The 56,600-nt window shown below is 73.5% G+C and carries 47 protein-coding genes, 1 tRNA gene, 3 pseudogenes and 1 riboswitch (1 of these 52 running past the window's edge); of the genes and pseudogenes, 32 read left to right on the top strand and 19 right to left on the bottom strand.

Translation table 11 applies throughout. The features are described from left to right. Positions 1-1,113, top strand: partial view of a response regulator transcription factor gene (locus ACHZ99_RS31565; protein ID WP_420308258.1) — the 3' portion only. It extends 6 nt beyond the left edge of the window; only the last 1,113 of its 1,119 coding nucleotides appear in the window; its start codon lies off the left edge, out of view; it ends in the stop codon at positions 1,111-1,113. 49 nt (positions 1,114-1,162) lie between these two features. On the opposite strand, the gene ACHZ99_RS31560 is transcribed toward ACHZ99_RS31565, so the two are convergent. After that, on the bottom strand, positions 1,163-1,651 hold the full coding sequence (locus tag ACHZ99_RS31560) for a DinB family protein (RefSeq protein ID WP_420308257.1): 489 nt from the start codon (positions 1,649-1,651) through the stop codon (positions 1,163-1,165). Between ACHZ99_RS31560 and ACHZ99_RS31555 the strand changes: the two are divergent. After that, positions 1,650-2,501 (top strand): annotated as a pseudogene (locus ACHZ99_RS31555) (methyltransferase domain-containing protein); the annotation flags it as partial. The gene ACHZ99_RS31560 and the pseudogene ACHZ99_RS31555 sit on opposite strands and share 2 nt — an antisense overlap. Before the next feature lie 88 nt (positions 2,502-2,589). Next, on the top strand, positions 2,590-3,057 hold the full coding sequence (locus ACHZ99_RS31550; RefSeq protein WP_420308256.1) for a hypothetical protein: 468 nt from the start codon (positions 2,590-2,592) through the stop codon (positions 3,055-3,057). 1,157 nt (positions 3,058-4,214) lie between these two features. Here ACHZ99_RS31550 and ACHZ99_RS31545 read toward each other — a convergent pair. Beyond that, a complete protein-coding gene (locus tag ACHZ99_RS31545) occupies positions 4,215-4,679 on the bottom strand; it encodes a GNAT family N-acetyltransferase (RefSeq protein WP_420308255.1) in 465 nt (154 codons plus the stop codon). A gap of 326 nt (positions 4,680-5,005) precedes the next feature. Here ACHZ99_RS31545 and ACHZ99_RS31540 point away from each other — a divergent pair, with 326 nt between their 5' ends. The 3 genes from ACHZ99_RS31540 (at position 5,006) to ACHZ99_RS31530 (ending at position 8,654) form a co-directional block, all read left to right on the top strand. After that, positions 5,006-6,001 carry an ArsR/SmtB family transcription factor gene (locus ACHZ99_RS31540; protein ID WP_420308254.1) on the top strand — a complete coding sequence of 332 codons (996 nt, stop codon included), beginning with the start codon at positions 5,006-5,008 and terminating at the stop codon, positions 5,999-6,001. Positions 6,002-6,140: 139 nt separating this feature from the next. Then, the gene (locus ACHZ99_RS31535) at positions 6,141-7,673 is read left to right on the top strand and encodes a family 43 glycosylhydrolase (protein ID WP_420308253.1); all 1,533 of its coding nucleotides are present in this window, start codon (positions 6,141-6,143) and stop codon (positions 7,671-7,673) included. A gap of 219 nt (positions 7,674-7,892) precedes the next feature. Beyond that, the gene (locus tag ACHZ99_RS31530; protein WP_420308295.1) at positions 7,893-8,654 is read left to right on the top strand and encodes an HNH endonuclease family protein; all 762 of its coding nucleotides are present in this window, start codon (positions 7,893-7,895) and stop codon (positions 8,652-8,654) included. A gap of 9 nt (positions 8,655-8,663) precedes the next feature. Here the strand turns inward: ACHZ99_RS31530 and ACHZ99_RS31525 are convergent, their stop codons facing one another. Beyond that, positions 8,664-9,590 carry an aldo/keto reductase gene (locus ACHZ99_RS31525; protein WP_420308252.1) on the bottom strand — a complete coding sequence of 309 codons (927 nt, stop codon included), beginning with the start codon at positions 9,588-9,590 and terminating at the stop codon, positions 8,664-8,666. Positions 9,591-9,635: 45 nt separating this feature from the next. Here ACHZ99_RS31525 and ACHZ99_RS31520 point away from each other — a divergent pair, with 45 nt between their 5' ends. Continuing rightward, complete coding sequence (locus ACHZ99_RS31520) at positions 9,636-10,031, top strand: MerR family transcriptional regulator (RefSeq protein ID WP_420308251.1); 396 nt, start codon at positions 9,636-9,638, stop codon at positions 10,029-10,031. Positions 10,032-10,175: 144 nt separating this feature from the next. Here the strand turns inward: ACHZ99_RS31520 and ACHZ99_RS31515 are convergent, their stop codons facing one another. Further along, positions 10,176-11,765, bottom strand: coding sequence for an MFS transporter (locus ACHZ99_RS31515; RefSeq protein WP_420308250.1), 1,590 nt, complete (start codon positions 11,763-11,765; stop codon positions 10,176-10,178). 158 nt (positions 11,766-11,923) lie between these two features. Here ACHZ99_RS31515 and ACHZ99_RS31510 point away from each other — a divergent pair, with 158 nt between their 5' ends. From ACHZ99_RS31510 to ACHZ99_RS31500, 3 genes are all read left to right on the top strand, one after another. Continuing rightward, positions 11,924-12,853, top strand: coding sequence for an RNA polymerase sigma-70 factor (locus ACHZ99_RS31510; RefSeq protein ID WP_420308249.1), 930 nt, complete (start codon positions 11,924-11,926; stop codon positions 12,851-12,853). Positions 12,854-13,001: 148 nt separating this feature from the next. Next, the gene (locus ACHZ99_RS31505; protein ID WP_420308248.1) at positions 13,002-14,009 is read left to right on the top strand and encodes a glycosyltransferase family 2 protein; all 1,008 of its coding nucleotides are present in this window, start codon (positions 13,002-13,004) and stop codon (positions 14,007-14,009) included. 3 nt (positions 14,010-14,012) lie between these two features. Beyond that, complete coding sequence (locus ACHZ99_RS31500; protein WP_420308247.1) at positions 14,013-15,392, top strand: polysialyltransferase family glycosyltransferase; 1,380 nt, start codon at positions 14,013-14,015, stop codon at positions 15,390-15,392. Between the two features lie 80 nt (positions 15,393-15,472). On the opposite strand, the gene ACHZ99_RS31495 is transcribed toward ACHZ99_RS31500, so the two are convergent. After that, a complete protein-coding gene (locus ACHZ99_RS31495) occupies positions 15,473-16,576 on the bottom strand; it encodes an acyltransferase (RefSeq protein WP_420308246.1) in 1,104 nt (367 codons plus the stop codon). Positions 16,577-16,734: 158 nt separating this feature from the next. Between ACHZ99_RS31495 and ACHZ99_RS31490 the strand changes: the two genes are divergently transcribed. After that, positions 16,735-17,388 carry a SurA N-terminal domain-containing protein gene (locus ACHZ99_RS31490; protein WP_420308245.1) on the top strand — a complete coding sequence of 218 codons (654 nt, stop codon included), beginning with the start codon at positions 16,735-16,737 and terminating at the stop codon, positions 17,386-17,388. Between the two features lie 84 nt (positions 17,389-17,472). Continuing rightward, positions 17,473-18,549: a nucleoside triphosphate pyrophosphohydrolase gene (locus tag ACHZ99_RS31485; protein ID WP_420308294.1), complete on the top strand. Its 1,077-nt coding sequence runs from the start codon at positions 17,473-17,475 to the stop codon at positions 18,547-18,549. A 239-nt stretch (positions 18,550-18,788) separates the two neighbouring features. On the opposite strand, the gene ACHZ99_RS31480 is transcribed toward ACHZ99_RS31485, so the two are convergent. Then, positions 18,789-20,066 (bottom strand): cytochrome P450 family protein, encoded by a 1,278-nt coding sequence (locus ACHZ99_RS31480; RefSeq protein ID WP_420308244.1) that lies wholly within the window; start codon positions 20,064-20,066, stop codon positions 18,789-18,791. Between the two features lie 107 nt (positions 20,067-20,173). Between ACHZ99_RS31480 and ACHZ99_RS31475 the strand changes: the two genes are divergently transcribed. The 6 genes from ACHZ99_RS31475 to ACHZ99_RS31450 all read left to right on the top strand — a co-directional run bounded on the left by ACHZ99_RS31475 (position 20,174) and on the right by ACHZ99_RS31450 (position 26,096). Next, positions 20,174-21,256: a transglycosylase family protein gene (locus ACHZ99_RS31475; protein WP_420308243.1), complete on the top strand. Its 1,083-nt coding sequence runs from the start codon at positions 20,174-20,176 to the stop codon at positions 21,254-21,256. A gap of 161 nt (positions 21,257-21,417) precedes the next feature. Beyond that, positions 21,418-21,629, top strand: a riboswitch (cyclic di-AMP (ydaO/yuaA leader). Positions 21,630-21,705: 76 nt separating this feature from the next. Continuing rightward, positions 21,706-22,311, top strand: coding sequence for a transglycosylase family protein (locus ACHZ99_RS31470; RefSeq protein ID WP_420308242.1), 606 nt, complete (start codon positions 21,706-21,708; stop codon positions 22,309-22,311). A gap of 335 nt (positions 22,312-22,646) precedes the next feature. Beyond that, complete coding sequence (gene eno, locus ACHZ99_RS31465; protein ID WP_420308241.1) at positions 22,647-23,930, top strand: phosphopyruvate hydratase; 1,284 nt, start codon at positions 22,647-22,649, stop codon at positions 23,928-23,930. Positions 23,931-24,106: 176 nt separating this feature from the next. After that, positions 24,107-24,574, top strand: a complete 468-nt coding sequence (locus tag ACHZ99_RS31460) for an FtsB family cell division protein (protein ID WP_420308240.1) — start codon at positions 24,107-24,109, stop codon at positions 24,572-24,574. Positions 24,575-24,624: 50 nt separating this feature from the next. Then, complete coding sequence (locus ACHZ99_RS31455) at positions 24,625-25,161, top strand: DUF501 domain-containing protein (RefSeq protein ID WP_420308239.1); 537 nt, start codon at positions 24,625-24,627, stop codon at positions 25,159-25,161. Beyond that, entirely contained in the window at positions 25,158-26,096 is a 939-nt protein-coding gene (locus ACHZ99_RS31450; protein ID WP_420308238.1) for an exopolyphosphatase, read from the top strand. The genes ACHZ99_RS31455 and ACHZ99_RS31450 overlap by 4 nt, the downstream gene beginning before the upstream one ends. Positions 26,097-26,113: 17 nt before the next feature. Here ACHZ99_RS31450 and ACHZ99_RS31445 read toward each other — a convergent pair. Next, a pseudogene (locus ACHZ99_RS31445) lies at positions 26,114-26,405 on the bottom strand (ATP-binding protein). Positions 26,406-26,492: 87 nt separating this feature from the next. Here ACHZ99_RS31445 and ACHZ99_RS31440 point away from each other — a divergent pair. From ACHZ99_RS31440 to ACHZ99_RS31420, 5 genes and pseudogenes are all read left to right on the top strand, one after another. After that, positions 26,493-27,269, top strand: a complete 777-nt coding sequence (locus tag ACHZ99_RS31440) for a GntR family transcriptional regulator (protein ID WP_420308237.1) — start codon at positions 26,493-26,495, stop codon at positions 27,267-27,269. Positions 27,270-27,410: 141 nt separating this feature from the next. Beyond that, positions 27,411-28,055, top strand: a pseudogene (locus ACHZ99_RS31435) (YdcF family protein); the annotation flags it as partial. 293 nt (positions 28,056-28,348) lie between these two features. Next, the gene (locus tag ACHZ99_RS31430) at positions 28,349-29,866 is read left to right on the top strand and encodes an NAD(P)/FAD-dependent oxidoreductase (RefSeq protein WP_420308236.1); all 1,518 of its coding nucleotides are present in this window, start codon (positions 28,349-28,351) and stop codon (positions 29,864-29,866) included. A 183-nt stretch (positions 29,867-30,049) separates the two neighbouring features. Then, positions 30,050-31,345 (top strand): class I SAM-dependent methyltransferase, encoded by a 1,296-nt coding sequence (locus ACHZ99_RS31425; protein ID WP_420308235.1) that lies wholly within the window; start codon positions 30,050-30,052, stop codon positions 31,343-31,345. A 2,123-nt stretch (positions 31,346-33,468) separates the two neighbouring features. Further along, entirely contained in the window at positions 33,469-33,819 is a 351-nt protein-coding gene (locus ACHZ99_RS31420; RefSeq protein WP_420308234.1) for a hypothetical protein, read from the top strand. A 541-nt stretch (positions 33,820-34,360) separates the two neighbouring features. Here ACHZ99_RS31420 and ACHZ99_RS31415 read toward each other — a convergent pair. The 5 genes from ACHZ99_RS31415 to ACHZ99_RS31395 form a co-directional block, all read right to left on the bottom strand. Then, a complete protein-coding gene (locus ACHZ99_RS31415; protein ID WP_420308233.1) occupies positions 34,361-35,023 on the bottom strand; it encodes a hypothetical protein in 663 nt (220 codons plus the stop codon). Continuing rightward, positions 35,016-35,693 (bottom strand): hypothetical protein, encoded by a 678-nt coding sequence (locus ACHZ99_RS31410; RefSeq protein ID WP_420308232.1) that lies wholly within the window; start codon positions 35,691-35,693, stop codon positions 35,016-35,018. Before ACHZ99_RS31410 ends, ACHZ99_RS31415 begins: the two co-directional genes overlap by 8 nt. Before the next feature lie 35 nt (positions 35,694-35,728). Then, positions 35,729-37,069: a hypothetical protein gene (locus ACHZ99_RS31405; protein ID WP_420308231.1), complete on the bottom strand. Its 1,341-nt coding sequence runs from the start codon at positions 37,067-37,069 to the stop codon at positions 35,729-35,731. Beyond that, a complete protein-coding gene (locus tag ACHZ99_RS31400; RefSeq protein ID WP_420308230.1) occupies positions 37,066-37,374 on the bottom strand; it encodes a hypothetical protein in 309 nt (102 codons plus the stop codon). Before ACHZ99_RS31400 ends, ACHZ99_RS31405 begins: the two co-directional genes overlap by 4 nt. 104 nt (positions 37,375-37,478) lie before the next feature. Then, positions 37,479-38,867: a cystathionine beta-synthase gene (locus ACHZ99_RS31395; RefSeq protein ID WP_420308229.1), complete on the bottom strand. Its 1,389-nt coding sequence runs from the start codon at positions 38,865-38,867 to the stop codon at positions 37,479-37,481. Positions 38,868-39,285: 418 nt separating this feature from the next. On the opposite strand from ACHZ99_RS31395, the gene ACHZ99_RS31390 reads away from it, so the two are divergent. Then, positions 39,286-40,332, top strand: coding sequence for an SGNH/GDSL hydrolase family protein (locus tag ACHZ99_RS31390; protein WP_420308228.1), 1,047 nt, complete (start codon positions 39,286-39,288; stop codon positions 40,330-40,332). 443 nt (positions 40,333-40,775) lie between these two features. Here ACHZ99_RS31390 and ACHZ99_RS31385 read toward each other — a convergent pair whose 3' ends face one another. After that, a complete protein-coding gene (locus ACHZ99_RS31385) occupies positions 40,776-41,612 on the bottom strand; it encodes a MurR/RpiR family transcriptional regulator (protein ID WP_420308227.1) in 837 nt (278 codons plus the stop codon). 138 nt (positions 41,613-41,750) lie between these two features. Between ACHZ99_RS31385 and ACHZ99_RS31380 the strand changes: the two genes are divergently transcribed. Together ACHZ99_RS31380 and ACHZ99_RS31375 are read left to right on the top strand one after the other, a co-directional pair. Further along, positions 41,751-42,167 carry a hypothetical protein gene (locus tag ACHZ99_RS31380; RefSeq protein ID WP_420308226.1) on the top strand — a complete coding sequence of 139 codons (417 nt, stop codon included), beginning with the start codon at positions 41,751-41,753 and terminating at the stop codon, positions 42,165-42,167. Positions 42,168-42,328: 161 nt separating this feature from the next. Continuing rightward, positions 42,329-43,714, top strand: coding sequence for an SGNH/GDSL hydrolase family protein (locus ACHZ99_RS31375; protein WP_420308225.1), 1,386 nt, complete (start codon positions 42,329-42,331; stop codon positions 43,712-43,714). Between the two features lie 289 nt (positions 43,715-44,003). Here ACHZ99_RS31375 and ACHZ99_RS31370 read toward each other — a convergent pair whose 3' ends face one another. After that, entirely contained in the window at positions 44,004-44,588 is a 585-nt protein-coding gene (locus tag ACHZ99_RS31370) for a hypothetical protein (RefSeq protein ID WP_420308224.1), read from the bottom strand. A 275-nt stretch (positions 44,589-44,863) separates the two neighbouring features. Next, positions 44,864-44,945 (bottom strand) — tRNA-Leu (locus ACHZ99_RS31365). 361 nt (positions 44,946-45,306) lie between these two features. On the opposite strand from ACHZ99_RS31365, the gene ACHZ99_RS31360 reads away from it, so the two are divergent. Both ACHZ99_RS31360 and ACHZ99_RS31355 read left to right on the top strand, forming a co-directional pair. After that, a complete protein-coding gene (locus ACHZ99_RS31360; RefSeq protein ID WP_420308223.1) occupies positions 45,307-46,128 on the top strand; it encodes an ABC transporter ATP-binding protein in 822 nt (273 codons plus the stop codon). A 65-nt stretch (positions 46,129-46,193) separates the two neighbouring features. After that, on the top strand, positions 46,194-48,746 hold the full coding sequence (locus ACHZ99_RS31355) for an ABC transporter permease (protein ID WP_420308222.1): 2,553 nt from the start codon (positions 46,194-46,196) through the stop codon (positions 48,744-48,746). 113 nt (positions 48,747-48,859) lie between these two features. On the opposite strand, the gene ACHZ99_RS31350 is transcribed toward ACHZ99_RS31355, so the two are convergent. Continuing rightward, on the bottom strand, positions 48,860-49,090 hold the full coding sequence (locus ACHZ99_RS31350; protein ID WP_047016108.1) for a DUF4287 domain-containing protein: 231 nt from the start codon (positions 49,088-49,090) through the stop codon (positions 48,860-48,862). A 117-nt stretch (positions 49,091-49,207) separates the two neighbouring features. Between ACHZ99_RS31350 and ACHZ99_RS31345 the strand changes: the two genes are divergently transcribed. Continuing rightward, positions 49,208-49,516, top strand: a complete 309-nt coding sequence (locus ACHZ99_RS31345; RefSeq protein WP_420308221.1) for a hypothetical protein — start codon at positions 49,208-49,210, stop codon at positions 49,514-49,516. An 81-nt stretch (positions 49,517-49,597) separates the two neighbouring features. Here ACHZ99_RS31345 and ACHZ99_RS31340 read toward each other — a convergent pair whose 3' ends face one another. Together ACHZ99_RS31340 and ACHZ99_RS31335 are read right to left on the bottom strand one after the other, a co-directional pair. Continuing rightward, on the bottom strand, positions 49,598-50,638 hold the full coding sequence (locus ACHZ99_RS31340) for a hypothetical protein (RefSeq protein ID WP_420308220.1): 1,041 nt from the start codon (positions 50,636-50,638) through the stop codon (positions 49,598-49,600). Positions 50,639-50,815: 177 nt separating this feature from the next. After that, the gene (locus ACHZ99_RS31335; protein ID WP_420308219.1) at positions 50,816-52,036 is read right to left on the bottom strand and encodes an acetyl-CoA C-acetyltransferase; all 1,221 of its coding nucleotides are present in this window, start codon (positions 52,034-52,036) and stop codon (positions 50,816-50,818) included. A 239-nt stretch (positions 52,037-52,275) separates the two neighbouring features. Here ACHZ99_RS31335 and ACHZ99_RS31330 point away from each other — a divergent pair, with 239 nt between their 5' ends. After that, complete coding sequence (locus ACHZ99_RS31330; protein ID WP_420308218.1) at positions 52,276-53,178, top strand: Bax inhibitor-1/YccA family membrane protein; 903 nt, start codon at positions 52,276-52,278, stop codon at positions 53,176-53,178. A 76-nt stretch (positions 53,179-53,254) separates the two neighbouring features. Further along, positions 53,255-53,908 carry a pyridoxine/pyridoxamine 5'-phosphate oxidase gene (locus ACHZ99_RS31325; protein WP_420308217.1) on the top strand — a complete coding sequence of 218 codons (654 nt, stop codon included), beginning with the start codon at positions 53,255-53,257 and terminating at the stop codon, positions 53,906-53,908. 3 nt (positions 53,909-53,911) lie between these two features. On the opposite strand, the gene ACHZ99_RS31320 is transcribed toward ACHZ99_RS31325, so the two are convergent. Continuing rightward, positions 53,912-55,276: an APC family permease gene (locus tag ACHZ99_RS31320; protein WP_420308216.1), complete on the bottom strand. Its 1,365-nt coding sequence runs from the start codon at positions 55,274-55,276 to the stop codon at positions 53,912-53,914. A 648-nt stretch (positions 55,277-55,924) separates the two neighbouring features. Between ACHZ99_RS31320 and ACHZ99_RS31315 the strand changes: the two genes are divergently transcribed. Then, positions 55,925-56,083, top strand: coding sequence for a hypothetical protein (locus ACHZ99_RS31315; protein WP_420308215.1), 159 nt, complete (start codon positions 55,925-55,927; stop codon positions 56,081-56,083). Positions 56,084-56,600: the final 517 nt, after the last annotated feature.

Here is a 56,600-nt window from a genome sequence, read left to right as displayed (position 1 = left end):
GAGGCCGCGGCCCGGTCCCGGCGGCCCGGGCCCTGCACCGCGGAGCTGGCGGGCCGGTCCTGCCCGCGGCCGGCCGAGTACACGCTGTTCGTCGGCGGGTCGCCGTTCCGGTTCTGCGCCGCCTGTTCCACGATGGCGGTCCACTACCTGCTGGACCAGCAGGTCCCGGCCGCCGAGGTCGTGACGCAGCGGCTGCCGGACCCGCCCGGGCCCGCCGCCCGCGCGGACCGGGCGGAGCCGGATCGGCCGGACGGGGGCCCGGACCGGCGGCCCCGGCTGCTGATGATCGAGGACGACGAGGCTCTCCAGGAGGTGCTGGCCGCCGTCCTCACCCGCCAGGGGTACGAGATCCTGGCGGAGGGCACCGGACGCGCCGGTCTGCGCAGCGCCTATTTGCAGCGCCCCGACCTCATCCTGCTCGACTACATGCTTCCGGACATCGACGGCGGGGAGGTGCTGCGCAGGCTCCGTACGGTCAGCGACGTCCCGGTCATCTACCTGACGGCACGCGACGACTCCATCGACGTGGTCAGCGGCCTCGAAAGCGGCGCGGACGACTACGTCGTCAAGCCCTTCCAGTTCAAGGAGCTCAGGGCCCGTATCGACCGGGTGCTCCACCGCTACCGGGCGGCCGAGCGCCGGCACGGCGACGTGTTCGACGACGGGGTGCTGCGGCTGGACTCCCCGCGGCAGCGGGCGTGGGCCGCGGGGTCCCCCCTGGCACTGTCGGGTACCGAGTTCCGCGTGCTGGACCGTCTGGTACGCCACGCGGAAACCGTCCAGCACTTCGCGACGCTGCTCGAAACGGGCTGGGACGCCCCGCCGCCGGGTGCCCGCGGCCGGGTCAAGTTCACCGTCTCCCGCCTGCGCGGCAAGCTCGACGCCACGCCCGTGGGCGGCGAGTCCATCGTCTCGGTCCGCGGCCTCGGCTACCTCTACCGCTCGCCCGCCGCCCCCGCCCTGCCCCCGCTGCCCGGCCCCCGGGACGGCCGCGGCCGCGCCGCCGGGACCGCCACCGCACCGGGCGGCTACGGCCACGCCCCGCGGGTGCCGGGCCCCGGGCCGGACCGGGAGCGGGAGGAGCCGGGCGGCCCGGCTGACCCGCCCGGCTGATCCGCCCGGCTGACCAGCCCGCCTGACCCGCCGGCGCCCCCGGCCCGCGTCAGCGGCCCGTACCGCCGTCGATCTGCTCCCGCAGGATGTCCGCGTGCCCCGCGTGCCGCCCCGTCTCCTCGATCATGTGGGTCAGCGCCCACCGCACGCTCGGTCCCTTCCCGCCCCGTCCCGGCACCTGCGCGCCCAGGTCCGTGCACTCGTCGAGCACCCGGTTCGCGCTCTCCACCGCCTCGCGGTAGCGGGCGACGACCTCCGCCACGGAGTCCTCCGCCGGGGCCTGGAACGTCGCCTGCCAGTCGGTCACCCGCACCCCGAGGAACGTCGCCCGCTCGACGTGCGTGAGGTGGTGGACCAGCCCCAGCAGGTTCGTTCCCGAGGGCACCCCGGCCGTCCGCACCTGCGGCTCCGGCGCGTCCTCGGCCTTCGCGGCGACCGAGGCCCGGAGGTAGTCGAGGAACCCCCGCAACGTCGCGGCCTCCGTTCCTCCGGTGCGGGGCGGCGGGGTGTCCCGGCGGCGGGGTGCGGCGGCGGCCATGGCGGGGTCCTGCCTTTCGACGGCGGCGTCCGGTACGCGGCCAGTGTCGGCACCCGCCGCCGGCTCCCGCCAGAAACCTTGCCGTTCCGGCAAGCGCAGGGGGCCGTCCGGGTGCCCGGGGCCTCTCCAGGCGGGCTCAAGGGTTCCTCATGAGGCTTCGAGCCATCCTGTAACCCCAGCTCCTACGTTCCTCGGCATGGTCACTTGCCGTATCTGCAGCGACGACGTCACCGAGTTCCTGGACTTCGGGCAGCAGCCCGTCTCCGACGCCTTCCGCACGCCCGGCGAGAGCCGACCCGAGTTCTTCTTCCGGCTCGCCGTCGGCGTGTGCACGGGCTGCACCATGGTGCAGCTCCTCGAAGAGGTCCCGCGGGAGCGGATGTTCCACGAGGACTACCCCTACCGGTCCTCCGGCTCCCGGACCATGCGCGAGCACTTCGCCGCGACGGCGCGGCGCCTGATGGCCGAGGAGTGCGGAGGTGAGGATCCCCTCGTCGTGGAGATCGGGTGCAACGACGGGGTGCTGCTGCGCACCGTGCACGAGGCCGGGGTGCGGTGTCTGGGCGTCGATCCGTCGAGCGGGGTGGGCGCGGAGGCGCGGGCCGAAGGCGTGCGGATCCTGGGGGAGTTCTTCGAGGAGGAGAGCGCCGTGCGGATCCGGAAGGAGGAGGGCCCGGCGCAGCTCGTGTACTCCGCGAACACCCTCTGCCACATCCCGTACGCCGACTCCGTGCTGCGCGGCGTCGACGCCCTGCTGGCTCCCGGCGGAGTCTTCGTCTTCGAGGACCCCTACCTCGGCGACATCCTCCGCCGGGTCTCCTTCGACCAGATCTACGACGAGCACTTCTACTTCTTCTCGGCCACCTCCGTGCAGGCCATGGCCCGCCGGTTCGGCTTCGAGCTGGTGCGGGTGGAGCGGCTGCCGGTGCACGGCGGCGATGCTGTTCGCCAGCCCGCTGGCCGGCCGCCTCGGCGCGGCGATCGGCTGGAAGCCGCCGCTGGTGCTCGCCTGCCTCACCGGCGTCGCGGGCTTCGCGGTCTACGCGGCCGGACACGACAGCGAGTGGGCCATGTACGCCGGCTCCGGAGTCCTCGGCGTCGGCTTCGCCTTCGCCGCGCTCGCCAACCTCGTGGTCAGCGCCGTGGCCCCGGGCCAGGTCGGCCAGGCCACCGGCATCAACACCGCCATGCGGACCATCGGCGGCTCGCTCGGCGCCCAGATCGGCGCGTCGATCGTGGCCTCCGAGACCATCGCCAACACCCGCGTCCCGGCCGAGTCCGGCTACACGACGGCGTTCGTGATGTCCGCCGCCGCCCTGGGCCTCGCCACGGCGGCGGCCCTCGCGGGCCCGGGCTCGCTGCGCCCCGGCAAGGCAACCACGCCGCCGCGGGGCGGGGGACGCTGAGGGGGCCCCGCTTGGGGGGTGGGGCGGTGCTTGGGTGGAGGGCCGTGCGTGGCGGATGCGGCGACGGGGGTGGCCGGTGTCGGGGTGGCCGGGGCCGGTGGGTGGCCCGGTGTCGGGGGAGGGGGGCGGTGCCGGGGTGGACGGTCGTGCGTAGGGGCCCGCGGCGTCGGGGATTTGGGGCATTTGTCCCCCGGGGCCCGGCTGCCCGGCGTGTCAGGAGTGCGGGGCGTCGGGCCTGGTCGGCGATTGGCACGGAGCTGGCGAGCGATCGGCCCTCGCGTCGCGTCCGCACCGCTGCCCGGGGGCGGCACCCTGCCCTGCGGCGCCCGCCCGCACCGCCCTCCGGGGTCCACACGGGGCCCGGCGCGGCAGGAGCCCGCCGGGGTGCACGTCGGCGGGCGAAACCCGCCCCCCGTGGGCGATTTGGCCAAGTTTCGACGGTGGGTTACCCCGGGTTCGTCACCGCCACGTGCGCGCCGAGCGCCCGCACGCACGTGAGTGGTCAAAGCTCGCCCTCGGTGGACGATTCGGGCCGGTTTGGCGGGTGGGTTACCGCGAGTTCGTCACCGCCACGTGCGCAACGAGCGCCCACACGCACGTGACTGGTCAAAACTCGGCCCCGGTGGGCGATTTGCCCGGGTTCGCGGAGGGGGTTACCGCAGGTTGTGACACGCGGCGCGTCCCGTCTCGGGGGCGGCGAGCCGCAGAAAGCGCATCGCCGCAGGGCGGAAGCGCCAGTGGGGCGCCCTGCGGTGCGGACGCGATACGAGGGCCGATCGCGGCCCAGCTCCGCCACATCGCCGACCAAGCCCGACGCCCCGCACTCCTGACACGCCGGGCAGCAGGGCCCCGGGGGACAAATGCTCCAACACCCCGACGCCGCGCCGCCCTACGCACGCCCGCTCGCCCCGACACGGCCCCAACCCCCGACACCGCCCCACGAACCGCCCCCGGCCCTCTGGCGCGGCCCCCACCCCGTCGCCGCGCCACCGTACGCCCGCGCGCTCACCCCGACACGGCCCCAACCCCCGACGCCGAACCACCGACCGCCCCCGGTCACCCCCGGCGCGGCCCCCACCCCGACACCGGCCCCCCGGCCCCCGCGCCGCTCCCGCCACGGAACCCGCCCTGCACCCGGCTTCGGACCCGCTCTCCCCTCACGCCTCGCCCGAGGGCCCAAGCCGCGACGTCAGCGACTTGTACATGTGCACGTCCGCATGCCCGCCGGGAAAGCCCAGGGTCCGACCGGTCTCCGCGTAGCCGTGCCGCTGATAGAAGCCCGGGGCCTGGAAGGTGAAGGACGAGACGGTCACCCGGTCGCAGCCGCGTCGCCGGGCTTCGGCCTCGGCGGCATCCAGGATCCTGCTACCCCATCCGTCCTTGCGGTCGTCCTCGCGCACCCACAGCATCTCGATGCCGCACAAGCCGCCCCAGGTCCAGGCGGCCAGTCCGCCGATCAGCCGACCGGCTTCATCGGTGACCTTGACGGAGAACATGTCGCGATCCGCCGCATCCGTCGCGGCCGTGTTGAAGGCGACGAGTTCGGCGGTCAGGCGTTCGTTGAGTTCGGTGTCGCGGTCGCCGGTGGTCAGGGTCGGGCCGGGGCTGTGGCGGGCTGTCATGGCACGGAGTATGCCGCTCTGGCTCAGCCCTCGCACTCGTGATTCGCGCGCCTGCGGTTCTGAACCGTCGCAGCCGCCGCCCGCCGCTGGGAGCCGGGGAGTTCGGGGCTCCCCGACCGGCCCGGGCGGCCAGACCAGGAGAGCGGGCAGCTGCTCCCCGACCCGGGAACGCCCACCTCCACACCCCCGACGCCTGGCCCGCCTCCGTCCCCATCGCCCAGGCGCCTCCGCCCCCGCCGCACGCCCCCTGGCGTACCCGGCGGTGTGAACGGGAAGTTGCCCTGCAACTGAGGCGGCGCATCGCTCGTCTCAACCACGGGGGAATCATGCTGCACATCGAGTTCACGTCCGCCGACCTCAACCGGCTGCGGACGGCCGGGGACGTCAGCCCCATGTGGGAGGTCGTCCTCAGCCTCCAGGCGCTCCAGACCGACCACGCCGCGCTCGCGCTCGACCCGTGGCGGCGGCGGGTGCGGGCCGACGTGGCGGCCGCCGGGCTGGCGGGGGCCGTGGGGTCGTTACAGCGGCTCTGTCCCGAGGCCGCGTACTTTCCGGACTTCCTCACGCCCAGCAGCAACGGCGGCCGGACGCTCGACGCCGAGCTGGAGCAGGTGCTACGGACCCCGAAGGCCCGGCTGCGCAAGGAGATCGGGCTGCTCTGCGCCGGCGACCGGGGTCATCCGCCCCGCGGCGCGCGGCGTCTGGCCGACGGGGACGCCGGTGCGCTGCGGCGGCTGGGGGACGTCGTCCGGCGGTACTACGGGGTGGCCGTGGCGCCGTACCGGCGGGCGATCCGGTCGGCGGCCGCCGCGGACCGGCCGGTGCGGGCCGAGGCGGCGCTGCGGGAGGGGGCGGAGGGGCTGCTCGCCTCGTACGCGCCGGAGGTGACCTGGCGCGGGGACCGGCTGGAGTGTGCGTACCCGGTGAGCAGGGGGTTCGCCCTCGACGGGCGGCCGTTGACGCTGATCCCGTCGTTCTTCTGCACCCGCAGGCCCGTTGCTCTCGCCGACCCGGCCCTGCCGCCCGTGCTCGTGCACCCGCTCACCCCCGCGCCCGGCTGGCTGCCCGGCGCGTCGTGCGGGGAGTCCCGCGGGGACTCGCTGGTGCGGCTCATCGGCGTTACCCGCGCCCGGGTGCTGGAGCTGCTCGACCGGCCGATGTCGACCGGGCGCATCGCGGACGCCCTGTACGTCGCGCCCGCCAGTGCCAGCCGGCACGCGGCGGTGCTGCGGGAGGCCGGGCTCGTACGCTCCGAGCGGCGTGGGCAGTGCGTGCTGCACCGGCGTACGGACCTGGGGGAGGCCCTGCTGAACGGCGGGTGACCGGTGTCCGGCGGTGCCGCCGTTTCCACCGCAGCGGGTTGTACAACGTTGAAATCTCCGCTAGAAAGCACGTGTCACCCGCCCGGCACCCTCCTGCGCACCCCACACCCCCACCGGCACCGCACGGAAGGTACTCACCGTGACCCACGCCGTACGCAGACCCCGCCGCCCGCTCCGGCCGGTGCTCGCCGCGACGCTGCTCGCCGTCGCCGTGGTGGCCGGCCTCGGCCCCGCGGCCGCCGACGAAGGCCCGGCCGCCGCCGGCGGCGCCACCCCCGCCGCCGAAGGCCCGGCCGCCGCCGACCGCGCCGCCTCCGCCGCCGACCGGCACCGGCCCGCCGAACCGGCCGCCGCCGCGGGCCAGTTCCGCAACCCCGTCAACACCGGCGCCGACCCCACCCTCGTCACGCACGGGGGCAACTACTACGTCGCCACCACCCAGGGCGACGCCATCCGCATGTGGAAGTCCCGCTCCGTCGCGACCCTCCTCACCGCCTCCCCGCACGAGGTGTGGCGCGACAGCGACCCCACCCGCAACAAGCAGCTCTGGGCGCCCGGCCTCTTCCGCGACGGCGGCCGCTGGTACCTCTACTACACCGCCAGCGACGGCAACGACGCCACCCACCGCATGTACGTGCTGGAGTCGGAGGGCACCGACCCCCTCGGCCCATACCACTTCAAGGCCAAGGTCGCCGACTTCGCGAACGACCGCTGGGCCATCGACGGCGAGCCCTTCCGGCACGACGGCAGGCTGTACTTCGCCTGGAGCGGCCAGCGCAACGACGGCGTCGGCAACCAGCTCTTCGTCGCCCCCATGGCCAACCCCTGGACGCTCTCCGGCGGCCGCGTCCACCTCCCCGCCGACGGCAACTGCCCCGAGGTGCGTGAGGGCCCCACCCCGCTGCACAACGCCGCCGGCCGCCTCTACCTCACCTACTCCGCCTGCGACACCGGCAAGCCCGACTACGCGATCTGGGCCAAGTCCCTCGCCCCCGGCGCGAACCCGCTCGACCCCGCCGCCTGGCGGCAGGAGCCCGGCCCGCTGTTCTCGCGCAACGACGCCGCGGGCGTCTACGGCCCCGGGCACCACTTCTTCTTCACGTCGCCGGACGGCAGCGAGGACTGGATCGCGTACCACGCCAAGAACACCACGGCGTACACCTACAGCTGGCGCACCACCCGGGTGCAGAAGATCGGCTGGACCGCCGACGGCCGTCCCGACCTCGGCACCCCCGTGGCCGCCGGCGCGACCATCGACCTGCCGGCCGGCGACCCGGGCCCGGGCACCACGGCGATCAACGACACCGACCCGGAGGTGACGTACACCGGCAGCTGGAACTCCGGCAGCGGGTGCGCCGTGCAGTGCTTCTGGGGGAACGACCACTGGAGCGCGGAGCCCGGCGCCACCGCCACGTTCCGCTTCACCGGCACCCGGCTGGCGCTGCTGTCGGTCAAGGACACCGGCAACGGCATCGCCGCGATCTCCGTCGACGGCGGCCCCGAGCAGCGGGTGGACTACTACGGCAGCCCGCGCGTCGGCGAGCAGTTGCAGTGGGTGAGCCCCGAACTGCCGCGCGGTGAGCACACGGTACGGATCCGGGTGACGGGGGAGAAGAACCCGGACTCGGGCGCGGCGTTCGTGTCCGTCGACCGGGCGGAGGTGTATCCGTAGGCGGCCGTTAGCATGCGGAGCCGGGTCCCGGCCGGGGTCCCGGCCCCGCATGCTCCGACGTGACGTGGGAGTGCCGTGATACGCATACGCCGCATACGCCACCGCATACGCCACCGCATACGCCACCGAATACGCCGTCCGCCGCCCCCGCGCCTCCCCGCCCCCGGCCGCGCCCCTGCCCGCGCCGCCGCTTTCGCCGCCGCCGCCGTCGCGGCCGCGATGCTCGCCGCCGGCTGCGATGCCGCGCAGGACCCGGTCGCCGACGCCCCGTCCGACAACGCGCCGTCCGACAACGCGCCCGCCGAACCCGCCCCGGACCCCGACCCCAACCCCGCCCCCCGCCGCGCCGCCTCCCCCCTCGACAACCCCGACGGCACCGCCCCCGGCCTCGCGCCCCTCACCACCGCCGCCGACCGCGCCGCCGCCCGCCGCCTCATCGACCGCCTCACCACCGCCGCCCCCGGCGGCGGCGACGGCTACGACCGCGACGAGTTCGGCTACGCCTGGCTGGACACCGCGACCGGCGTGCCGCTCGCCGGCAACGGCTGCGACACCCGCAACGACCTCCTGCGCCGGGACGGCCGGGACATACGGCTGGAGAGCGGCGACGACTGCGTGGTCGAGGAGATGGAGCTGGCGGACCCGTACGCGGGGCGGGACATCGAGTTCGAGCGCGGTCCGTCGTCCTCCATGGAGGTGCAGATAGACCACGTGGTGCCGCTGTCGTACGCGTGGCGGCTGGGCGCCGCGCGGTGGCCGGAGGACGAGCGCCGGAAGCTGGCGAACGACCCGCTGAACCTGCTGGCGGTCGACGGCGGCACCAACTCCTCGAAGGGCGACTCCGGACCGGCGGAGTGGCTGCCGCCGGACGAACGGATCCGCTGCGCGTACGGCGTGCGGTTCGCGCAGGTCGCGCTCAGGTACGAGCTGCCGGTGGCGGCGGCGGACAAGGAGGCGATGGGGCGGCAGTGCCGCGGCTGAGGCCGGCGGTCAGGAGGCGGTTCCCGCGGAGTCCCCGATGCGCGTGAACTGCTCGTCGGTCAGCCGGAGTCCGAGGGCCCCGACGTTCTCGGCGAGATGCGCGGCCGAGGTGGTGCCCGGGATCGGCAGCACGTGGGGGGCGCGGTGCAGCAGCCAGGCCAGGGCCGTCTGCGCCGGGGTGGCGCCGAGTTGCGCCGCGACGTCGGCGAGCGGCCCGTCCCGGCGCGCGTGGGTGCCGGTCGCGATGGGGAAGAACGGCACGAACGCGATGCCCCGGGCCGCGGTGTGGGACACGACCTCCTCGTGGTCGCGGGCCGCCAGGTTGTACATGTTCTGGACGGCCGCGATCGGCGCGGTCTGTTCGGCCTCGGTCAGCTGCGCGACCGTCACCTCGGACAGGCCGATGTGGCGCACCTTGCCCTCCTGCCGCAGCTGTGCGAGGGCACCGACCTGGTCGGCGAGGGGGAAGTCCGGATCGATGCGGTGGAGATAGAGCAGGTCGATGTGGTCGGTACGCAGTCTGCGCAGGCTCAGTTCGGCCTGCTGACGCAGGTAGGCGGGGTGCCCCAGCGGCACCCACTCGGCGGCCGACGGCCGCACCATGCCGACCTTCGTGGCGATGACCAGGTCGTCACGGCGCGCGTGCAGGGCCTCGGCGATCAGCTCCTCGCCCGCGCCGAGCGCGTAGGCGTCCGCCGTGTCGATCAGGTTGACGCCGAGGTCGACGGCCGTGCGCAGCACGGCGAGCGCCGCGGCCCGGTCGGCTGGCGCGGTCCAGATGGGCGCCGCCGCGCCGCCGGGGGCGTCCGGCCCGTCGGCGAGGCGCATGGAGCCGTAGCCGATCCTGCGGGCCGCCAGCTCGCCGCCGATCCGGAAATCGGGGCTGAGCTGCGGAGTTGTGGGTTCGGAGGCGGTGTCGTACGCGGTGTGTGTCATGCTGGCGACGCTAGGGCCTGACATCGATGAGAGTTTCAACGCCGTGTGAGGGGGATCACAGTGGCGGCCGACGGCGGTGGCATGAAGATCGGCGAACTGTCGGCGCGGACCGGCGTGAGCGTGCGCCTGCTGCGCTACTACGAGGAGCAGGGCCTGCTCGTGCCGGAGCGCACCCCGGGCGGGCATCGCGTCTACGGCCCGGACGCCCCGGAGACCGTGGGCCGTATCCGCCGGTTCCTCGGCGCCGGCCTGTCCACGCGCCTCATCGGCGAGATCCTCGGCTGCGTCTGCGGCAGCGAGGAGGAGATCGAGCCGTGCCTGAGTCCGCTGCTGCTGGAGCGGCTGCACGGGATGGATCAGGAGATGGACCGCCTGGCCCTCACCCGCGAGTCGCTCGCGAGCCTGGTCGCCGCCACCGGCGCCCGGTCGGGCGGCGCGTAGGCCCGGCGCCGGTGACGGCCGTGTGGCAGAGGTCGTGGAGCCGGCGGATCCGTACGGTTCGCGCAGGCCGCGCTCAGGTGCGAGCTGCCGGTGGCGGAGGCGGGCAAGAGGCGCTGCGGCGCGAGTGCCGTACCTGACGGCGGGTCAGGTGCGCGACGCCGCGGCGGCACCGGCGTCCGGCACGTCTCCCGGACCCCCGTCGTCCGCCCCGCCGTCCGCCGCGGTGTCCTTCCCGCCGTCCTTCCCGCCGTCCGCCGCGTCGCCCGCCGCGTTGTCCCGCTGTGCCGGGCGCGGGGTGTTCATCAGCACGGCGACGACCACCGCACCCGCCACGAGGCCGCCCGCCGCCCAGGTCCCCGCCGTCACGAACCCGTCCAGCGCCGCCTCCTTCACGGCCGCCGGGTCGCCGGGGTCCCCGCCCCGTTCCGCGTGTTCGGCCAGGCGGTCCGCGGTGGTGCCGGCGGCGAGGGTGTTGAGCAGCGCGGTGCCGATCGAGCTGCTGACCTGCTGCGCGGTGTTGACGCTCGCCGAGGCGATGCCCGCGTCGCGCTCGTCGGCGCCGTGGGTGGCGTAGTCGAAGGCGACCGGCATGACCATGCCCGCCCCCCAGCCGAGGATCAGCTCGGCGACCAGCACGCCGCCCGCGTACGACGTGTCGGTCTCCATCGTGCGTAGCCACAGCATGCCCGCGGCGATCATCAGCAGCCCCGGCACGATCAGGGTCCGCGGCGGCACCCTGGGCAGCAGCTTCGAGGCGAACCCGCCGGCCGAGACCAGCACCACCAGGGTCATCGGGAGGAAGGCGACCCCCGTTTTGACGGGCGAGTAGTCCTTGACGGTCTGCAGGTAGTACGTCATGAAGAGGAACGCGCCGAACATGCCGACCGTCGCCAGCCCCACGCCCAGGTACGCGCCGCCGCGGGTGCGGTCCGCGACCAGCCGCGGCGGCAGCATCGGCGCCGCCACCCGGCGCTCGACGAGCGCGAACACGACGAGAAGCGCCGCGCCCCCGGCCAGCAGCGCCGCGACCGGCGCCGAGTCCCAGCCGTCGGACTCCGCCCGGCCCGTGCCGTACACGACGGCGACCAGGCCGCCGGTGACCAGCAGCACCCCGGGGACGTCGAACCGGGCGCGGCCCGCGCTGCGCGACTCGCTCAGCAGCGCCTGCCCGCCCACGGCCGCGACCAGGGCGATCGGGATGTTGATGTACAGGCACCAGCGCCAGTCCAGGTACTCGGTCAGCGCCCCGCCCGCCAGCAGCCCGACCGCGCCGCCCACGGCGGTGATGGCGCCCCAGGCGCCGAACGCCCGGGCGCGGTCCTTCGGCCGCGTGAACGTCACCGTCAGCAGCGACAGCGCGGACGGCCCGAGCAGCGCCCCGAACGCGCCCTGGAGCGCGCGGGCGCACAGCAGCATCCCGAAGCTGTCCGCCGCGCCGCCGAGCGCGGACGCCCCGGCGAAGCCGGCCAGCCCGATGAGGAACGTCCGCTTGCGGCCGGTGTAGTCGGCGATCCGGCCGCCGAGGAGCAGCAGGCTGCCGAACGCGAGCGTGTACGCGGTGATGATCCACTGCCGGTCGCCGTCGGAGAACCCCAGGTCCCGCTGGAGCGACGGCAGCGCGACGGTCACGACCGTCATGTCCAGAATGATCATGAGCTGCGCCAGCCCGATGAAGATCAGCGCGGCCCAGCGGCGCGCGTCTGCGGGCGGTGCGGGCGGCTCGGTGGTCGCCATGACGTCGTCCTCACTCGTGGTGGTGGTCGCGGTGGTGTCCTGACACCCACCAGACGCCGGCGCCCCCCTGCCCCGTAACAGGCGGGTGTGACGGACCGGCCGCGAGCGGCGTCTAGTGGGTGTGGCGGAACCGGGACAAGCACGGGCGGGAGCACGGCATGGGGCGGCGCGGCGAAGGGACGACGGGAGCGGTCGACGAGGCGACGGAGGTGTTCGTCGCCCACCGCAACCTGCTGTTCACCGTCGCCTACGAGATGCTCGGCTCGGCCGCCGACGCCGAGGACGTCCTCCAGGAGAGCTGGCTGCGCTGGGCGGCCGTCGACCTGGGCACCGTCCGGGAGCGGCGCTCCTATCTCGTCCGGATCGTCACCCGGCTGGCGCTGGACCGGCGGCGGGCGCTGGGCCGCCGGAAGGAGTCGTACGTCGGGCAGTGGCTCCCCGAGCCGCTGCTGACCGCGCCCGACGTCGCCGAGGACGTCGAGCTGGCCGACAGCGTGTCGATGGCGATGCTGCTGGTGCTGGAGACGCTCGCGCCGGTCGAGCGGGCGGTGTTCGTGCTGCGCGAGGTGTTCGACCTGCCGTACGACGAGATCGCCGACGCCGTCGGCAAGACCCCGGCCGCCGTGCGGCAGACCGCCTACCGGGCCCGCGCCCACGTCGCCGCCCGCCGGCCGCGTCGCGGCGCCGCCTCACCGGCCGAGGCGCGGGCGGTGCTCGGGGCGTTCCGGCGGGCGGTGGAGACCGGCGACATCCAGGCCCTGTTCGACATCCTGGCGCCGGACGTGGTCGCCCTCAGCGACGGCGGCGGCATCCGGCACGCGCTGCTCCGCCCGGTGGCGGGCGCCGGCGACGTGGTGCGCCTGCTGGTCACCGCGCGGCGGCGGCACGGGGCGCGCTGGTCGCTGGAGGCGACGCAGGTCAACGGCGGCCCGGGGCTGCTCTTCCGGATCGGCGGGGAGTTCGACGGGCTGCTGGCGGTCCGGGTGGAGGGCGGCCGGGTCACGGGCATGTACTACGTACGCAACCCCGAGAAGCTGCCGCGCGCGGGGGAGGAGACGGCGGTGAGCCGCGGGCTGCCCGGGCCCTAGGCGCCCGGCCCGGCGCGGCCCGGCGCGGGCCGGCCTGTGCCGCCGGCGCATCCGTGCCCGGCGCCGTTTCCCCGGTCGGCACCGAGAATTCACCGGCTGGACTCCTGTGCGGCAACCGTTTAAACGATTGCCCTTCTAGCATTTCGAAGTGCCCAAACTGTCGGTCATCGTGCCCTTTCACAACGTGCAGGACTTCGCCCAGGACACTCTGCGCAGCCTTGCCCGCAACGCCAGACCCGACCGCGAGTTCCTCCTGGTGGACGACTGCTCGACGGACGCCACCCCCCGGATCGTCGACCGCGCCGCCCGGACGCTGCCCGGCGCGCGCGTCATCCGGCACGAGGCCAACCAGGGCATCGCCCGGGCCCGTAACAGCGGCATCGACGCCGCCCGCGGCGACTACCTGACGTTCCTCGACGGCGACGACTGGTACGCCCCCGGCTACCTGGACGACCTCATCGCCGCCATGGACCGCTACGGCACCGACTTCGTCCGCACCGACCACGTCCAGTCCAACGGCCGCGACCGCGTCGTCCGCCGCGCCCCCGCCCAGCGCCGCGACACGATACTCGCGGCCAGTGACGGCATCGGGCAGTCGAACCGCGAAACGATGGTCGACTACCCCTTCGTCTGGGCCGGGATATACCACCGCCGTCTTTTCACGGACGGCGCCGGGCGGTTCGCCGGCGAACTGCGCACCGCCGAGGACCGGCTGTGGACCTGGACGCTGCACCTGACCGCGGAGACCTTCGCGGTCACCGGCCTGCTCGGCGTCTTCTACCGGCGCGGCGTCAAGACCTCCCTGACGCAGATCAGCGACGACCGCCAGCTCGACTTCATCCCCGCGCACGACGCGATGCTCGACGCCGTCCACGCCCACCCCGAGGCCGACCGCTTCCTGCCCAAGGCCGTACGCACCTACTGCGCGCTCATCGCCTTCCACCGCGGCAACGCAGGCCGCCTGGAGCCCGGCCTCGCCCGCCGGCTGGAGCGCGCCTCCGCCGAGGCGCTGCGCCGCATGCCGCAGGACGTGCTGGACGAGACGCTGCGCGGCATGGACGACGCGCGCGCCCGCACGCTGCGGCAACTGCGCGCGTCGGGGCGGGGAAAGCCCGCGAGGCAGAACGGTACGGGACAGCCGGAAAGGGTCGCCTGAGTCGTGCACGAGCACCGCACCCAGATCTTCGAGGTCTCCACGCTCTACGGGGCGGCGACGCTCGCCGCCGCGCTGGACGCCGGGCAGTTCGGGCCGCGGGCCGGGGCCCGCCGCGTCCTGCTCGTCGCCAACAACGCCGCGGTCCCCGAGACCGCGACCCGGCTGTCGGAGATGCACGGCTGGACCCCGGTCGCCGCCCGCTTCGACGAGGTGCTGGACTACAACCACGAGATCCGCCCGCACCACCCCGCCGCGTGGAATCCGCGGGGCGCCGACGTGCCACTGTTGCAGCGGCTGCTGCGCGCCGCCTGGGACCTCGGCGACGGGCCGCTCGACCTGGTGGTCGAGTCGGTGACCGCGCCGCCCGCGAAGGCGCTCGTCACGATCTTCGCCGACGCCGACGTGCACGTGTACGCGGACGGGCTGATGAGCTACGGCCCGACCCGCGAGCGGCTCCCGCAGCACGTGGCCTGCCGGGTGCAGCGGCTGCTGCACCTGGACCTGGTGCCGGGGCTGACGCCGCTGCTGCTCACCGAGCACGGGGTGCCGGCCGAGCTGGTGCCGAACGAGGCGTTCCGCGCGGTGCTCGACGAGGTGGCCGCGGCCGCGCCGGAACCGCCCGCGGCGACGGACGGCCCCGGGGACGGGGAAGGCGGCGGAGAAGCCGCCGGGGAAGGGGACGCGGACGGTGCGCCCACCGCCGTGCTCCTCGGCCAGTACCTCGCCGCGCTCAACATCCTCACCGGGGCCGAGGAGGAGGCGCTGCACGAGCGGATGCTTCGCGGCGCCGCCGCCGCCGGTCACACCGCGGTCCTCTTCAAGCCGCACCCCACGGCCCCCGCCCGCTACTCCACGGTGCTCCAGAAGGCCGCCGCCGACGCGGGCGTCACGCTGACGGTGCAGGAGGAGCCGATGCTCGCCGAGGCGCTGTACGGCACGCTGCGCCCGCGGCTGGTCGTCGGCTGCTTTTCCACGGCGATGCTCACCGCCGCGAACCTCTACGGCATCCCCGTCGCCCGGGTCGGCACCGAGACGCTGCTGGAGCGGCTGACCCCGTACCAGAACAGCAACCGGATCCCCGTCACCATCGTGGACTCGATCGTGCCCGAGCTCGGCGGCTCCACCGCCGCGAGCGGCCCGGCGCGCGACACCGCCCAACTGGCCGGGCTGCTCACGGCGGTGGGGTACTGCATGCAGGCCGACAACCACGCGCGGCTGCGCGCGGGCGCGCAGGAGTGGCTGGCGGTGCATCTGAACGCGGACACCCGCCGGTACTTCAAGCGCAAGCGGCTGACCGCGCTGCGGCTGCCGGGCGGCAACCTGGGCCGGGTGCCGAACGCCCGCAGGGCGCTGGGGAAGGTGCGCAGGGCGCTCGCGAAGTAGCGGTCACGCGGGTACGCGCGCGTACCCGCGTACGGCGAGCGCGGGGCCGCCCGCGCCGCCCGTACGCCCGCGCCCGCCCCCTACCCCAGCAGCCGCCGCAGCCCCAGCCGTTGCCACAGCAGCGCCGCGCCGAACGACAGCACCACGCTCGCCGCCCAGATCCCCGCGGTCAGCGCCACCGCCTCCGCGGCGCCCGCATCCGCCGACACCACCGGCTCGGCGAGCGCCTGGATCACCATCAGGTGAACGAGGTACGCCCCGAACGCGGCCCCCGCGGCGCGCTTCACCCGCGGGCGCCACCGCTCCGGCACCCGCACCCGCGTCAGCGCCAGCAGAACCGCGCCGGTGAACGCGGCGACGAGCAGGTGGGCGTTGGGGATCACGTAGCTCACCTGCGTCTGGTAGACGAGCACACCGGCCGCCGCCGCCGTCGCCACGGCCGCCCACAGCGCCCGGCCGCCCGGCCCGCTCCGCCGCGGGCTCAGCGAGAACAGCAGGGCGCCCCCGGCCGCGTACACGAGCGAGTAGACGCCGAACCCCCAGCCGAACGACGGCGTCGCCCAGCCGGCCGCCCGGCCCGCGTCGGCCAGCAGGCCGGGGCCGAGCGCGAAGCCGAGGAGCACCGCGCCGAGCCACCACGGGCGCCGGCCGGCGCGCAGCAGGACGACGAAGCCGAGGAGGAGGACGACGGGGACGTAGGCGTACAGGTACCACAGGTGGTACGCGGGGCGTACGGTCGCGAACGCCGCGTCCACCGCCAGGTCCCGCACCGGATCCTCGTTCGTGTCCCGCAGTTTCCCCCACAGCAGGTAGACGGCCGTCCACACGCCCATGGGGACGACGATCCGCACCATGCGCCGCGCGAGCCGCCGGCCGTCGCGCGGCGGGGCGCCGGCGAGGACGGCCCAGCCGGCGATGGCGAAGTACATCGGGACGGCGAAGCGGCTGAGCGCGTCGGCGGTCATGCCGGCCCAGTACGCGGCGGCGCCGTTCGCCTCCCGGCGGCCGACCGCGTTGATGAACTCCGAGCCGGTGTGCCCCAGGATGACGCCGCAGGCGCACAGCAGGCGGATGAGGTCGACGTCGTAGCGGTGGCCGGGCCGCCGGGCCGGGGCGGCGTCCCGCGGCGGGGCGGCGGAGTCGGAGGCGGCTGCCGGCCGCGTCGGCGCGTCGGATACGGTCACTGCCGAACCTTCTTGTGCCGCGGTGTACGGAACGTGAATGACGGCCGAACAGAGAAGTCGAGGCGGGGCAGTGGTGGCGCCGGGCGCCCCCCGCGTAAGATCGTGATCCGTATCACGAAGTGGCACGCCGCCGCAGAAAAGCAGCCCAGGAGGCCGCCATGCGCAGGACCGCGCTCGCCGTAACCGTCGCCGCGATCGTCGTGGCCGTGCCGCTGCTCAGCTCGTGCGGCAGCGAACCGCGCGCGGGAGCCGCGGCCGTGCTCGGCGACGACGAGCGCATCACCGTCTCGCAGCTGCAGAACCGGGTCGCCGACGTCCGCGCCGCGCAGAACGCCAGCCCCCAGGCCGACCAGCTGATCGACCAGAGCGGCGACCTCAGCGTGGACACCCTGAACTCGATGCTCCAGGGCCGGGTCATCGAGCAGGCCGCGGAGAACCACGGCGTCTCCGTCCCCCGCGGCGAGGTGCAGCGCACCAAGCGGGCCGAGGCGGCCTCGGTTGGCGGCGAGAAGCGGCTGGAGGAGATGTACCTCCAGCAGTACAGCCTCGCCCCCGAGGCGCTCGACAAGCACTACGAGCAGCAGCTCATGGTGGCGGGGCTGGTGGAGAAGCTGGGCATCGACCCGCAGTCGCAGGAGGGGCAGGCCCGGCTCGGCCGGCTGCTCATCGAGGCGTCGGACGACCTGGGCATCGACGTCAGCCCGCGGTACGGCAAGTGGGACAACGAGCAGGTGCGGCTGTCGCAGGCCGACACCCCGTGGATCAAGCAGGTCAGCGCCACCGCGGAGGGCGGCGTCGCGCCGCAGGGGTGAGCGCGCGGCGCGCCGCGCGGTGGCGCCGGTGAGACGCCGGTGCCGGTGCCCGCGACCAGTGCCGGTACGGGTGCCGGTACGGGACTGTCGGCGGCGTCGGTTACGGTCGGGGACGTGACCGGCCGCATCGTCCTGTTGACCACCACCCACCGCATCGCCCCCGGGCTGCTGTCCTGGCCCGCGTGGGAGGCGCTGCGCGGCGCCGACCGCGTGCTGTGCGCCGACGCGGCGCACCCGCAGCTGCCGTACCTGCGCGAGGCGGGCGTCGCCGTGGAGAACGCCGAGCCCGACGCCCGCGAGCTGACCGAAGCCTGTGCCGCGGGCGCCACCGTCGTCGTGGTCGCCGCGGCGGACGGCGAGCCGCGGCTGACGGACGGCCTGGCGCGGCTGGCCGGGTCGGGGCGGACGGAGATGCCGTCGCTGGAGCTGCTGCCCGGTTCGTACGACCTGCCGGGCGCCCGGCTGATCGACGTGGTGCAGGTGATGGACCGGATCAGGCGCGACTGCCCCTGGAGCGGCGGGCAGACGGGCGAGGGGCTGGTGAAGTACGGCCTGGAGGAGGCGTACGAGCTGGTCGAGGCGATCGAGTCGGGGGACGCGGAGGCGGTCCGCGAGGAGCTGGGAGACGTGCTCTTGCAGGTCGTCTTCCACGCGCGGATCGCCGAGGAGGACCCCGACGCGCCGTTCTCGGTGGACGACGTGGCGGGCACCCTCGTGGAGAAGCTGGTCCGCCGCCACCCGCACGTCTTCGGCGACGCGGTGGCCGAGACCCCGGCGGACGTCAAGGCGCACTGGCTGCGCGAGAAGGCCGTGGAGAAGAGGCGCACGTCGGTGACGGACGGCGTCCCGCCGGCCCAGCCCGCGCTGTCGCTGGTGGCGAAGCTGGCGGGCCGCGCCCGCACGGCGGGCCTGGCCGTGCCGGACCCGCCCGCGGACGGCTTCGGCACCGAACTGCTCGCCCTGGCGCTACGGGCCGAGGCCGCCGGCGTCGACCCGGAGACGGCGCTGCGGGCGGCGGCGCGTACGTACCGGGAGGCGATCCGCGCCGCGGAGGCGGAAGCGGCGGAGCCGACGACGGAGCCGACGACGGAGCCGAGGACGGAGCCGGGTGGCGACGGCGGGGACCACGGAGAGGACGGCGAGGGCGCGGAGGGCCGCTGAACCTCGGGCCGCGGCGTGCCCCCCCGGGGGCCCCGTGCCCCCGGGCCCCCCGGTGCCTCCCGTGCTCCCCGGTGCCTCCCGGGCTCCCCGGGGTCTCCCGGGCTCCCCGGGGCCTCCCGGGCCCCGCGGCGGCCTCCCGGCTCCGCCCTTCCCGGCTCGGTCGTTCCCCGCTCCCGGTCCCGGCCTCCCGCCCCCTCCCCGGCGGCTCCCGCCCCCGGCGGCCCGCGCCCGCCGCCCGGTCACCGCGGCGTGAACTCCACCGGCAGCGTCCGCAGCCCCCGCATGATCAGCCCGCCGCGCCAGCGCAGCTCGCCGGCGTCCTCGCCCAGCCGCAGGTCCGGCAGCCGGGTCAGCAGCGCCGCCAGCGCCGTCTGCCCCTCCAGCCGGGCCAGCGGGGCGCCGAGGCAGTAGTGGATGCCGTGCCCGTAGCCCAGGTGCGGGTTGTCCCGGCGGGCGAGGTCGAGGGTGGCGGGGGCGTCGAACCGGGCCGGGTCGCGGTCCGCCGCGGCGAGGACGACGAGGACGGGGTCGCCCTCCGCGACGGCCACGCCGCCGATCTCCAGCGCCTCGGTCGCGTACCGCCACGTGGCCATCTCCACCGGCCCGTCGAACCGCAGCAGCTCCTCCACGCCGGTCTCCAGCAGCCCGCGGTCGCCGCGGGTGAGGGCGTCCTGCAACGCGGCCCGCTGCGCGGGGTGGCGCAGCAGCGCGTGGGTGCCGTTCCCGATGAGGTTGATGGTGGTCTCGAAGCCCGCGAAGAGCAGCACGAAACACATCGCCACCACCTCCTCCTCGGTGAGCTGCTCGCCGTGGTCGGAGGCGCGGATCAGCGCGGAGACCAGGTCGTCGCCGTCGCCGCGCCGCTTGCGGTGGATCAGCTGCGCGAGATAGGCGCGGATCTTCTTCACCGCGCGGGCGACGCCGCCGCGCGGCCCCCGGCCGTGCCGGATCATCATGCCCGCCCAGTCGCGAAGGTCGTCCTGGTCCTCGCGGGGGATGCCGAGCAGGTCGCAGATGGCGTAGATCGGCAGCGGGAAGGCGAACTCGTGGATGAGGTCGGCGCTGCCGCGGCCGGCGAACCCGTCGATCAGGCCGTCCGTCAGCTCCTGGACCCGCGGCGCGAACGCCGCCACGCGCCGCGGCGTGAACGCCTTCGACACCAGCCGGCGCAGCCGGGTGTGGTCGGGCGGGTCGATGTTCAGCAGGTGCGTCATGAGACCCGCGCTGCGCTCGCCCGGAATGCCCGTCTTGCTCTTCGCCGCCGCGTCGTCCGCGTGGTGTACCGGGTTCTTCGACAGCCGCGGGTCCGCGAGCGCCCGGCGGGCGTCGGCGTAGCGGGTCACGAGCCACGCCTCGACGCCGCTGGGGAGCGTCGTCCGGCGCACGGGGGCGTGCGCGCGCAGCCGGTCGTACGCGGGGTAGGGGTCGGCGGCGAACTCCCAGCCGAACAGCTCGGGGACGGGCGCGGTGGTCACGCCCCGACCGTACCGGGGGCCGACCCGGCACGCTTCGGCCATCCTCTGTGATCTGGGCGTGACTATCAGGCGATCAACTTGTGATCGGGGGTACTTCGGTATTAAGTTCGGCCACTGGCTCGAACACACAGGGAACGAAAGGCACTCGCATGCGCTCGGGTAACGGACGCCACCGACGTCCCCGCCAGGCCCCCGCGTTCGTCGTCGCCGCCGGCGCGACCGGGGCGGGCATCGCCCTGCCGCTGCTGGGCGCGAGCGGCGCGAGTGCCGCCGACGCCGGCACGTGGGACCGGGTCGCCGAGTGCGAGAGCGGCGGGCTGTGGAGCGCCGACGAGGGCAACGGGTACTACGGCGGCCTGCAGTTGACCATGGACATGTGGCAGGAGTACGGCGGCGAGGAGTTCGCCTCGCAGCCCGACTTCGCCAGCCGGGCGCAGCAGATCACCGTCGCCGAGCGCATCCTCGACGGCATGGGCGCCGACCGGGCGTGGCCGGAGTGCGCCGCCGACGCCGGGCTGGCGGCCGACGAGGCGGAGCCGGAGGTCGACCCCGGCGCCCACCTTCCGCTGCCGCCCACCACCCCGCCCACGCTTGCCCCCGACCCCGGGGCCACGGACGGCGAGGACGGCACGGACGGCGCCCAGCGCGAGGGCGACGACCGGAACACGGACCGCGGGGACGACGGCGACCGCGGGGAGCCCTCCGGCGGCGGCAAGCACCGCGGCTCCCAGGACCCCGGCGAGGCCGCCACGGACTCCGGCGACCGGGCCGGCCGGGACTCCGAGGGCGGCGACGGCGCCGAGGCCACGGAGGGCACCGGCCGCCACCGCGCCCCGGACGCCTCCGCGACGCCCACCCCGACCCCGTCCGACGCCCTGCCGTCCCCCGACGGCTCCGACGGCTCCGCTGTCCCCGAGGCGCCGCGCGAGGCCGTGGAGACCCCCGGCGCCTCCCAGGGGCCCGGCGCGACCGAGCTGCCCGACCCGGGCCGCGAGTGGATCGCCGAGATCCCCGGCGACCCGGCGGAGCGCGACGGTGACGGCGGGTCCGGCGAATCCGGCGCGGGCGACGGCAGTTATACCGTCCGACCGGGTGACACCCTTTCCGAGATCGCCACGGAGCATTCGCTGGAGGGCGGATGGTCCGAGTTGTATGACGGAAACAAGAACTCGCTCGGCGCCGACCCCGACAACATCAAGCCTGGTCAGGAACTCGAATTGGGTGGAAACTGACCCGGCCCCCGGCTAAGTGCACACGGATTAGTCATATTTGACGTAATCGGCTGACCGGGCTAGCTGACGGGCGGAAAACCAGGCACGGAACTTTCCGAGGTCTTTGAATCGCACACGCCTATGTGCTTACCGTCACATTGCTCGCCACCGCGAGCCCCGGTGATCGCCTCACGCCGAATCCTGTCGGCGTTCACCCGGGCCATCCGTGCATGAAGCACCGCTGACAGGAGCGGGGGACCCACGGTAGGCGCCGATCCGGTCCAACGAGAAGGCGGACCGGACGGCTTGGGGTCAAGCCGCACGCTCGACGTACGGCCGGGCACTCACAGCCCGCACCCGACAGCTCACCTCGCAGGCGTCGGTGAGAAAAGAGCATCATGCTTCTTCCTGCCGGAACGGGTAAGCACCGCCGCCCCGCCGCCGAGGCCCGCCTGGGCACGCACTCCCGCATGGCCGTTCTCATGGGCGCCACCGGAACCGCCATCGGGCTGCCCGTACTGGGCGCCCACAACGCCGCCGCCGCCCCGATCGATACGTGGGAACGGGTGGCCGCCTGCGAGTCCGGAGGAAATTGGGCGACGAATACCGGGAACGGCTATTTCGGCGGCGTCCAGTTCTCCCAGTCCAGCTGGGAGGCGGCCGGGGGCGGCGGCTACGCCCCGCGCGCCGACCTGGCGACGAAGGAGCAGCAAATCGCGGTGGCCGAGCGGCTGCTGGCCATGCAGGGCCCGGGCGCGTGGCCCAACTGCGGCCCCCGCGCCGGCCTGACCGCCGGCGGCCCGCCGGCCGGGCAGCTCGCTCCGGCCGCGCCCCAGGAGCAGGCCGCGGAGCAGCCGCAGCAGCAGGCCCAGGAGCAGGCTCAGGAGCAGACCCAGCCGGAGTCCCGCACCGTCTTCCGGGGCTTCTACTACGAGGTCCGCGAGGGCGACACCCTCGACGACATCGCCCGCCGGCACGGCGCGGACAGCTGGCAGCAGCTCTACGAGGAGAACAAGTCGGTCGTCGGCGCGGACCCCGACCTGATCCGCCCGGGTCAGAAGCTGAAGGTGAGGTAGGGCCCGCGCCCCGCGCGGGCGGGCCGCCGCCCCGGAGCACGTGCCGGACGGCCCGCCCGCGCGGTACGGCGCGGCCGTCCCGGCCCGTCCGGTGCGCGGGCCGGGACGACCACGCCGTACGCCACCGCCCGCCGCCGAACGCCGCGCGCCGCGCGTCGCCGCCCGCCCGTGCCGCCCGCCGCCCGCCCGCCGCCCGTACGCCGTCCGTCCGGCGGCCGGCGCCGGCTCCGTACCGTCTCGTACCGCGGAATGCGGCCGGGTGCGGGCCGGGCCCGTCACCCCGGGCGGCTAGGCTCAGGGCGGAACCCGTAGCGAATCGCTCCGAAGGAGACACCGTGCCGTCGATCGACGTCGTCGTAGCCCGCGAGATTCTCGACTCCCGCGGCAACCCCACGGTCGAGGTCGAGGTCGGCCTCGACGACGGCAGCACCGGCCGTGCTGCCGTCCCGTCCGGCGCCTCCACCGGCGCCTTCGAGGCCGTGGAGCTGAGGGACGGGGACAAGGACCGCTACGGCGGCAAGGGCGTGGAGAAGGCCGTGCTCGCGGTCATCGAGCAGATCGGCCCCGAGCTCGTCGGGTACGACGCGACCGAGCAGCGCCTCATCGACCAGGCGATGTTCGACCTGGACGCCACCCCCGACAAGTCCTCCCTCGGCGCGAACGCCATCCTCGGCGTCTCACTCGCCGTCGCGCACGCCGCCTCCGAAGCCTCCGACCTGCCGCTCTTCCGCTACCTCGGCGGCCCCAACGCGCACGTGCTGCCCGTGCCGATGATGAACATCCTCAACGGCGGCAGCCACGCCGACTCCAACGTCGACATCCAGGAGTTCATGATCGCGCCGATCGGCGCCGAGTCGTTCTCCGAGGCCGTACGCTGCGGCGCCGAGGTCTACCACCAGCTCAAGGCCGTCCTCAAGGAGCGCGGCCTGTCCACCGGCCTCGGCGACGAGGGCGGCTTCGCGCCGAACCTCGACTCCAACCGGGCCGCGCTGGACCTGATCATCGAGGCGATCCAGAAGGCCGGCTACACCGCCGGCCAGGACGTCGCCCTCGCGCTCGACGTCGCCGCCTCCGAGTTCTACAAGGACGGCACGTACGTCTTCGAGGGCAAGGAGCGCTCCGCCGCCGAGATGACGGAGTACTACGAGCAGCTCGTCGCGGACTACCCGCTGGTCTCCCTGGAGGACCCGCTGTTCGAGGACGACTGGGCCGGCTGGACGGCGCTGACCGAGCGCCTCGGCGGCAAGGTCCAGATCGTCGGCGACGACCTCTTCGTCACCAACCCCGAGCGGCTCCAGCGCGGCATCGACGAGGGCGCGGCGAACGGGCTGCTGGTCAAGGTCAACCAGATCGGCTCGCTGACCGAGACCCTGGACGCCGTCGAGCTGGCCCAGCGCAACGGCTTCAAGTGCATGATGTCCCACCGCTCCGGCGAGACCGAGGACGTCACCATCGCCGACCTGGTCGTCGCCGTCAACTGCGGCCAGATCAAGTCCGGCGCCCCGGCCCGCTCCGAGCGGGTGGCGAAGTACAACCAGCTGCTGCGCATCGAGGAGATCCTCGACGACGCCGCCGAGTACGCGGGCCGCAGCGCCTTCCCCCGCTACAAGAACGGCTGAGCCGCCGCCCGGCGACCGCCGGGCCGCCGGCCGGCCCGTACCCGTATCCGTACGACATCGGCGTCGGACCCGCCCGGCCCCGGCCGCACCGCGTAGGGTGCGACCGGGGCCGCCGACCGGCCGCCGCAGGCCGCTCGGGGCGCGCCCGGGATCCCGGGGAGGAGGACGCGACGCACATGGCCAGGGAGCGCTTCTCCACCACCACCCGCCTCAAGCTGCTCGGCGAGCAGGCCGTCAGCCGGGTCTCCGAGCGCGTCTACCGGACCCGCCCGGCCCGGCGCAGCCGGCTGACGGGGCGCGCCGCGGTGCTCGCGCTCGTCGTCTGCTCCCTGGTGGTGGCGCTCGCGTACCCGCTCCGCCAGTACATCGCCCAGCGGGCCGAGGTCGCCGAGCTGGAGCGGGAGAAGGCGCAGGCCGAGAAGCGCGTCGAGGAGCTGCGGGACGAGAAGGCACGCTGGCGGGACCCCGAGTACGTACGCCGGCAGGCCCGCGAGCACCTGCACTACGTCCTGCCCGGCGAGACCGGCTACCTCATGCGCGACGGCTCCGGCTCCGCCCGCTCCGGCGAGGCGGGATCGGCGGCGGACCGGCCGTGGTACGACAACCTGTGGGACGGCCTGGACGCCGCGGACGGCCGCCGCTGAGGCGCGTGCGCCGTACGCGAACCCGCCCGCCGCCGTCCGAACGAGGAGAGATGGACAAGCCCCCGCCCCCCACCGAGCACACCCCCGCCACCGCCGCGGACACCGCCGCCGCGGCCGCCCAGCTGGGCCGCGCCCCCCGCGGCCTGCGCGCCGTGGCGCACCGCTGCCCCTGCGGCAACCCCGACGTCGTGGAGACCGCCCCCCGGCTGCCGGACGGCACCCCCTTCCCGACGCTGTACTACCTGACGTGCCCCCGCGCGAACTCCGCGATCGGCACCCTGGAGGCGGACGGCGTGATGAAGGAGATGACCGCCCGGCTCGCGGCCGACCCGGAGCTGGCGGCCGCGTACCGCGCGGCCCACGAGGACTACGTCGCCCGCCGCGACGCCATCGCCGAGCTGACCGGCTTCCCCAGCGCGGGCGGCATGCCGGACCGGGTGAAGTGCCTGCACGTACTCGTCGCGCACGCGCTGGCGGCGGGGCCGGGGGTGAACCCGCTGGGCGACGAGGCGCTGGCGATGCTGCCGGAGTGGTGGGCGAAGGGCCCGTGCGTGACACGGGAGACATCCGGGGAGGACGAGGCATGACCCGAGTAGCAGCCGTCGACTGCGGTACGAACTCCATCCGCCTGCTCGTCGCGGACGCGGACCCCGCGGCCGGCGAGCTGACCGACCTGGACCGCCGGATGGAGATCGTCCGGCTGGGTCAGGGCGTGGACCGCACGGGCCGGCTGGCGCCCGAGGCGCTGGAGCGCACCTTCGCCGCCTGCCGCCGGTACGCGGAGATCATCGAGCGGCTGGGCGCGGTCCGCACCCGCTTCGTCGCCACGTCCGCCTCCCGCGACGCGGAGAACCGCGCGGACTTCGTACGCGGCGTGGAGGACATCCTCGGCGTCCGGCCCGAGGTCATCACCGGCGACGAGGAGGCCGAGCTGTCCTTCACCGGCGCGACGGGGGAGCTGGCGGGCCGCGTACCCGGCCCGTACCTGGTCGTCGACATCGGCGGCGGCTCGACGGAGTTCGTCGCCGGCACCGACCGCGTCGCGGCGGCCCGCTCCGTGGACATCGGCTGCGTCCGCCTCACCGAACGCCACCACTTCGCCGACCCCCCGACACCGCAGCAGATCGCGGCCGCCGACGCCGACATCGCCGCCGCCCTCGACACCGCGGAGGCCGCGGTCCCCCTCCGCGAGACCGCCACCCTCGTCGGCCTCGCCGGCTCCGTCACCACCGTCGCGGCGATCGCCCTGAACCTGCCCGCGTACGACTCGGCGGCCCTGCACCACGCCCGCATCCCGGTCGAACAGGTCCGCGAGGTGACGAAGCACCTGCTCACCGCCGACCACGCGGAACGCGCCGCGATCCCGGTGATGCACCCGGGCCGGGTCGACGTGATCGGCGCGGGCGCGCTGGTGCTGCTGGCGGTGATGGAGCGCACGGGCGCCCGCGAGGTCGTGGTCAGCGAACACGACATCCTCGACGGAATCGCCTGGCGGCTAGCCTCAGCCGACCAAGACCACTGACCGACGGCGCCCCGGGCTCATACGGACGGTCCGCTCGGGGCGGCGAGCGCGGTGGCGTTGACCTTGAACTCCGCCCAAACCACCTTGCCGGGACCGGTGCGGCCGGCGACGCCCCAGTCGTCGGCGAGGGCCGCGACGACGAGCAGGCCGCGCCCGTGGTCGTCGTCGCGGGTGGGTGCGCACACCCGGGGCGTGCTGTCGCCGGCGTCGTGCACCTCGATGCGTACGACGGACCCGTACGAGGAAGTCCCGGCCGCGCGGCCCGTACCGCAGGGCATTGGTCGCGAGCTCGGAGACGCACAGCCGGATTGGCGGGCGGGTTGACGGTAGTCAAGTCAGTGACGGCAATATGTGTGCACAGAAAACGAAACGATCACTCCCCGGGGAGGTGGCACGGTGGCGGGTCGGCAGGATCGGGCCGAATACGTGCGCATCGCACGCGAGCTGCGCGCACGGATCATGGCCGGCGACCACGCGCCCGGCTCGCGGTTGCCCACCCTGCCCGAGCTGGCGGCCACCCACGGTGTGTCGGAGACCACCATCCGGCAGGCGCTTGCGATGCTGCGCGGTGAGGGCCTGATCGAGACGCGGGCGCGCGCCGGCACGCGCGTGCGGGCCCGTCCCCCGGTGCACCGGTTGCAGGCCGACCGGTACCGGAACAAGCGAGGCTCCGGGCCGGCGACGCCCTACACACGTGACCAGGGGATCGGATGGTCCGAGTACCGGCTCGACAAGCGCTTCGAGCTGACCGAGGCCGACGACGAACTCGCCGAGCTGTTCGGGGGCGCGGTCGGCGAGCAGCTTCTCGCGCGGCACTTCGTGTTCCACGACAACGACGTACCTACGCAGATGAGCACCAGCTACCTGCGTTGGTCAGACGTGGCGGACACGCCCGTCGCCGATCCGATCAACGAGCCGTGGCCGGGCGGCACGCGAGCACAACTGGCAAGCATCGGCGTTCACGTGGCGAAGGTGACCGAGTCCCTGACGGGCGGGATGCCTTCCCCGGGCGAGGCCGAGACGCTGCGCCTCGGTGCCAGCGTGCCCGTCCTGCGGATCGTTCGCCGGCACATCGCGACCGGCGGGCGGGTGGTCGAGGTGGCGCGCCCGATCGTGCGACGAGCCGACACCACGGTCGTCGAGTACGAGGTCGACCTTGACGACGGCGTCTGAGGCGCGGGGACGCCCACGCGGCAGCCGAGCGCGGCCATCCCGGGCGTGCGACCGGCGGCTGTCCCCGGCGCCGGGCTGCTCGGGAGCGTCCGCTGACGCAGACGCCCGCCCCGGCTCGGTGAAAGCGGAGGAGGAAGGCGCGTGATCTCGGCGCAGGCGTGGGCCGATGCTCAGCGGCTCTGGGACTTTCAGCGGATGGGGCACGAACCGCGCGCCTGCTCCGTGGCGATCGGACTCGGCAGCCATGACCTCGGAGTCGCGGACACCACCGCCGACCTCTACCACCGCGGCATGGTGCCGCTGATCGTCTTCACCGGCGCGACCAGCCGCACCACCCGCGACCGCATGCCGCGTGGAGAGGCGGAGCACTACCGCGCGCGGGCGGTGGAGCTGGGGGTGCCGGACGGGGCGATCCTCGTCGAGCCGCGGGCCCGGAACACGGGGGAGAACATCCGCTTCTCCCGCGCGCTGCTCGCGGAGCGGCGCGTCTCCGTGTCGTCCGTCCTGCTGGTCAGCAAGCCGTACGAGGAGCGGCGCGCCTACGCGACCGCGCGCAAGTTGTGGCCCGAAGCCGAGTGGGTCAGCGCGTCCACGACGATGACCCTGTCCGGTTACGCCGACTCCCTCGGGGACGTGCGCCTGGTGCTCGACATGCTGACGGGGGCGCACCAGCGGCTCATGGTCTATCCGCGGCTGGGATTCATGGTCGACCAGCACATCCCCGACGACGTGACCGCAGCCTGGGAGCGTCTGCGCGATGCCGGGTTCACGAGCCGCCTCCTGCCGGACGCCAGGAACGAACTTCGTGAAGATATTCACATGCTTCCGGCGCAGATTTGGCCGCCGTGCTCGAATCCTGGACCCCCGGGCCTCGCGCGCGGTGTGACGGACGCTTTGCGTCAGAGTGACATCTGCGGGTCGTGACCGCGAATTCGCAGCTCAGCGGGGTGTGGGTCGATTCCCGCCGCGGGTGCGCGACGAGCGCGCAAGGTGTGGCGGCGCAGTGTAGCACCACCCCGGGCGGAGCTTGTGAACCCCCTCACGAGCATGCCTCCGCCCCCGGGGGGATACTCGGAAACATGAGCACTACGGAGCGTCCCAGGATCCTCGTAGTAGGCGGCGGCTACGTCGGCCTTTACGCGGCGCGCCGCATCCTGAAGAAGATGCGGTACGGGGAGGCGTCGGTCACCGTCGTCGACCCGCGCTCGTACATGACGTACCAGCCCTTCCTCCCCGAGGCGGCCGCCGGCAGCATCTCCCCCCGGCACGTCGTGGTCCCCCTGCGCCAGGTCCTCCCCGGCGCCGAGGTGCTCACCGGCCGGGTCACGTCCATCGACCAGGACCGCAAGGTCGCGGTCGTCGCGCCCATCGTCGGCGGGCCGTACGAGGTCCCGTTCGACTACCTGATCGTCGCCCTCGGCGCCGTCTCCCGCACCTTCCCGATCCCCGGCCTCGCCGAGAACGGCATCGGCATGAAGGGCGTCGAGGAGGCCATCGGGCTGCGCAACCACGTGCTGGAGCAGCTCGACAAGGCGGAGTCCACCCACGACGCCGACGACCGCCGCAAGGCCCTCACCTTCGTCTTCGTCGGCGGCGGCTTCGCCGGCGCCGAGACCATCGGCGAGGTCGAGGACCTGGCGCGCGACGCCGCCAAGTACTACCCGTCGATCAAGCGCGAGGACATGCGCTTCGTCCTCGTCGACGCCGCCGACAAGATCCTCCCGGAGGTCGGCCCGGCGCTCGGCACCTGGGGGCTGAAGCACCTCCAGCAGCGCGGCATCGAGGTCTACCTCGACACCTCCCTGAACTCGTGCGTCGACGGGCACGTCGTGCTCAAGAACGGCCTGGAGGTCGACTCCCACACCGTCGTGTGGACCGCCGGCGTCAAGCCCCACCCGGTGCTCAAGGAGTACGGCCTGCCGCTCGGCCCCAAGGGCCACGTCGACACCGTCGCCACCCTCCAGGTCCAGGGCAGCGACTACATCTGGGCCGCGGGCGACAACGCCCAGATACCGGACCTCGCCGCCCGCGCCGCCGGCGCCGAGAACGCCTGGTGCCCGCCGAACGCCCAGCACGCCCTGCGCCAGGCCAAGCTCCTCGGCGACAACGTCGTGGCGGAGCTGCGCGGCTTCCCGCAGCGCGAGTACCGGCACAAGAACAAGGGCGCCGTCGCCGGCCTCGGCCTGCACAAGGGCGTGGCCATGATCAACGTGTTCGGCCGGTCCCTGAAGTTCAAGGGCCGCCTCGCCTGGTACATGCACCGCGGCTACCACGGCCTGGCCGTGCCCACCTGGAACCGCAAGATCCGCGTCTTCATGGACTGGACGCTCGGCGTCTTCCTCAAGCGCGAGGTGGTGTCGCTGGGCGCGATGGAGTCGCCGCGGGACGAGTTCTACGAGGCCGCCGCCCCGGTCACGGCCGCCGCGCGGGCCCAGTACGACCAGTCCGTACGGGACGGCAAGGCGACGCGGCAGCAGGAGCGGGCGCACGGCGCCGCGGGCCTGCCACCCGCCGAGGAACCGGCTGGGGAGCCCGCAGGGGAGCCCGCCGGCGAACCGGCCGGGGAGCGAGGCCGCGAGGCGGCACGAGCCTCCTGACCCCGCGCTGACCGCCCCGTCAGGCGCCCGCCCGGCCCGCCGGGAGGGCGCCTGACTGCTCTTTTCGGCTGGTACCGGCGTACCGGCGCGCAACGGGACTTCCCGGGGTGGGATTTGGTGTTTACGTGGTGTCCAGCAAGCCCGACACACGTCGACCACCTGCCCGTCCCACGGAGGTGCGCCATGACCCACGCCGCCGCCCCCCGGCTCGCCGCACTCGCGGAAGAGCTGCTCGGAGGCCCGCTGCCGATCCGTATCCGCGCCTGGGACCGCTCCGAAGCCGGCCCCGAGGGCGCCCCCGTCCTCGTCGTACGCCACCGCCGAGCACTCCGCCGCATCCTGTGGCGCCCCGGAGAACTCGGCCTCGCCCGCGCCTGGGTCGCCGGCGAACTCGACGTCGAAGGCGACCTCTACACCGCCCTCGACCGCCTCGCCGGCCTGCTCTGGGACCGCGACCCCGACGCCCCCCGCTCCCCCCGCCCCCGCCCGGCCCGCCTCGCCACCCTCGCCCACCGCGTACTGGCCCTCGCCCGGCCGCTGCCCCCGCCGCCACCCCCACCCGAAGAGGTACGCGGCCACCGCGCCCGCGGCCCCCTGCACACCCTCCGCCGCGACAAGGCCGCCGTCAGCCACCACTACGACGTCGGCAACGACTTCTACTCCCTCGTCCTCGGCCCCTCCATGGTCTACTCCTGCGCCTACTGGGACGACGGCGGCACCCTGGAGGACGCTCAGACCGCCAAGCTCGACCTCGTCTGCCGCAAGCTGGGCCTGAAGGAGGGCGACCGCCTCCTCGACGTCGGCTGCGGCTGGGGCTCGATGGTGCTGCACGCCGCCCGCGAGTACGGCGTACGCGCCGTCGGCATCACGCTCTCCGCCGAACAGGCCGCGTACGCGCGCAAGCGGATCGCCGACGCCGGCTTCAGCGACCGCGTCGAAATCCGGGTCCAGGACTACCGCGAAACCGCCGACGGCCCGTACGACGCGATCTCCTCCATCGGCATGGCCGAACACGTCGGCTCCCAGCGCTACGGCGAATACGCCCGCGGCCTCCACCGCCTCCTCCGCCCCGGCGGCCGCCTCCTCAACCACCAGATCGCCCGTCGCCCGCTCGCCGACGAAGACGAGTACGCCATAGACGAGTTCATCGACGCCTACGTCTTCCCCGACGGCGAACTCTCACCGGTCGGCACCACCGTCGACCAACTGGAGCGCGCGGGCTTCGAGGTGCGCGACACCCAGTCGCTGCGCGAGCACTACGCGCTGACGCTGCGCCGCTGGGTGGCGAACCTGGAAGCCGGCTGGGCGAAGGCGGTGGCCCTGACGACACCGGGGCGGGCGCGGGTTTGGCGGCTGTACATGGCGGCCTCGGCGCTGTCCTTCGAGCGCAACCGGATCGGCGTGAACCAGGTACTCGCGGTACGCACCCCCGCCTCGGGCGACTCCGGCCTCCCCCTGCGGCAACCCGGGTGGCGCTGACCCGCGCGACGGGCCGCCGCGCGTGATCCCGCAAACGGAACAAGGGCGTCACGCCCCCGAAGCGCGGGGTTCACACGGCTCGGTCACGCTGGAGCACATCGGAAAGGACGACCCCACCGATACCCGAAACGGCGACAGCGGCCTCCGGAGCGGCTCCCGGACCCCCTGGTCGCCGGACGCGGACCCGGAATCCAACCCGCCCGCGTCCCCGCGGGGACCGCCGTCGTCCCGCCCCTGGTGCGCACACCGGGGTGCGGCGGTCCCCGCGCTCACGTGCGCGCGGGCGCGGTGGTGCGGTGGCGCGGTGGCGCTGGGGGTGTGCGGTGGTGCGGGGGTCGGTTCTGTGGGTCGTGTCCCGCCGGGTGGTGAAGCCGGTACCGGCGGGGGTCGAGTGGGCCGGTGGTGGCGGCGCGGTGGTGGGTGAGGCCGGAGGGTTCTGGGTGGACGGGGGGCCTGTGTCGGGGTTGGCGGGGGCCGGTGGGCGGTCCCGGCGTCGGGGGAGGGGGGCGGTGCCGGGGTAGGCGTGCGTGCGTGTGGGTGCTGCGGCGACGGGGGCCTGCGCCGGGGGCAGCCGGGGCCCGGCGGAAGGCCGGCGTCGTGGGAGGGGCGGCGTCGGGGTGGGTGGCCGTGCGCCGGGGGCGCGGCGTCGGGGGGTTGGAGCATTTGTCCCCCGGGGCCCCGCCGCCCAGCGTGTCAGGAGTGCGGGGCGTCGGGCCTGATCGGCGATTGGCACGGAACTGGCGGCGATCGGCCCTCGTATCCCCCCGCACCGCTGCCCGGGACCCGCACCTCGCCCCGCGGCGCCCGCCCACACCGCCCTCCGGGGTCCAAACGGGCCTCGGCGCGGCCAGAGGCCCGCCGGGGTGCACGTCGGCGGGCGAAACTCGGCCCGCGTGGGCGATTTGGCTAGGTTTGACGGGTGGGTTGCCGCGAGTTTGTCACCGCCGCGTGCGCCCCGAGTGCCCGCGCGCACGTGAGTGGTCGAAACTCGGCCCCGGTGGGCGGTTTGCCCGGGTTCGGGAAGGGGGTTACCGCGGGTTGTGACACGCGGCATGTCCCCTCCCGGGGGCGGCGAGCCGCAGCAAGCGCATCGCCGCCGGGCGGCAGCGCCAGTGGGGCGCCCTGCGGTGCGGACACGATACGAGGGTCGATCGCGGCCCAGCTCTGCCACATCGCCGACCAAGCCCGACGCCCGCACTCCTGACACACCGGGCAGCAGGGCCCCGGGGGACAAATGCTCCAACACCCCGACGCCGCGCCCCACACGCACGCCCACCCACCCCGACACGGCCCCAACCCCTGACATCGGCCCACCGATCGCCCCCGGCCACCCCCGACGCGGGCCCCCGCCCGACCCAGCTCCCGTGCGCACGGCCGCTCACCCCGACACCGCCCCACCACCCCGACGCCGGCCCACCGACCACCCCGGCCACCCCCGACGCAGGCCCCGGCCCGACGCCGCCCCCGTGCGCACGCCCGCCCACCCCGACACCGCCCCAACCCCCGGCACCGGCCCACCGACGGCCCCGGCCACCGCCGACGCAGCCCCCCCCCGTCGACGGAGAAACCGCCGGCCGCAGGCACCACCCACCCCCGCACCCCACCCCACCCCGCCGCTCCCGCCCACCGCCGCCGCTACCGCAGCCCCCGCCCACCGCCGCCGCTACCGCAGCCCCCGCCCCGGCCACCCGACGACGCCCCGTCGAGCGGCATAGCCACCCGCCGACTCGACTCGGCCGGAACCGGCTACACCACCCGGCGGGACACGCCCGTTTCCGTCGGGGCAGGGGCAGGGGCAGGGGCAGGGGCAGGGGCAGGGGCAGGGGCAGGGGCAGACAGGCATGTAACCGCAGCAGCCGCTCGACGGGCAGCCCGAAATCCGGCGCGACGCCCTCCGGAGCCGCACCCAGGATCGCGCCGATCACGTCCCGTAACCGTCTGGCGCCCGAGCTCCGGCGCGAGCGGTGGGGCCTTGAGCGGGGGAGCGGTGAATCCGGCTGGAAGGGTGAACCCGGTGTCGCGGTCGGGGGCGCTAGGTGTTCTCTTACGGATCACCAGTGGAGACTCGATCGATTGCACGACCTGCTCGCGTTGGCAGGACTGCTGCCTGAAACGATGCACCTGTGAGCTATGACCTTGCTGTGTGGGACGGCGAGCGTCCCATTGATGACCGCCAAGCTGGCGCGATATATGACGAACTCTACGAGCGCTACCTGGAGTCGGACGATGTCGTCGTGCCGCCGGTGCCGCGCATAGTGGCGTATGTGGAAGCCCTCCTCGCGCGGTACCCGGACGACGCCAACCACAGTGTCGTGTGGGCGTCGCCACCGGTCATCGAAGAGGCGTCGGGCCCACTTGTGTACCTGCTCATGTCTTACGGCGAGGCCGAGGAGGTATCCGCGTACGCCGCTGAGCTGGCCCGTGAGCAGGGCCTCGTGTGCTTCGATCCGCAGGGAGAATGCTTGCGGTTGTGAGTTGCCTCCTCTTCAGCGGACGGACCACCGGAAGATGCCCGCGACGAGGAGAGCAGCGCGGTAGACCGTGGCCCGTCTTCTCGTAGCGAGTGGCCAGACCACGCCAATGCTTGAGTCGATTGATGCACCGATCGACGGTGCTGCGTCGCTTGTAGGCTGCGTGGTCGAATCCGGGCGCGCGCCCGCCGCCACTGCCCTTGCGTGTGCGGTTGGCGATCTGGTCGGCAGGTTGCGGAATCACGGTCCGAACTCCGCGTCGTCGCAGGTGGCCCCGGATGGCTGGCGATGAGTACGCCTGTCCGCCAGCACCGCAAGGGGGCTGGCCCTGGGGCTGCCGACTGGACGCAGGATCTGGATGGCAACCATCACCTGATCGAACGCCCGTGGGCACGGATCGAGCCGTGAGGGTGGGGCGAGAGGCTGAACGGTGTGTCGCCGAATTGCCCGCGGTAAGTTCGAAGGAGATTCCGGACACGGAAGTCGGAAGAAATGGCGCGGTGCGCGCCGTAACCCACGGGGAGTGCGAACGAGCCGCGCGCATTCATGTCTGTACGTGCGCCAGCGGGTTCTCGAAGCTGACGTGCTCGGCGACGTCGCGCAGCATCGCGCGGTAGTGGGCACGCCGGTTCGGCGTGGGGGTGGTGAGAGTGAGTACGACGAGCCGGTCTCCGTCGGGGTGGGGCAGGTAGGCGTGCAACTGCAGCAGCCGCTCGACGGGCAGCCCGAGATCCGGCGCGACGCCCATGGTCACCTCGCCGAGCGCAGCAGGCCCGCACGGCAGGTCGAGCACTTCGATGCGGTCGTGGCCGGCGGCGACGGCGCGGGCGGCGGTGAGGTGGCGGGGGGCGTGGCTGATGTCCTGCCAGCGGAAGGTGAAGAGCGAGGTGAGGACGCGCCCGTCGCCGTCGTCGTCGCGGTGGAGGCCCAGCGAGCAGTGCACCGTGCCCTCCTCGCGCAGGGCGAGCAGCATGCGCTGGGCGGTGGCTAACTGGCCGATAAGTTGTTGCCGCGCGACGCCTTCGGGGGCTGCGTCGAGAGTCCCGCCGACCACCTCCCGTAACCGGGCAGTGTCCGGGCTCTCGGCGGGAGCGGTGAGGGCGTCGAGCGGGAGGGTGGTGAACCCGGCGGGCAGAGCGAACCAGGCGTCGCGGTCGGGGGCGGTGGCAGAGTCGCTGAGAAGGTACGCGGGCTGGTCCTCAGTCACGTGGGCCTCGCCAACCGATGGCCTGCCGCGCGTGTGCTAGCTCTTCGGGGGAAGCTTGCCACGAGTTGACGTCGATGGGTGCCGTTTGCTTCGTCTCTCCGACCTGGATGATTAGGTGCATGCGCCTTGGTGCTGAGATTTTTGGGGTACGTCCAGGTTTGGTGACGGCGATGACGCCGAAGAAACGCGGATCGCCGACGAACCAGATGGGCTTCAACTGAGCCTTCAGCTCAGGCTTGGCGCGGGGTCCCATCCGTCTGGTCCACCATGAGGGCAGGCTACGCAGGTGTTGGTACATCAGGATCGTTTCCCCCGGCTGTGTGGGGTGGGGGATTGTGAGGCAGAGCTCCGTTGGCGTTTCTTCGGGACCATGGGGGAAACTGTATGGGATATCGTCGAGGCGCCAGGGGTAGGCCCGAAGGATTCTGCGGATTCGGATGTTGGCGATGATTTGGGCAGGTTGAATTTTGGCGCGATATGTGCCGTAGCCCATGGGGATCGCAAAGAGGAAGGCGAATCCGGGAGAAAGGAACACGATAAGCACGTACAGGAGAAACAACGGGCTAAGGAGCCAACCGATGAAGGCAAGGACGCTGACCGTCGTCTGTTCGCCCCAGGCGCGCCGGGTCGGCGGGTGTTCCCATGCGGTGGGGTAGTCGGACGGGTGCACGTTAACCCTCCTTTGTGGGGTGGTCTGGAGGTGTATCAGGGGAAGACGCGAGGGATGACATTAATGAGATCTCCGCTGCTGACACCGGCAATTTCGAGGCCGCCGAAGACACTTCCCGATCCGCTGACACCTTCGTTATCCAGGGCATCAATTTTGGTGCCGAGCAGGTTGATTCCTCCGGAGGCAACTCCGACTGAAGCCGCGGTTACCTCGATGATTTTTGGTGCTGAAGACGGCATCCTCGCCCCGTGGACAATCCAGGCCACCGTCGGATTGTCCAGTGCGCTGATTGCTCGCGCTTCTGTCATTATATGGCCGCCTATGGTGCCGACTTTCTGGCCCAGTGACAGAGTCGCGGAACCTGTCCGAATAGCGCCCGCGCCGAGTTTGATTCCCTGGCCTACCGCAGCCAGGCCGGGCACCATGCCGAGAGCATCGGCACCCACGCCTGTCAGGTTGGAGAAGAAGTCCGCGTCGAATTCGCCCTTCGTGATGCCGTTCCACAGTGACGCCCGCACCTCCGGATCTGAGAGCCGCGTTGCCAGCGCGCCCGCGCTCAGCCCCGCCGCCACCAGCAACAGCACCGCAGTCGCCGTGCCGCCCGTGACGATCGTCAGAGCGGCTAGGGCCACCACCCCGGCGGCGAGACTGAGGATGTCCGGGAGGTTCTCCGAGACCCAGGCTGCGGCCTTCGCGAAGAAGCCCGGTTCCTGCGGGGCCAGCTTGTCCGTGGCGTCGCGGATCCGGTCCGCGCGCTCGTTCGCCTTGTTCTCGTGTTCCCAGGCAAGGGCGCGGGCCTCCGACAGGATGCCCTTCAGCTCCTCGTGCGCCGCGTCCACCGCCGCGTTGAGGCGGCGCATCGCCGCATCCGCGTCCGCATCCCCGTCCGCCTTGTCCTTGCCGCCGTCGGCGGACTCGGCGTCCTGCTTCGCGCCCGCGGCGCGGTTCTCCGCGTTGCCGAGCGCTTCGCGGGCGTCGCGGGCGCGGTTGTCGAGGCGCTTCGCCCGGTCCTTGAAGTTGTCGAGGTCGATCTCCCAGCGGTCCAGCTGGTGTGCGGCCTTTCTGATGGACCGTGCGGCGTTCTTGAGGTTCAGGGGGAGCGGGCCGTCCTCCAGCTGTTGCCGGAAGGCGACGGCCGCGTCGCCCTTCCAGTACGCGCCGTCCATCAGCTTGGTGATCATTTCGCGGGTCTCGTCGAGGACTCCCGCGCACTTGATCAGCTTGGCGCGCAGGGCATGGACGGTGTCCGGACTGCCGGGCGCCGGGTTGAAGCCCAGGTGTGGGTACGTATCGGGGACCGTGCCCGGCTGGAGGCCCTGCGGCTGGCCTAAACGTAACTCCTGCGCGCCTGCGCCGGGAGAGCCGTTACTCGTCACTTTCCGCCCCCCTGGGAGGCTTTGGCCAGGTTCTCCTCCAGGGCCTTGTCGACCTCGGCGTAGCTGTCCTTGCTCTCCTCGACGATCTCTGTCAGCTCGTCCACCTGCTCCCCGATCTGACCGGTCCCGTACTTCCAGTCGTCCTGGAAGTACTGGCACGCGTCATCGAGGTCGTCCGTGCCGAGGCCGGTGATGGTGGAGTCGCGCAGGGCCTTGTGCACTCCTTCGAGCGACCGCAGCGAGCGCTTCAGCAGCCGCATGAAGCGCTCCAGCTCGTCGCCGTCGACGGCGAGGCGATCCGACAACCTTCCCTCCCGCACATGTCGTCACTCTCCGTTACGAACACATCGTAGCGGTGAGTAATGACACTAGTGCGAAGGGTGTGGACAGCGAAGGTCAGATCAGGCCCTCAGGCCCGACCTGCCCCTTTCGCCAGGTACGCCAGCAGGTCCGTCCGCGACACCACGCCCGTCGGCTTCCCGTCCACCAGCACGACCGCCGCGTCCGCGCCCTCCAGCACGGCCACCAGGTCCGCCACCGGCTCGCCCGAGCCGACCTGGGGCAGCGGCGGGCACATGTGCTGCTCCAAGGGGTGGTCGAGTTCCGCCTTGTGGGTGAACAGCGCGTCCAGCAGTTCGCGCTCCACGATCGAGCCGACGACCTCCGCCGCCATCACGTCGGGGTGGCCCGCCCCGGGCTTGACGACCGGCATCTGCGAGACCCCGTACTCGCGCAGCACCTCGATCGCCTCGCCCACCGTCTCCTCCGGGTGCATGTGCACCAGCGACGGCAGGCTGCCCTCCTTGTCGCGCAGTACGTCCGCGACGCTCGCGGCGCCGGCCTCCTCCAGGAAGCCGTAGTCCGCCATCCAGTCGTCGTTGAAGATCTTCGACAGGTAGCCGCGGCCGCTGTCCGGCAGCAGGACGACGACGACGTCGTTCTCGTCCAGCCGTGCCGCCACCTCCAGCGCGGCGACCACCGCCATCCCGCAGGAGCCGCCGACGAGGAGGCCCTCCTCGCGGGCCAGCCGCCGGGTCATGCGGAAGGAGTCCTTGTCGGAGACCGCGACGATCTCGTCGGCCACCCCGCGGTCGTACGCGTCCGGCCAGAAGTCCTCGCCGACGCCCTCGACCAGGTACGGGCGGCCCGAGCCGCCGGAGTACACCGAGCCCTCCGGGTCGGCGCCGACGATCTGCACGGCGCCGTCGGAGACCTCCTTCAGATACCGGCCGGTGCCGCTGATCGTGCCGCCGGTGCCGATGCCGGTGACGAAGTGGGTGATGCGGCCGTCGGTCTGCGTCCACAGCTCGGGGCCGGTGGAGTGGTAGTGGGACGCCGGGTTGTCGGGGTTGCTGTACTGGTCGGGCTTCCAGGCGCCGGGGGTCTCGCGGACGAGGCGGTCGGAGACGTTGTAGTACGAGTCGGGGTGTTCGGGGTCCACGGCGGTCGGGCAGACGACGACCTCGGCGCCGTACGCCCGCAGCACGTTGATCTTGTCCGTCGACACCTTGTCCGGGCAGACGAAGATGCACTTGTAGCCCTTCTGCTGGGCCACCATCGCCAGCCCCACGCCGGTGTTGCCCGACGTCGGCTCGACGATCGTGCCGCCGGGGCGCAGCGCGCCCGAGCGCTCGGCCGCCTCGATCATGCGCAGCGCGATGCGGTCCTTCACCGAGCCGCCGGGGTTGAAGTACTCCACCTTCGCCAGCACCGTCGCCCGGATGCCCTGGGTCACGCGGCCCAGCCTGACCAGGGGCGTGTTGCCCACCAGGTCGGTGATCGACTCGTGAAACTGCACCGTGCACTCCAGGGTCCGGGGCTCTCAGGGGGAGCCCAGCGTAAGGCTTCCCCGGCGGGTGATTGAGGCGGGCACCCGGCCGGGCAACAAAGTGTTAGCACGCGCGGAGACCGCGGTCGGCGGCGGGGCGGGGTGGGGGAGGCGGCGTAGACAGGGAGACTGGGACTGCGACCGGGGCTGTGACCGGGACCGCGTCCGGGACCGGGACTCGGGCGGGGACCGCGACCGGGACCGGGAGGGAGACGTTGGGGACGGGCCGGCGGCGGTGTCGCGGGTACGGCACCGGCCCCGCGACGCACGACGACGTGACCCACGACGCGCATCGCGGCGCACGACGCGGTGCATCGCGGCGCACCGCACCGCGGCGCATCACACCGCACCGCACGGCACACGGGAACCGGCCCGGAACGGAGAGGCGATGTCGATGACCAGGGCGAGGGCGGCGCGCCGGATCGCCGCCGCGGCGGCGTACGGCGGCGGGGGCATCGGCCTCCTCGGCGGCGCGGCGCTGGGCGTGCTGGTCGCGGAGGTGCACCTGGCGCGGCGCCGGGTGGGCGGCAGCGACGAGGAACCGCCGCGGGCCGACGGGCGGTACGGGGCGGCCTTCGGCCGGCGGCGCGGGACGCGGCCGGTGCTGCTGGCGTTCCTGGGCGACTCCACCGCCGCCGGCCAGGGCGTCTACCGCCCCCGGCAGACCCCGGGGGCGCTGCTGGCCTCCGGCCTCGCGGCCGTCGCCGAGCGGCCGGTGGACCTGCGGAACGTCGCGCTGTCCGGGGCGCAGTCCGACGACCTCGACCGGCAGGTCACGCTGCTGCTGGACGAGGAGGGGCTACGGCCCGACGTCGCCGTCATCATGATCGGCGCCAACGACGTCACCCACCGGGTGCCGCCGGCCGTGTCGGTGCGCTGCCTGTCCGACGCCGTCGCGCGGCTGCGCGAGGCCGGCTCGGAGGTGGTCGTCGGCACGTGCCCCGACCTGGGCACGATCGAGCCGGTGCAGCAGCCGCTGCGCTGGCTGGCCCGCCGGATGAGCCGGCAGCTCGCCGCCGCCCAGACCATCGCCGTCCTCGACCGGGGCGGGCGCACGGTGTCGCTGGGATCGCTGCTGGGGCCGGAGTTCGAGGCCAACCCGCGGGAGCTGTTCGGGCCCGACAACTACCACCCGTCGGCGGAGGGGTACGCCACCGCCGCGATGGCCGTGCTGCCCACGCTCAGCGCGGCGCTGGGGATGTGGCCGGCGGAGGAGGAGCGGCCGGACGTCCGCCGCGACGAGGGCTACCTGCCGGTGGCCAAGGCCGCGGCGCAGGCCGCCGGGCAGGGCGGCACCGAGGTCGCGCCGGCGGGGGCGGCCGGCGGCCGCGGACGGCCGTGGGCGCTGCTGAAGCACCGGCGCCGGCGGCGGGTGGCGGCGGAGTCAGCGGCGGACTCGGAGCCGGCGGCACGGCCGGTGGGGGAGCGGGGGTAGCCGCGGGGCGGCGGCGGATTGTCGCCGGTCCGCCGGGGCCGCCGGGCGGCCCCGGCGGGAGGCGTCGCCTTGTCGCTGGCGCTGCCGGGCCGTGCGGGCCGTACCGTGTGAGGGCTGGCGTCGTCCGCTTGGAGGCGTCGCGTTGTCGCTGTCGCTGCCGGGCCGCGCGGGGCCGTACCGCGTGGGGGCCGGCGCCGCCCGCCGGAGGCGCCGCGTTGTTTGGCGCCGCTGCGCCGTACGGGGGCCGCGCCGTGTCGTCACCGGCGTCGCCCGGCCCGTGCGCCGCTGGGCCGTACCGCGTTGCCGCTGCCCCGCTGGCCCCGCCGGGCCCGCTGGGGCCGTACCGCGTCGAGACTGGCGCCGTCCGTCGGGTAGCACCGCGTTGTCACCGGGGGCGCCTACCCTGGGGTGGGTGTGCGGGGACGTGGCGTGGGGCGTGCGCCTCAGTCCAGGAACAACCCCCGCTCCGCCGCCCGCGCGTCGAACTCCTCCAGCCGCGCCTGCGCCTCCGGCAGCGCGTCGCACATCGCCTCCAGCAGCACCCGCCCCAGCAGCATCGGTCCGCACGCCGTGTCGAACGACAGCCCCGTGCCCACCGCCGCGGGCAGCAGGACGTCGCTGTCCTGCGCGACCGGCGCGAACGAGCTGTCCGCCACCGTGACCACCGTCAGCCCTCCGGCCCGCGCCGTGCGCAGCGCGTCCGCCAGTTCCCGCGGGTGGCGCGGCAGCGCGAAGCACAGCAGCGCCGTGGCGCCCGCGCGGGCGGCGGCGTCGACGCGGTCGTCGAGCATCGAGCCGGCCTCGTCGAGGACCCGGATGTCCGGGTGCACCTTCGCCGCGAAGTACGCGAAGCCGCGCGCCTGGGCCGCCGCGGCGCGCAGCCCGAGCACGGGCAGCGGCCGGGAGGCGGCGAGCAGCCGGCCGGCGTCCTCGACCGGGGCGGGGTCGGCGAGCAGCGCGGAGAGGTTGCGCAGGTTCTCGATCTCGGCCTGGACGGCCTGCTGGTACTCGTTCCGGTCCGCCGGCCCGGCCGGTTCGCCGAGTCCCGCCTCGCGCAGCGCGCGGCGCAGCGCCGGGTAGCCGTCGAAGCCGAGCGCGACGGCGAAGCGGGTGACGGACGGCTGGCTGACTCCGGCCAGCTCCGCCAGCTCCACGCTGGACAGGAACGGCGCGTCGGCGGCCCTGCGCACCATGCAGTGCGCGATACGGCGCTGGGTCGGCGTCAGCCGGCGCCCCTCGAAGAGCTTCTGCAGCCGGGCGCCCGCGTCGGCGGAGACCATCCCACCTCCGGATCCGATGTGCTATTCACTGCACGACGACTCTGCATGACCGTATGCACGACGGCAAGGGCGCACCGGATCGGATTGGGGGGTTAGCACTACTGCACGGTCCCGCGCGGGCTCCGTACGGTACGGGGTATGAGTGCGCAGGACCCGGAGATCAAGAAGGAACTCGACGCCACCCTGCAGACCCGCAGGGACCTCGGCCCCGAGTACGAGGACGAGCTGATCGAGGGCTTCCTCGACAAGGTGCAGCAGCGGATGGACGGCACGTTCGACACCCGCCTGCGCCGCCAGCTCGCCGAGCAGCAGATGCAGGTCGCGCGGGGTACGCAGCCGGGTGCCGGCTCGTCGGACGGCACGTTCGGCGAGCGCTTCGGGTTCGCGGCGGTCTCCATGGTGCTGGCGATCCCGCTGTCCGCGATCGGCGTGGTGAACGAGGGGCTGCCCGGGCTGCTGGTGAGCTGGGGCGGCATCGTCGGCGTGAACGCCGTGCACGCCGCCGGGCTCTTCCGCCGCCGGCGCGCGGAGAAGAGCAGGTCCGACTGGGACTAGGCCCGACCGGACGCGGCGGGACGGCGACCGCCGCCCGCTTCTTCGGCATGCACTCGTCCGGGTGGCGGCGTTGACCGGGGCGGGCGGCGACCGTAGCGTACCGTCTGAAATTTTCGGCACTGCTTTCGAAATATTTCGATCCTACGCCCCGGGAGCCGCTGATGCCCCAGTCCGCGTACGTACGCAGCCGTGACCGCCGCTCCGCCGCGCGCCCCTACCTCGCCGCCGTCCTCGTCATGGCCCTGGTCGCGGCCGTGGCGGTGGCCGCCCAGGCGCTGCGCGGCCTCGCCCCCGACGATTCCCGCGCCGGCGCCTCCGCCGAGACCCGATCAGACACCCGCGCCGACGCCCCCGCCGCCCGCGGCGGGTCCGCACGCTGGGTCGCCGCCTGGACCTCCATGCCCCAGCTCACCGAGCCGCGGAACATGCCGCCCCCGCCGTTCACCCGGGACGACGGCGTCCTGCACGACGCCACCCTGCGGCAGACCGTGCGCGTCACCGCCCCCGGCGACCGGTTCCGGTTCCGCTTCTCCAACGCCTTCGGCGGCGCCGACCTGCCCCTCACCCGCGCCGCCGTCGCCCTCCCCGCGGGCGGGGAGGCCGGTGTCGACGGCATCGTGCCCGGCAGTTCGCGCCCGCTGACCTTCAGTGGGCAGCCGTCCGTAAACGTCCCCGTCGGCGCGCAGGTGGTCTCCGACCCCGTACGCCTCGACGTCGCGCCCGGCGCCAACCTGACCGTGACCCTGTACCTCGCCGACGGCCAGGCGTCCACCGACATCACCTCGCACCCGGGCTCGCGCACCACCTCGTACCTGCTGGCCGGCGACCACACCGACGCCCCCGCCCTGCCCGGCGCGACCCCCACCGACCACTGGTACTTCCTCAGCGGCATCGAGGCCCAGGCCCCCGCCCGCACCGCCGCCGCCGCGGTCCTCGGCGACTCGCTGAGCGACGGCCGCGGCTCCACCACCAACGGCAACGACCGCTGGCCCGACCAGCTCGCCGACCGCCTGCGCCAGCGCGGCGGCCCGCCCGTCGCCGTCGTCAACCAGGCCGCCGGCGGCAACCGCGTCCTCGACGACGGCCTCGGCCCCAACGCCCTCGCCCGCCTCGACCGCGACGTGCTGGCGACCAGCGGCGTCCGGTGGCTGCTGGTCTTCGAGGGCGTCAACGACATCGGCACGGCGCCGGCCACCGAGGCGGCGCAGCGGGCGGTCGGGGACGAGCTGACGGCGGCGTACGACCAGATCGTCACGCGCGCGCACGCGCAGGGCATCCGCGTCTACGGGGCCACGCTCACGCCGTTCGGCGGCAACGGGTCGTACGACGACCCGGCCGGGCTGCGCGAGGAGACCCGGCAGCGGGTGAACGACTGGATCCGCGGCAGCGGGCGCTTCGACGCCGTCGTGGACTTCGACCGGGCCGTCCGCGACCCGGCGAACCCGCGCGCGCTGCTGCCCGCCGCCGACACCGGCGACCACCTCCACCTCAACCCCGAGGGCTACGCGCTCCTCGCCCGCGCGGTGCCGCTCCGGCTCTTCCGCTGAGCTGTTTCGACGCGTTCACGGTGATATCAGCGGCGCACTACGCGGGTAATGCGGAACGCTCTTTTTCACTTAACCCCGGTTATTCGTGCGCCGTTGAATTCGTGGTGCGCGGTGCGCGGTCGGTGGCCAATAGGCGGGATTTTCCGGTACGCGAATACCACCTGCCCGGCGCACCGCGCACCGCGCACCCGCGTCACGTACCCGCACCGCACACCGCCTACCCGCACCACGCACCCGCACCGCGCACTCCGTGGCCGGATCTCGACGCCCGCCGCGATCCCGCCCGCCGTCAGACCGCCGCCGGCGACCCCCGCCGCACGCCGCCCCCCGGCAGCGCGTCGCCCGCCGCGATGCCCGTACGGGCATACGCCGCCCCCGCGCCGCCCGTACCGGCCCCCCGGCGGGTGACGGCGTCGACCGGCAGCCACAGCAGCGCCTCGTGCTCCCGCTCCCAGCGCCCCAGCCACGCCGCCTTCGCCCGCAGCCCCGCACCGGCCCCGGCCAGTGCCAGCCCGCCGGCGATCGGCACCGCCGCCGCCGAGCCCGCCGCGGCCGCGAACGCCGCCGCCAGCCACCACCGGCGCGCCCGCCGCCATGCCCGTACGGTCACCGCCCGGTCCTGCAACACGGCGCCGCGGCCCGCCCGTTGGGCCTTCTCCGCGGCCGCCAGGAAGCACCCGCGGCGGACCGCGTAGACGGCCGGGGCGACGACGAGGAAGAGCGCCGCCCCGGTGTAGAGCCCGATCCACTGCCCGGTCAGCCCGTCCTGCCAGGCGCCCGCCGCCGCGGCGGCGATACCCAGCCACCACAGCGGTGCCGCGCCCGCCCGCACCACGACCGCCGCCCGCGCCAGCGCCACCATCCCGCGCGCCACTTCCGCTCCTCCCGTCGGGGGTTGTCCTTCGCGTGCGCGGGAGGCTACCTGCGGATTCTGAGGAACGCATGAGAAGCGGCGGCCGGGCTCGGGGGCGCCGCGGGGCCCGGGACGGGGGCCGGGCAGGGGCGACGGCATCCGGGTGAACGTTTCCGCTGAGTGGCCGGTTCCCGACTGCCGCGGCGGGTCGAGCCGGGCGTCAGCGGTGCCCCGGAGGGGCGGGGTCACCGTGCTGACCAGTCGTCTTCGCAGGTCGACGACCTCTTGCCGGGAGGTGCCCGGAGCCGGACTTGAACCGGCACGGCCCGAAGGCCAGCGACTTTTAAGGTCGCCGTGTCTGCTTTCCACCATCCGGGCAGGACTCCCGGCCCGCACACGCTGCGTACGGGCCGCCGCATGGCGCGTAACCAGAGTAGCGGTGCGGATGGGCCGAACTGGCCATCTACGGACTGATGTTGGCTTGAATTAGGCCCGAGTTGTCGAAGAAGTCCTCGGATGAAATTCCACGACCCAAAAAGCCCCTCCGGGAGCACTCGCCCGATGTCTCTCTCAGGGTGCGGGTCATACCCGAGGAGGACCCGTCCGGCACCCGAGTACCTCCTCGGTCTCGCCCGGAACCGGAGCGCGGGCTGATCCGATCCGCCCGATCCGCCGGGACGATGGACGCAACAGTTCACACCACCGGTTGCCCACCGCCGTCCGACAGGAGCCCACCGCCGTGACCACCACCATCCCCGGCACCTCTGGCCGCGGTACCGCCTACGCCCCCGCAGCGGCGGCCAGCGCCACCGAGCTGACGAAGGTCTACGGCGAGGGCGAGACGAAGGTCGTCGCCCTCGACCGCGTCTCCGTGCAGTTCATGCAGGGCGAGTTCAGCGCGATCATGGGGCCGTCCGGCTCCGGCAAGTCCACCCTCATGCACTGCATGGCCGGCCTCGACACCATCTCCGGCGGCTCCTCGCGCATCGGGGAGACCGAGCTGACCGGCCTGAAGGACAAGAAGCTCACCCAACTCCGCCGCGACAAGGTCGGCTTCGTCTTCCAGGCGTTCAACCTGCTGCCGACCCTCAACGCGCTGGAGAACATCACCCTCCCCATGGACATCGCCGGCCGCAAGCCCGACCAGCAGTGGCTTCAGCAGGTGGTGGAGACCGTGGGCCTGGCCGGCCGGCTCAAGCACCGCCCGAGCCAGCTCTCCGGCGGCCAGCAGCAGCGCGTCGCCGTCGCCCGCGCGCTGGCCGCCCGCCCCGAGATCATCTTTGCCGACGAGCCCACCGGCAACCTCGACTCCCGCTCCGGCGCCGAGGTCCTCGGCTTCCTGCGCAACTCCGTGCGCGAACTGGGCCAGACCGTCGTCATGGTCACCCACGACCCGGTGGCCGCCGGCTACGCCGACCGCGTCGTGTTCCTCGCCGACGGCCGCATCGTCAACGAACTGCGCGACCCGAACGCCGAGCAGGTACTCGACACCATGCTGCAGCTTTCGGGGGGCACAGCCCCCCGCACCCCCCAGGCTTCGACGCCGGGCCAGGCCAGCTGAGCCACGCTCGCCGACCCCGCAGGCCGCCCGCTACCGGCTTCCCACCCCAACAGGACTGACCCCATATGCTTCGCACCGCCTTGCGCAACGTGTTCGCGCACAAGGCCCGGTTGCTGATGACCGTGCTCGCCGTCATGCTCGGCGTCGCCTTCGTCTCCGGCACCCTGGTCTTCACCTCCACCATCTCCGACGCCTACACCAAGAGCTCGGAGAAGGGCTTCGACCACGTCGACGTACGCCTCCAGCCCGACGACGACGCCGACGAGGGCCGCCCCGGCGACCCGCCCCCGCTCACCCAGAAGCTCCTCGACGACGCCGCCGCCCTGCCCGGGGTGAAGTCCGCCACCGGCAACGTCGCCGGCTTCGCCGCGCTCGCCGACAAGGACGGCGACCTCGTCGGCGACGGCTGGGCCACCAGCGGCGCCAACTACTACGCCGGCGACGCCCGCGACCCCCGCTACCCGATGCGCGACGGCCGCGCCCCCGCGAACGCGCACGAGATCGCCATCGACGCCAAGACCGCCGAGCGCACCGGCTACGAGGTCGGCGACACCCCGCGGATGTCCGTCGACGGCCCCGTACTCGAACCCGAGATCACCGGCATCTTCACCACCGACGACGGCAACGTCGCCGCCGGCGGCAGCCTCGTACTCTTCGACACGAAGACCGCGCAGGACCTCTTCACCGAGGCCGGCGAGTACACCGAGATCGACCTCGCCGCCGCCCCCGGCACCTCCGAGAAGGAACTGCGCGCCGCGGCGCAGCAGATCCTGCCCGCCGAGACCGAGGCGCTCACCGGCACCAAGCTCGCCGACGACCAGGCCGAGGAGATCGAGCAGGGCATGGAGGGCCTCCGTACCGGCATGCTCGCCTTCGCCGGCATCGCGCTCTTCGTCGGCATCTTCCTCATCGCCAACACCTTCACCATGCTCGTCGCCCAGCGCACCAAGGAACTGGCCCTGCTGCGGGCCGTCGGCGCCAGCCGCCGCCAGGTCACCCGCTCGGTGCTCTTCGAGGCCACCGCCGTCGGCACCGCCGCCGCCCTCGCCGGCCTCGCCGCCGGCGCGGGCATCGGCGCCGGACTGCGCTCGCTGATGAGCGCCGCCGGCCAGACCGTGCCCGACGGACCGCTGATCGTCTCACCCACGACCATCGCCATCTCGCTCGTCGTCGGCATCGTCGTCACCGTCCTCGCCGCCTGGCTGCCCGCCCGCCGCGCCGCGAAGATCCCGCCGGTCGCCGCGATGAGCGCCCTGCACGCCCAGGCGTCCACCCGCAGCCTCGTCGTACGCAACACCATCGGCGCGCTCATCGCCGCCGGCGGCGCGCTGATGGTCGTCGCCGGCACCACCGCCGACGACGGCAAGGCCCTCATGGGCGGCGGCGCCGCGGTGCTCCTCGTCGGCGTCTTCGTCCTCACCCCGCTGCTGTCCCGGCCGCTGATCGCGCTCTCCGCGCCGCTGCTGCGGGTGTTCGGCGTCTCCGGCAAGCTCGCCCGCCAGAACGCCGTACGCAACCCGCGGCGCACCGCCGCCACCGCCTCGGCGCTGATGATCGGGCTCACCCTCATCACCGGCCTGACGGTGATCGCCGGCGGCATCTCGAACGCCATCGACAAGATGGCCACCGACGCCATGAAGGCCGACTACTCGGTCACCATGGCGAACTTCACCCCGCTCAGCCCGGAGGTGGAGAAGAAGCTCTCCGGCCTCGACGAGGTCACCGCCTCCTCCCCGCTGCGCAACGTGCCCGTCGCCATCGGCGGCGACGAGGAGGACCTGACCGCGGTCGACGGCAAGGACGTCGGCAAGCTGATGGAACTGGACTTCGAGCAGGGCTCGTTCGCCGGCCTCGCCGAGGACGCCCCCGCCGCCGGCGACGGCCCGGCCAAGGCGATCGTCGACGACGACACCGCCGAGGACGAGGGCTGGCAGATGGGCGACACCATCGCGGTGACCTACCAGGACGGCGCCAAGGGCGAGCTGACCGTCAGCGGCATCTACCACGGCAACGAGTTGATCCGGGGCATCATGCTCGACACCGCGGTCGTCGACCCGCACCTGGACCGCATCCGGGACTTCGAGGTCTGGCTGAAGACCGACGGCGGCGAGAGCGCCGCGATGAAGGACCGCCTGGAGGCCGCCCTCGGCAACAACCCCGCCGTCGAGGTGATGAACGAGGAAGACGTCTCCGAGGCCATCGCCGGACTCATCAGCATGATGCTCAACGTCCTCTACGCGATGCTCGGCATGGCCGTCCTCGTCGCCGTCCTCGGCGTGATCAACACCCTGGCCATGTCGGTCTTCGAACGCTCCCAGGAGATCGGCATGCTGCGCGCCATCGGCCTGGACCGGCGCGGCGTGAAGCGCATGGTCCGGCTGGAGTCGCTGGTCATCTCGCTCTTCGGCGGGGTGCTCGGCATCGGCCTCGGGGTCTTCCTCGGCTGGGCGGCCGGCGAGCTGATCTCCAGTTCGCTGGACACGTACTCGCTGGTGCTGCCCTGGGAGCGCATGGGCTACTTCCTCGCCGGCGCGGCCGCGGTGGGCATGCTGGCGGCCCTGTGGCCGGCGCGCCGGGCGACGCGGCTCAACATGCTCGCGGCCATCAAGAGCGAGTAGGGAGCGAACCGGAGAAGAGAAGGGCCCGGGGAGAGGGGCAACCCTCCCGCGGGCCCTCCGCCGTGCGGTGCACCGGTCTTCGGTTGTTGCGCCAGGGGTGCCGCTGTCCCCTCCTAGAGCAGTTTGCGCGCGGCCCGCCTCAGGTCGTACTCGTGGATGATCGCTTTGGCGTGGCCGTACGCCAGGTTGTGCTCGCCACGGAGCCAGCTCACTTTCTCCTCGAAGCGGAGGAGACAGGGACCGTCTTCGACGGTCTGCAGCCAGTCGGAGACTTCACGGCCGGTGCAGTGGGGGATACGGGAGAGCAGGTTCCGGTGGGTTTCTGCGGAGAAGACTTGGGACATCGGCGCCTCCGGTATGCAGTCCTTCTCAGCACCGTGCCTGAGGGCGCGGCGATTGACAACCACCTGGGCGCGGGGAGCCGCGATCCCCGGCCGCGACCGCCGGGTTAGGGTCGACGGGTGCTCGACGTGCTCGACTTCGTGACCGCCGTTGACCGGATCGCCGACCGGCTGCGGGCGCTGCCGCAGAGCCGGCTGCGGGCGGGGGCCGCCGCCACCGGGCTGGCGCTCGCGCGCGAGCTGTCCGCGCGGGCGCAGCGGCTGGAGGCGCCGGGGCGTACGCCGTACGAGATGCCGGCGGCGGGGGAGTTCGCGGTGGGGGACCAGGTGGCCGTCGCGGGGCGGGACCTGGCGGTGGCGCTGCGGGCGGCGGGGGACGCCGAGGGGCTCGCGGAGGCGCTGGCGGTGGTGCGGGACGTACGGCTGTGAACGCGCCGCTCCACGGGGCGCGTACGGCCGCCGGCGGCTCTCGGTGGCTCTCAGCGGCCCCTCAGCGGCCGCCGGAGGGCGTCACAGCGAGGCGATGACGCGGTCCGCGAGGATGTACACGCTCTCGCCCGCGCAGTCGAAGGTCAGCGCGAACGCCCCGCTGATCGCCGAGCCGCCGAGCAGCACCGGCTCCGCGCCCCCGTCGAGCGCGTCGGCCAGCCGCTCCGCGGTGTCCCGGTGGCCGGGGGAGAGGCAGAGCGTGGTGCCGTCGGCGAAGACGTAGACGTCGAGCGTGCCCAGCGGGCCGAGCCGGACATCGGTCAGCGGCGTACGGCCCGCGGCGAGGTCCTCCAGCCGGTTCACGGTGCGCTCGTGGTCGGCGACGGCGGGCTGCGGGCGGAAGTCGGGGTGCGAGGGGTGGCGCCGGCGGGCGGCGGCGAGTTCGGCCGACTCGCCCTCGGCGGGCGGCGCGTCCGCGGCTATGTCGTCGGGGGTGCCGGGGACGCCGGGGGTGCCGGGGGTCTCGGGGGCGGCGGGTTCGGCGGGGTCCGGCCGGTCGAAGCGGTCGAGGCGGTCGAGCCGGTCCAGGGGGTCGAGCAGCGGCTCGAAGCCCGCGAAGTCCGCCTGGCGGGGTATGAACACCTCGCCGCCGAAGTCGACGGGGTCGCCCGGGAAGGGCGTGGCGTCGATGCTGTCGCGCGCCTCCTGCTCGGCCCAGAACGCCCGGGCCTCGGCCAGCTCGCGCTCCCGCTCGTCGGCGAGGGCCTGGGCGACGGCGATGCGTATCTCCGCGGCCGGTACGGACCGGGCGGCCGGCACCGCGGCCTCGCCGGCGGCCTCGGCGACGCCTTCTGCGGCGCGCGGCTCGCCGGCGACGCCCTCCGCGGCGGCCGCCGTGGCCGTCGTGTGCGCGACGTGCTCCGTGGCCGCCGCGGGCTCCGCGGCCGGCCTCGGCGCCGCCTGCGCCCGCTCCCCGACGCCCCGCGCCGCGGTCTGCGCCGTCAGCTCGGCGCGGAGCCGTACGACCTCCCGGCGCAGCCCGCCCACCGCCCGCAGCACGACGGCGCCGAGCAGCGCGGCGGAGGCGGTGGCCAGCAGGACGGCGAAGTTGGTGGCGCTCACTGTCGGACTCCCGGTTGCTGTAGGACCCCCATGTTCTACCTCAGCCTGCCGGAGCGCAGAACCCCACCCCTAGCGGAAAATGGCATGAATGGGACGGGCCTTTGGTCCCACCGCCGCGCGCGGGGGCGCGGGAGGTGTCCCACGCGCCCCTCGGCGCCCGTTCCGTCACACCGGGTACTAGCTCAGCCGCTCCAGCACCATCGCCATCCCCTGCCCGCCGCCGACGCACATCGTCTCCAGCCCGAACTGCTTGTCGTGCCACTGGAGGGAGTTGATGAGCGTCGTCGTGATCCGCGCGCCGGTCATGCCGAAGGGGTGCCCGACGGCGATGGCGCCGCCGTTGACGTTCAGCCGGTCCAGGTCGATGCCCAGGTCCCGGTACGAGGGGATGACCTGCGCGGCGAACGCCTCGTTGATCTCCACCAGGTCGATGTCGCCGACCGTCATCCCGGCCCGCGCCAGGGCCTGCCGGCTGGCCTCCACCGGGCCGAGGCCCATGATCTCCGGCGACAGCGCCGACAGGCCGGTCGAGACGATCCGCGCCAGCGGCGTGAGACCCAGCTCACGCGCCTTGGTGTCGGACATCACGACGAGGGCGGCGGCGCCGTCGTTCAGCGGGCAGCAGTTGCCGGCGGTGACCAGCCCGTCGGGGCGGAACACCGGCTTCAGCCCGGCGACGCCTTCCATGGTCACGCCGGGCCGCGGGCCGTCGTCCTTGGCCACGACCGTGCCGTCCGGGGTGGTGACGGGCGTGATCTCGCGCTCCCAGAAGCCCGCCGCGATGGCCTTCTCGGCGAGGTTCTGCGACCGTACGCCGAACTCGTCCATGTCCTGCCGGGTGACGCCCTTGGCCCGCGCCAGGTTCTCGGCGGTCTGCCCCATGGCGATGTACACGTCGGGCACCCGCCCGTCCTCGCGCGGGTCGTGCCATCCCGCGCCCCCCTTCTCCTGGCGCTCGGCGGTACGGGCCTCGGCCTCGGCGAAGAGCGGGTTGTGGGTGCCGGGCATGCCGTCGGAGGACCCGTTCACGAACCGCGAGACGGTCTCCACGCCCGCGGAGACGAAGACGTCGCCCTCGCCGGCCTTGATGGCGTGGTAGGCCATCCGCGTCGTCTGCAGTGAGGAGGAGCAGTAGCGCGTGATGGTGCAGCCGGGGAGGTGGTCCATGCCGAGCTGCACGGCGACCACGCGGCCCAGGTTGTGCCCCTGCTCGCCGCCGGGCAGGCCGCAGCCGAGCATGAGGTCGTCGATGTCGGCCGGGTCCAGGCCGGGCACCTTGTCGAGGGCGGCCCGGACGATCCCGGCGGTCAGGTCGTCCGGGCGGACGTCCTTCAGCGAGCCCTTCCCGGCCCGGCCGATCGGGGAGCGGGCGGCAGAGACGATCACGGCTTCGGGCATCACGGCTCCCAGAGGCTTGGCGGGACAGGGTCGTCCAGGGCTGAAGTTACCCGTACGTAGCGAAGGGGTCACGGCTCTCGTACTGTGACGCGGACCTCAATTCCTGAGCGCTTGCTTACCCGCTCCGGGGAAAGAGTCGGAAAAGCCTCGTGAAAGATCCTCCTGAGGGCTGGCGCGATGTCTTTGCCTACCCATTACTCTTGTACCAAGGCCGCGCAGTGCGGCCACGGAGGAGTGAGATGAGGAGCAGCAACCCGGTCTTCACGCGACGGGGGTTCAGCCGCGAGGGCGGTTCGGCAGGCTTCAACGCGCCGTCGCAGGCCGGGGGCCCCGCAGTCGCCCAGGGCAACAACCCGTACGCCGCTCAGCCCGGCACCAACCCGTATGCGCAGCAGCCGGGTGCCGCCCCGCGGAACCCGTATGCCACCCCGGACCAGCAGCAGGGCGAGTGGGCGCCGTACGCGGCCCCCGCCGGCGGCCGGATGACGATGGACGACGTCGTGTCCCGTACGGGCATGACGCTCGGCCTGGTGATCATCGCCGCCGTCGCCTCCTGGATCACCTTCGACGGCGAGAAGTCGCTCGGCATCGGCCTGGTGGCCATGCTCGGCGCGTTCGCGCTGGCGATGGTCCAGGCGTTCAAGCGCCGCCCGGTCCCCGCCCTGATCCTGTCGTACGCCGTCCTTGAGGGCGTCTTCCTCGGCATCATCAGCGAGTACTTCAACACCTACGTCGACGGCGCGGTCATGCAGGCCGTGCTCGGCACGATGGCGGTGTTCTTCGGCGTGCTCGTGGCGTACAAGCTGCGCATCATCCGGGTGACCGCCCGGTTCCAGCGGTTCGTCATCGGCGCGGCCATCGGCTTCATCCTGCTGATGGCGGTCAACCTGTTCGCCGCGCTCATCGGCGGCGGCGACGGCATGGGCCTCCGCAGCGGCGGCCTCGGCATCCTGTTCGGCATCATCGGCGTCGTGCTCGGCGCGTGCTTCCTGGCCCTGGACTTCAAGCAGGTCGAGGACGGCATCGCCTACGGCGCCCCGAAGAACGAGGCGTGGCTCGCCGCCTTCGGGCTGACCCTGACCCTGGTCTGGATCTACCTGGAGATGCTGCGCCTGGTGGCCATCCTCCAGGGTGGCGACTGACCGTCACGACCGTGAGTGGCCCGGCCGGAGGACGGACGTCCCCCGGCCGGGCCACCGGCATGAGAGGGGTGCGGCGATGACCGACCTGAGACGGCTGCTGCGCGGGATCGAGGTCTTCGACGGCGACCTGCCGTCGTTCGACCCCCGGGACACGCCGGACGAGCCCGCCGCGCTCTTCGAGAGCTGGCTGCTGGGGGCCGTACGGGCGGGGGTGCGCGAGCCGCACGCGATGACCCTGTCGACGGCGGACGCGGGCGGCGACCCGTCGGCGCGGGTGCTGATCCTCAAGGACGTCGGCCCCGACGGCTGGTCCTTCGCCTCGGACGCGGGCAGCCCCAAGGGCCGCGACCTGGCCAAACGGCCGTACGCGGCGCTGACCTTCTACTGGGCGCCGCTGGCCCGCCAGGTACGGGTACGGGGCCCGGTCGGCACCGCGGACCCGGAGCTGAGCGCCGCCGACTTCCTCGCCCGCGGCGCCGAGGCCCGCGCCGAGGCCCTCCTCGGCCGCCAGTCCAGCCCGCTCGCCGACCCGGCGGAGCGGGACGCGGCGGTCCGGGAGTCCCTGGCGCGGGTCGAGGCGGACCCGGGGCTGGTGGCGCCCGGCTGGACGCTGTACGCGGTGCGGCCGGAGACGGTGGAGTTCTGGCAGGGCGACCGGTCGCGCCGGCACACCCGGCTCGTATACGAGTCCGCGCCGCCCGGGTGGACGAAGCGGATGCTGTGGCCGTGAGGGTCACTCGGCGGCCCGCAGCGCCACCCTGTTGACGATCCACAGCCCGATGCCGATGGCCAGCAGCACCCCGGCCCGCACGTAGACGTCCGACGGCCGGTCCGACAGCGGGCTGGCCAGCACGCCGGCGGTGACGGCGCCCAGCACGGGGATCCAGGTGGGGGCGCGGAAGTGCCGGTGGTCCACCGGGTCGCGGCGCAGCACCAGGACCGCCACGTTGACGACCGCGAACACGCACAGCAGCAGGAACGACGTGGTGTCGCCGAGCCCCTCGATCTCGCCGGTCGACACCAGCCCGACGGCCAGCGCGGAGACGAAGACGATCCCGACCACGGGCGTCCGCCGCCCGGGCAGCACGCGCGCCATGCCGTGCGGCAGGACGCGCTCGTTGGCGAGGCCGTAGCAGAGGCGGGAGGCCATCATGATGTTGATCAGGGCCGAGTTGGACACCGCGAAGAGCGCGATGAGCGCGAACAGCTTCGCCGGGAAGTCCACCCCGCTCTCGTCCACCACCAGCAGCAGCGGCCCGCTGGAGCCCGCCAGCCGCTCGTGCGAGACCATCAGCGAGGAGACGAGCGCGACGAGCACGTAGATCGTGCCGGTGATGGCCACGCCGAGGAAGATCGCCCGGGGGAAGTTGCGTACCGGGTCCTTGGTCTCCTCCGCCATGTTCACGGAGTCCTCGAACCCCACGAAGGCGAAGAACCCCAGCGCGGTCGCCCCGAGCACCCCGGTCAGCACGGCGTACCCGCCCCCGCCGGTGTCGAACTCCGTCAGCCGCGACGCCTCGCCCTCCCCGGTCAGCACGGCGGCGACGCCGATGCCGAGGATGATGAACAGCCCGGTCACCTCGACGATCGTCAGCACGACGTTCGTCTTCACCGACTCCGAGACGCCCCGCAGGTTGAGGGAGGCGAGGAGGAGGACGAAGAGGATCGCGATGAGGGTCGCGGGGACGTCGACGAACTCCTGGAGGTAGTCCCCGCTGAACGCCCGCGCGGCGGCGCTCGCGGACGACAGCCCCGAGCACATCACCATGAACGCGACGATGAACGTCAGGAACGGCACCCGGAACGCCTTCTGCGTGTACAGCGCCGCCCCGGCGGCCCGCGGATACTTGCCGACCAGCTCGACGTACGAGGCGGCGGTCAGCATGGCGACGACGAACCCGATGACGAACGGCACCCACAGCGCCCCGCCGATGCGCCCGGCGACGGCACCGGTGTTGGCGTAGATGCCGGTTCCGAGAATGTCGCCGACGACGAAGAGGAGCAGCAGCTTGGGCCCGATGGCCCGCTTCAGGGGCGTACCGTCGGCGTCGGGGGGTGGCGGTCCGGCCGGTTCCTTGGGCGCGCGTGGAGTCTGCATGCCCCTGCCAATGCCCACGGAGCCCCCACGCCAAGCGGAACCACCCCCATCCGGGGGTCCCCGCCGGGCGATCCACACCCGGTGAGCAGGCTAAGGCGGATGCCCGGCCACCGGGCGGTCCGGGCGGGGCGGCTCAGGGGACGCGGGCGCTGCCTCCGTGGGAGCCGGTAGGGGCGCGCCGGAGGCCGGCGCGGCCGGAGCCGATGTCGCGCCTCGGCGGATACCGTCGGCGTCGGAGGGGGTGGGCCCGGCGGCTTGCCGGGTGCCTGGGGGGCTGCACGCTGCTGCTCCGGAGCGAGCCATCCGTACGGGATCGACCGGGAGGTGCGGAGCCATTTTCGGAAGCGAGCGCCCCGAGAACCACCTGCGACCCGCTTCCGGCCGGAGTCTCCGGCCCGGAAGGACCTCTCTGGTGCTGGTGTTCTTCATACCCCCGCTTCTCGCGGCTGTCGGGACATGGGCCGGAACCCGGTGGACGGTCAGTGCGTGGGAAGAGTGCCCGGGAGGGAACTCGCCAGCCATCGGCTTCGGACTGACGTTTCTCACCATGCCTGCGGTCTGGCTGTGTATGACACTTCTTCTGGGCTTGCTGCAAGCGATGATTCACGTGGCCGGGAAGCCGTACCGTCATCAGGGTGTGTTTGGTGGATGCTGTTACTGCCCTTGATCACCACCGCCGCTCTCACCCTGGTCTACCGCACCGGCATGGGGTATCCCGAGGTGCTCGAAGACGGCTCGTGCTTCGAAGGGTGGCCGATCTTCCCCTTCGGCGACGGGCCGGACCTGCCCCCTGCCTCCAGAAAGTAGCCCCCTGCGCTTCCCGGATTGACCACGGCCCGCAGGGTCCCGCGGAAAGACCGCCTTTCCCTTCGTGGGCGTGGCGCCCTGACTTCAGTGAGTGCTGCCTCGGACACCTTCCGTGTTTGAAGTCTTGACGAGAGAGTGATGAGGCGACACGATCCGAGCGCCCGTTTGATCGGTCGTGCGGGTTGTTGGCTTCCAGGGAGGGCTTGTACTGACAGACGTCTGGCCGCTGACACGTATGCACTGGCGGCCGTCCTGCTCACCGATGTATTCGAGGCGGGCCCTCTCTCCTCCCGCACAGCGGTGCGTCAGCCGTCAACCACGGTGAAGGGACGGACTGCCCGCCGATCGTGGTGGAACATGAGTGCACTCGGTCTTGCCTGCCTGACACTGCTGCTCCTCGTCGACACGGCGCGCGACGACGCGGGGCCGGCGGCCAAAGACGTGCTCGTCCGAGACCCTGGGCTCAATGACAAGTGGAAGAGTCGTACGCTCTCGCCCAGAGATGAGGACACATCTG

The sequence above is a fragment of the Streptomyces sp. MAR4 CNX-425 genome (assembly GCF_048656465.1).
Classification (GTDB): Bacteria; Actinomycetota; Actinomycetes; order Streptomycetales; family Streptomycetaceae; genus Streptomyces.
The sequence above is the reverse complement of the archived record's forward strand: the minus strand, read 5'-3'. Positions and strand labels throughout refer to the sequence as shown.

Bases quoted from the DNA above. Each gene is read 5' to 3' on its own strand.
- ACHZ99_RS31560 (WP_420308257.1), bottom strand. From the start codon at position 1,651: ATGGCCGCCGCCGCACCCCGCCGCCGGGACACCCCGCCGCCCCGCACC.
- ACHZ99_RS31550 (WP_420308256.1), top strand. From the start codon at position 2,590: ATGCTGTTCGCCAGCCCGCTGGCCGGCCGCCTCGGCGCGGCGATCGGC.
- ACHZ99_RS31545 (WP_420308255.1), bottom strand. From the start codon at position 4,679: ATGACAGCCCGCCACAGCCCCGGCCCGACCCTGACCACCGGCGACCGC.
- ACHZ99_RS31540 (WP_420308254.1), top strand. From the start codon at position 5,006: ATGCTGCACATCGAGTTCACGTCCGCCGACCTCAACCGGCTGCGGACG.
- ACHZ99_RS31530 (WP_420308295.1), top strand. From the start codon at position 7,893: ATGCTCGCCGCCGGCTGCGATGCCGCGCAGGACCCGGTCGCCGACGCC.
- ACHZ99_RS31525 (WP_420308252.1), bottom strand. From the start codon at position 9,590: ATGACACACACCGCGTACGACACCGCCTCCGAACCCACAACTCCGCAG.
- ACHZ99_RS31515 (WP_420308250.1), bottom strand. From the start codon at position 11,765: ATGGCGACCACCGAGCCGCCCGCACCGCCCGCAGACGCGCGCCGCTGG.
- ACHZ99_RS31510 (WP_420308249.1), top strand. From the start codon at position 11,924: ATGGGGCGGCGCGGCGAAGGGACGACGGGAGCGGTCGACGAGGCGACG.
- ACHZ99_RS31490 (WP_420308245.1), top strand. From the start codon at position 16,735: ATGCGCAGGACCGCGCTCGCCGTAACCGTCGCCGCGATCGTCGTGGCC.
- ACHZ99_RS31480 (WP_420308244.1), bottom strand. From the start codon at position 20,066: ATGGCCGAAGCGTGCCGGGTCGGCCCCCGGTACGGTCGGGGCGTGACC.
- ACHZ99_RS31475 (WP_420308243.1), top strand. From the start codon at position 20,174: ATGCGCTCGGGTAACGGACGCCACCGACGTCCCCGCCAGGCCCCCGCG.
- ACHZ99_RS31470 (WP_420308242.1), top strand. From the start codon at position 21,706: ATGGCCGTTCTCATGGGCGCCACCGGAACCGCCATCGGGCTGCCCGTA.
- ACHZ99_RS31460 (WP_420308240.1), top strand. From the start codon at position 24,107: ATGGCCAGGGAGCGCTTCTCCACCACCACCCGCCTCAAGCTGCTCGGC.
- ACHZ99_RS31455 (WP_420308239.1), top strand. From the start codon at position 24,625: ATGGACAAGCCCCCGCCCCCCACCGAGCACACCCCCGCCACCGCCGCG.
- ACHZ99_RS31450 (WP_420308238.1), top strand. From the start codon at position 25,158: ATGACCCGAGTAGCAGCCGTCGACTGCGGTACGAACTCCATCCGCCTG.
- ACHZ99_RS31430 (WP_420308236.1), top strand. From the start codon at position 28,349: ATGAGCACTACGGAGCGTCCCAGGATCCTCGTAGTAGGCGGCGGCTAC.
- ACHZ99_RS31425 (WP_420308235.1), top strand. From the start codon at position 30,050: ATGACCCACGCCGCCGCCCCCCGGCTCGCCGCACTCGCGGAAGAGCTG.
- ACHZ99_RS31390 (WP_420308228.1), top strand. From the start codon at position 39,286: ATGTCGATGACCAGGGCGAGGGCGGCGCGCCGGATCGCCGCCGCGGCG.
- ACHZ99_RS31385 (WP_420308227.1), bottom strand. From the start codon at position 41,612: ATGGTCTCCGCCGACGCGGGCGCCCGGCTGCAGAAGCTCTTCGAGGGG.
- ACHZ99_RS31380 (WP_420308226.1), top strand. From the start codon at position 41,751: ATGAGTGCGCAGGACCCGGAGATCAAGAAGGAACTCGACGCCACCCTG.
- ACHZ99_RS31375 (WP_420308225.1), top strand. From the start codon at position 42,329: ATGCCCCAGTCCGCGTACGTACGCAGCCGTGACCGCCGCTCCGCCGCG.
- ACHZ99_RS31355 (WP_420308222.1), top strand. From the start codon at position 46,194: ATGCTTCGCACCGCCTTGCGCAACGTGTTCGCGCACAAGGCCCGGTTG.
- ACHZ99_RS31350 (WP_047016108.1), bottom strand. From the start codon at position 49,090: ATGTCCCAAGTCTTCTCCGCAGAAACCCACCGGAACCTGCTCTCCCGT.
- ACHZ99_RS31335 (WP_420308219.1), bottom strand. From the start codon at position 52,036: ATGCCCGAAGCCGTGATCGTCTCTGCCGCCCGCTCCCCGATCGGCCGG.
- ACHZ99_RS31330 (WP_420308218.1), top strand. From the start codon at position 52,276: ATGAGGAGCAGCAACCCGGTCTTCACGCGACGGGGGTTCAGCCGCGAG.
- ACHZ99_RS31325 (WP_420308217.1), top strand. From the start codon at position 53,255: ATGACCGACCTGAGACGGCTGCTGCGCGGGATCGAGGTCTTCGACGGC.
- ACHZ99_RS31320 (WP_420308216.1), bottom strand. From the start codon at position 55,276: ATGCAGACTCCACGCGCGCCCAAGGAACCGGCCGGACCGCCACCCCCC.
- ACHZ99_RS31315 (WP_420308215.1), top strand. From the start codon at position 55,925: ATGCTGTTACTGCCCTTGATCACCACCGCCGCTCTCACCCTGGTCTAC.